54 protein-coding genes, 1 tRNA gene and 2 rRNA genes (1 of these 57 only partly in view) are annotated in these 57,303 nt (G+C 66.0%); 19 read left to right on the top strand and 38 right to left on the bottom strand.

What is annotated here, in order from left to right; translation table 11 throughout:
* On the top strand, positions 1-88 hold the final stretch of the coding sequence (locus ACJH6I_RS26065; RefSeq protein ID WP_406784754.1) for a TIGR03086 family metal-binding protein. 503 nt of this gene lie to the left of the window's left edge; only the last 88 of its 591 coding nucleotides appear in the window; its start codon lies off the left edge, out of view; it ends in the stop codon at positions 86-88.
* Positions 89-186: 98 nt separating this feature from the next.
* Here ACJH6I_RS26065 and ACJH6I_RS26060 read toward each other — a convergent pair whose 3' ends face one another.
* The 12 genes from ACJH6I_RS26060 to ACJH6I_RS26005 all read right to left on the bottom strand — a co-directional run bounded on the left by ACJH6I_RS26060 (position 187) and on the right by ACJH6I_RS26005 (position 14,596).
* Complete coding sequence (locus tag ACJH6I_RS26060; RefSeq protein ID WP_406784753.1) at positions 187-1,467, bottom strand: type II toxin-antitoxin system HipA family toxin; 1,281 nt, start codon at positions 1,465-1,467, stop codon at positions 187-189.
* Positions 1,467-1,760 carry a helix-turn-helix domain-containing protein gene (locus ACJH6I_RS26055; RefSeq protein WP_226521093.1) on the bottom strand — a complete coding sequence of 98 codons (294 nt, stop codon included), beginning with the start codon at positions 1,758-1,760 and terminating at the stop codon, positions 1,467-1,469. Before ACJH6I_RS26055 ends, ACJH6I_RS26060 begins: the two co-directional genes overlap by 1 nt.
* 154 nt (positions 1,761-1,914) lie before the next feature.
* Positions 1,915-3,084, bottom strand: coding sequence for a Wadjet anti-phage system protein JetD domain-containing protein (locus tag ACJH6I_RS26050; protein ID WP_226521092.1), 1,170 nt, complete (start codon positions 3,082-3,084; stop codon positions 1,915-1,917).
* Complete coding sequence (locus ACJH6I_RS26045) at positions 3,081-6,464, bottom strand: ATP-binding protein (RefSeq protein WP_406784752.1); 3,384 nt, start codon at positions 6,462-6,464, stop codon at positions 3,081-3,083. The genes ACJH6I_RS26050 and ACJH6I_RS26045 overlap by 4 nt, the downstream gene beginning before the upstream one ends.
* A complete protein-coding gene (locus tag ACJH6I_RS26040) occupies positions 6,457-7,050 on the bottom strand; it encodes a DUF4194 domain-containing protein (RefSeq protein ID WP_406784751.1) in 594 nt (197 codons plus the stop codon). The genes ACJH6I_RS26045 and ACJH6I_RS26040 overlap by 8 nt, the downstream gene beginning before the upstream one ends.
* A complete protein-coding gene (locus ACJH6I_RS26035; RefSeq protein WP_406784767.1) occupies positions 7,047-8,513 on the bottom strand; it encodes a DUF3375 domain-containing protein in 1,467 nt (488 codons plus the stop codon). Before ACJH6I_RS26035 ends, ACJH6I_RS26040 begins: the two co-directional genes overlap by 4 nt.
* 188 nt (positions 8,514-8,701) lie before the next feature.
* Entirely contained in the window at positions 8,702-8,902 is a 201-nt protein-coding gene (locus tag ACJH6I_RS26030; RefSeq protein WP_061007255.1) for a hypothetical protein, read from the bottom strand.
* Between the two features lie 376 nt (positions 8,903-9,278).
* Positions 9,279-9,872, bottom strand: coding sequence for a DsbA family protein (locus ACJH6I_RS26025; protein WP_406784766.1), 594 nt, complete (start codon positions 9,870-9,872; stop codon positions 9,279-9,281).
* A 96-nt stretch (positions 9,873-9,968) separates the two neighbouring features.
* Positions 9,969-11,453, bottom strand: a complete 1,485-nt coding sequence (locus ACJH6I_RS26020; RefSeq protein ID WP_406784750.1) for a SulP family inorganic anion transporter — start codon at positions 11,451-11,453, stop codon at positions 9,969-9,971.
* A 29-nt stretch (positions 11,454-11,482) separates the two neighbouring features.
* A complete protein-coding gene (locus tag ACJH6I_RS26015; RefSeq protein WP_406784749.1) occupies positions 11,483-12,232 on the bottom strand; it encodes an ABC transporter ATP-binding protein in 750 nt (249 codons plus the stop codon).
* Positions 12,229-13,116, bottom strand: coding sequence for an ABC transporter permease (locus ACJH6I_RS26010; protein WP_406784748.1), 888 nt, complete (start codon positions 13,114-13,116; stop codon positions 12,229-12,231). The genes ACJH6I_RS26015 and ACJH6I_RS26010 overlap by 4 nt, the downstream gene beginning before the upstream one ends.
* A gap of 28 nt (positions 13,117-13,144) precedes the next feature.
* Positions 13,145-14,596: an ABC transporter substrate-binding protein gene (locus ACJH6I_RS26005; RefSeq protein ID WP_318987119.1), complete on the bottom strand. Its 1,452-nt coding sequence runs from the start codon at positions 14,594-14,596 to the stop codon at positions 13,145-13,147.
* A gap of 201 nt (positions 14,597-14,797) precedes the next feature.
* On the opposite strand from ACJH6I_RS26005, the gene ACJH6I_RS26000 reads away from it, so the two are divergent.
* Both ACJH6I_RS26000 and ACJH6I_RS25995 read left to right on the top strand, forming a co-directional pair.
* Complete coding sequence (locus ACJH6I_RS26000) at positions 14,798-15,166, top strand: YidH family protein (protein ID WP_212812461.1); 369 nt, start codon at positions 14,798-14,800, stop codon at positions 15,164-15,166.
* A complete protein-coding gene (locus ACJH6I_RS25995; protein ID WP_212812462.1) occupies positions 15,163-15,483 on the top strand; it encodes a DUF202 domain-containing protein in 321 nt (106 codons plus the stop codon). The genes ACJH6I_RS26000 and ACJH6I_RS25995 overlap by 4 nt, the downstream gene beginning before the upstream one ends.
* Positions 15,484-15,815: 332 nt before the next feature.
* On the opposite strand, the gene gyrB is transcribed toward ACJH6I_RS25995, so the two are convergent.
* From gyrB to ACJH6I_RS25975, 4 genes are all read right to left on the bottom strand, one after another.
* Positions 15,816-17,729 (bottom strand): DNA topoisomerase (ATP-hydrolyzing) subunit B, encoded by a 1,914-nt coding sequence (gene gyrB, locus ACJH6I_RS25990; protein ID WP_406784747.1) that lies wholly within the window; start codon positions 17,727-17,729, stop codon positions 15,816-15,818.
* 62 nt (positions 17,730-17,791) lie between these two features.
* Complete coding sequence (locus ACJH6I_RS25985) at positions 17,792-19,144, bottom strand: arylsulfatase (protein ID WP_318987117.1); 1,353 nt, start codon at positions 19,142-19,144, stop codon at positions 17,792-17,794.
* 70 nt (positions 19,145-19,214) lie between these two features.
* On the bottom strand, positions 19,215-19,919 hold the full coding sequence (locus ACJH6I_RS25980; RefSeq protein WP_318987130.1) for a GntR family transcriptional regulator: 705 nt from the start codon (positions 19,917-19,919) through the stop codon (positions 19,215-19,217).
* A 219-nt stretch (positions 19,920-20,138) separates the two neighbouring features.
* Positions 20,139-21,014: a formylglycine-generating enzyme family protein gene (locus tag ACJH6I_RS25975; RefSeq protein WP_318987116.1), complete on the bottom strand. Its 876-nt coding sequence runs from the start codon at positions 21,012-21,014 to the stop codon at positions 20,139-20,141.
* An 82-nt stretch (positions 21,015-21,096) separates the two neighbouring features.
* On the opposite strand from ACJH6I_RS25975, the gene ACJH6I_RS25970 reads away from it, so the two are divergent.
* Positions 21,097-21,942, top strand: coding sequence for an NYN domain-containing protein (locus ACJH6I_RS25970; RefSeq protein ID WP_318987115.1), 846 nt, complete (start codon positions 21,097-21,099; stop codon positions 21,940-21,942).
* 13 nt (positions 21,943-21,955) lie between these two features.
* Here ACJH6I_RS25970 and ACJH6I_RS25965 read toward each other — a convergent pair.
* Positions 21,956-22,040: transfer RNA gene (locus ACJH6I_RS25965), tRNA-Leu, on the bottom strand.
* Positions 22,041-22,124: 84 nt separating this feature from the next.
* Here ACJH6I_RS25965 and ACJH6I_RS25960 point away from each other — a divergent pair.
* The 3 genes from ACJH6I_RS25960 to ACJH6I_RS25950 are packed head-to-tail and all read left to right on the top strand — an operon-like array spanning position 22,125 to position 23,654.
* On the top strand, positions 22,125-22,901 hold the full coding sequence (locus ACJH6I_RS25960) for a hypothetical protein (RefSeq protein WP_318987114.1): 777 nt from the start codon (positions 22,125-22,127) through the stop codon (positions 22,899-22,901).
* A 46-nt stretch (positions 22,902-22,947) separates the two neighbouring features.
* On the top strand, positions 22,948-23,319 hold the full coding sequence (locus ACJH6I_RS25955; RefSeq protein ID WP_135357557.1) for a hypothetical protein: 372 nt from the start codon (positions 22,948-22,950) through the stop codon (positions 23,317-23,319).
* Entirely contained in the window at positions 23,316-23,654 is a 339-nt protein-coding gene (locus tag ACJH6I_RS25950) for a DUF3817 domain-containing protein (RefSeq protein ID WP_029119231.1), read from the top strand. Before ACJH6I_RS25955 ends, ACJH6I_RS25950 begins: the two co-directional genes overlap by 4 nt.
* 3 nt (positions 23,655-23,657) lie before the next feature.
* On the opposite strand, the gene ACJH6I_RS25945 is transcribed toward ACJH6I_RS25950, so the two are convergent.
* Positions 23,658-24,545, bottom strand: a complete 888-nt coding sequence (locus ACJH6I_RS25945) for a haloalkane dehalogenase (RefSeq protein WP_318987113.1) — start codon at positions 24,543-24,545, stop codon at positions 23,658-23,660.
* Between the two features lie 55 nt (positions 24,546-24,600).
* On the opposite strand from ACJH6I_RS25945, the gene ACJH6I_RS25940 reads away from it, so the two are divergent.
* Complete coding sequence (locus ACJH6I_RS25940; protein ID WP_318987112.1) at positions 24,601-25,206, top strand: TetR/AcrR family transcriptional regulator; 606 nt, start codon at positions 24,601-24,603, stop codon at positions 25,204-25,206.
* A gap of 78 nt (positions 25,207-25,284) precedes the next feature.
* Here the strand turns inward: ACJH6I_RS25940 and ACJH6I_RS25935 are convergent, their stop codons facing one another.
* From ACJH6I_RS25935 to clpS, 8 genes are all read right to left on the bottom strand, one after another.
* Positions 25,285-26,175, bottom strand: coding sequence for a hypothetical protein (locus ACJH6I_RS25935; protein WP_318987111.1), 891 nt, complete (start codon positions 26,173-26,175; stop codon positions 25,285-25,287).
* 149 nt (positions 26,176-26,324) lie between these two features.
* Positions 26,325-26,933, bottom strand: coding sequence for an RdgB/HAM1 family non-canonical purine NTP pyrophosphatase (gene rdgB / locus ACJH6I_RS25930; RefSeq protein ID WP_406776191.1), 609 nt, complete (start codon positions 26,931-26,933; stop codon positions 26,325-26,327).
* Positions 26,923-27,705: a ribonuclease PH gene (gene rph, locus ACJH6I_RS25925; protein ID WP_029105438.1), complete on the bottom strand. Its 783-nt coding sequence runs from the start codon at positions 27,703-27,705 to the stop codon at positions 26,923-26,925. Before rph ends, rdgB begins: the two co-directional genes overlap by 11 nt.
* A gap of 39 nt (positions 27,706-27,744) precedes the next feature.
* Positions 27,745-28,512 carry a cyclic nucleotide-degrading phosphodiesterase gene (locus ACJH6I_RS25920; protein ID WP_318987109.1) on the bottom strand — a complete coding sequence of 256 codons (768 nt, stop codon included), beginning with the start codon at positions 28,510-28,512 and terminating at the stop codon, positions 27,745-27,747.
* Between the two features lie 138 nt (positions 28,513-28,650).
* Positions 28,651-29,310 (bottom strand): rhomboid family intramembrane serine protease, encoded by a 660-nt coding sequence (locus ACJH6I_RS25915; protein WP_318987108.1) that lies wholly within the window; start codon positions 29,308-29,310, stop codon positions 28,651-28,653.
* Positions 29,311-29,367: 57 nt separating this feature from the next.
* A complete protein-coding gene (locus tag ACJH6I_RS25910) occupies positions 29,368-30,387 on the bottom strand; it encodes a P1 family peptidase (RefSeq protein WP_318987107.1) in 1,020 nt (339 codons plus the stop codon).
* The gene (locus ACJH6I_RS25905; RefSeq protein WP_318987106.1) at positions 30,384-30,965 is read right to left on the bottom strand and encodes a DUF2017 domain-containing protein; all 582 of its coding nucleotides are present in this window, start codon (positions 30,963-30,965) and stop codon (positions 30,384-30,386) included. Before ACJH6I_RS25905 ends, ACJH6I_RS25910 begins: the two co-directional genes overlap by 4 nt.
* Before the next feature lie 3 nt (positions 30,966-30,968).
* Positions 30,969-31,268 (bottom strand): ATP-dependent Clp protease adapter ClpS, encoded by a 300-nt coding sequence (gene clpS, locus ACJH6I_RS25900; protein ID WP_212812475.1) that lies wholly within the window; start codon positions 31,266-31,268, stop codon positions 30,969-30,971.
* 53 nt (positions 31,269-31,321) lie between these two features.
* On the opposite strand from clpS, the gene ACJH6I_RS25895 reads away from it, so the two are divergent.
* Positions 31,322-32,599 (top strand): nicotinate phosphoribosyltransferase, encoded by a 1,278-nt coding sequence (locus ACJH6I_RS25895; RefSeq protein ID WP_406784746.1) that lies wholly within the window; start codon positions 31,322-31,324, stop codon positions 32,597-32,599.
* A complete protein-coding gene (locus tag ACJH6I_RS25890) occupies positions 32,596-34,578 on the top strand; it encodes an ATP-dependent DNA helicase (RefSeq protein ID WP_212812477.1) in 1,983 nt (660 codons plus the stop codon). Before ACJH6I_RS25895 ends, ACJH6I_RS25890 begins: the two co-directional genes overlap by 4 nt.
* 244 nt (positions 34,579-34,822) lie before the next feature.
* On the opposite strand, the gene ACJH6I_RS25885 is transcribed toward ACJH6I_RS25890, so the two are convergent.
* Positions 34,823-35,269 (bottom strand): MarR family transcriptional regulator, encoded by a 447-nt coding sequence (locus ACJH6I_RS25885; protein ID WP_318987104.1) that lies wholly within the window; start codon positions 35,267-35,269, stop codon positions 34,823-34,825.
* Positions 35,270-35,371: 102 nt separating this feature from the next.
* Here ACJH6I_RS25885 and ACJH6I_RS25880 point away from each other — a divergent pair, with 102 nt between their 5' ends.
* Positions 35,372-36,586, top strand: coding sequence for an NAD(P)/FAD-dependent oxidoreductase (locus ACJH6I_RS25880; RefSeq protein ID WP_318987103.1), 1,215 nt, complete (start codon positions 35,372-35,374; stop codon positions 36,584-36,586).
* Here the strand turns inward: ACJH6I_RS25880 and ACJH6I_RS25875 are convergent.
* Positions 36,583-37,428, bottom strand: coding sequence for a virginiamycin B lyase (locus ACJH6I_RS25875; protein WP_318987102.1), 846 nt, complete (start codon positions 37,426-37,428; stop codon positions 36,583-36,585). The two genes, ACJH6I_RS25880 and ACJH6I_RS25875, sit on opposite strands and share 4 nt — an antisense overlap.
* On the bottom strand, positions 37,425-40,043 hold the full coding sequence (gene glgP, locus ACJH6I_RS25870; RefSeq protein WP_318987101.1) for an alpha-glucan family phosphorylase: 2,619 nt from the start codon (positions 40,041-40,043) through the stop codon (positions 37,425-37,427). Before glgP ends, ACJH6I_RS25875 begins: the two co-directional genes overlap by 4 nt.
* A 149-nt stretch (positions 40,044-40,192) precedes the next feature.
* Here glgP and ACJH6I_RS25865 point away from each other — a divergent pair, with 149 nt between their 5' ends.
* Together ACJH6I_RS25865 and glgB are read left to right on the top strand one after the other, a co-directional pair.
* Positions 40,193-42,259 carry an alpha-1,4-glucan--maltose-1-phosphate maltosyltransferase gene (locus ACJH6I_RS25865; RefSeq protein WP_212812482.1) on the top strand — a complete coding sequence of 689 codons (2,067 nt, stop codon included), beginning with the start codon at positions 40,193-40,195 and terminating at the stop codon, positions 42,257-42,259.
* Positions 42,256-44,430, top strand: coding sequence for a 1,4-alpha-glucan branching protein GlgB (gene glgB / locus ACJH6I_RS25860; protein ID WP_318987100.1), 2,175 nt, complete (start codon positions 42,256-42,258; stop codon positions 44,428-44,430). The genes ACJH6I_RS25865 and glgB overlap by 4 nt, the downstream gene beginning before the upstream one ends.
* Before the next feature lie 72 nt (positions 44,431-44,502).
* Here glgB and ACJH6I_RS25855 read toward each other — a convergent pair whose 3' ends face one another.
* Positions 44,503-45,090, bottom strand: a complete 588-nt coding sequence (locus tag ACJH6I_RS25855; protein WP_318987099.1) for a TetR/AcrR family transcriptional regulator — start codon at positions 45,088-45,090, stop codon at positions 44,503-44,505.
* A gap of 43 nt (positions 45,091-45,133) precedes the next feature.
* Here ACJH6I_RS25855 and ACJH6I_RS25850 point away from each other — a divergent pair, with 43 nt between their 5' ends.
* Positions 45,134-45,955, top strand: coding sequence for an alpha/beta fold hydrolase (locus tag ACJH6I_RS25850; protein WP_318987098.1), 822 nt, complete (start codon positions 45,134-45,136; stop codon positions 45,953-45,955).
* 3 nt (positions 45,956-45,958) lie between these two features.
* Here ACJH6I_RS25850 and ACJH6I_RS25845 read toward each other — a convergent pair whose 3' ends face one another.
* From ACJH6I_RS25845 to ACJH6I_RS25835, 3 genes are all read right to left on the bottom strand, one after another.
* A complete protein-coding gene (locus ACJH6I_RS25845; RefSeq protein ID WP_318987097.1) occupies positions 45,959-46,846 on the bottom strand; it encodes a tetratricopeptide repeat protein in 888 nt (295 codons plus the stop codon).
* A gap of 13 nt (positions 46,847-46,859) precedes the next feature.
* On the bottom strand, positions 46,860-47,219 hold the full coding sequence (locus ACJH6I_RS25840) for a DUF3817 domain-containing protein (protein ID WP_318987096.1): 360 nt from the start codon (positions 47,217-47,219) through the stop codon (positions 46,860-46,862).
* A 63-nt stretch (positions 47,220-47,282) separates the two neighbouring features.
* Positions 47,283-48,464, bottom strand: a complete 1,182-nt coding sequence (locus ACJH6I_RS25835) for an acetyl-CoA C-acetyltransferase (RefSeq protein WP_318987095.1) — start codon at positions 48,462-48,464, stop codon at positions 47,283-47,285.
* 83 nt (positions 48,465-48,547) lie between these two features.
* Between ACJH6I_RS25835 and mce the strand changes: the two genes are divergently transcribed.
* Positions 48,548-49,024, top strand: a complete 477-nt coding sequence (gene mce, locus ACJH6I_RS25830) for a methylmalonyl-CoA epimerase (protein WP_212812489.1) — start codon at positions 48,548-48,550, stop codon at positions 49,022-49,024.
* A 7-nt stretch (positions 49,025-49,031) separates the two neighbouring features.
* Here the strand turns inward: mce and ACJH6I_RS25825 are convergent, their stop codons facing one another.
* Entirely contained in the window at positions 49,032-49,319 is a 288-nt protein-coding gene (locus tag ACJH6I_RS25825) for a hypothetical protein (protein WP_318987094.1), read from the bottom strand.
* Positions 49,319-49,999, bottom strand: coding sequence for an endonuclease NucS (gene nucS, locus ACJH6I_RS25820; RefSeq protein WP_020102410.1), 681 nt, complete (start codon positions 49,997-49,999; stop codon positions 49,319-49,321). The genes ACJH6I_RS25825 and nucS overlap by 1 nt, the downstream gene beginning before the upstream one ends.
* A gap of 64 nt (positions 50,000-50,063) precedes the next feature.
* On the opposite strand from nucS, the gene ACJH6I_RS25815 reads away from it, so the two are divergent.
* Together ACJH6I_RS25815 and ACJH6I_RS25810 are read left to right on the top strand one after the other, a co-directional pair.
* Entirely contained in the window at positions 50,064-51,665 is a 1,602-nt protein-coding gene (locus ACJH6I_RS25815) for an adenylate/guanylate cyclase domain-containing protein (RefSeq protein ID WP_318987093.1), read from the top strand.
* 43 nt (positions 51,666-51,708) lie between these two features.
* Positions 51,709-52,005 (top strand): hypothetical protein, encoded by a 297-nt coding sequence (locus tag ACJH6I_RS25810; RefSeq protein ID WP_318987092.1) that lies wholly within the window; start codon positions 51,709-51,711, stop codon positions 52,003-52,005.
* A 1-nt stretch (position 52,006) separates the two neighbouring features.
* Here the strand turns inward: ACJH6I_RS25810 and ACJH6I_RS25805 are convergent, their stop codons facing one another.
* On the bottom strand, positions 52,007-54,112 hold the full coding sequence (locus tag ACJH6I_RS25805; RefSeq protein WP_318987091.1) for a DUF1214 domain-containing protein: 2,106 nt from the start codon (positions 54,110-54,112) through the stop codon (positions 52,007-52,009).
* Between the two features lie 168 nt (positions 54,113-54,280).
* Between ACJH6I_RS25805 and ACJH6I_RS25800 the strand changes: the two genes are divergently transcribed.
* Positions 54,281-55,801 (top strand): DNA-3-methyladenine glycosylase 2 family protein, encoded by a 1,521-nt coding sequence (locus tag ACJH6I_RS25800; protein ID WP_318987090.1) that lies wholly within the window; start codon positions 54,281-54,283, stop codon positions 55,799-55,801.
* Positions 55,798-56,307, top strand: coding sequence for a methylated-DNA--[protein]-cysteine S-methyltransferase (locus ACJH6I_RS25795; RefSeq protein ID WP_318987089.1), 510 nt, complete (start codon positions 55,798-55,800; stop codon positions 56,305-56,307). Before ACJH6I_RS25800 ends, ACJH6I_RS25795 begins: the two co-directional genes overlap by 4 nt.
* A gap of 110 nt (positions 56,308-56,417) precedes the next feature.
* Here the strand turns inward: ACJH6I_RS25795 and rrf are convergent.
* Both rrf and ACJH6I_RS25785 read right to left on the bottom strand, forming a co-directional pair.
* Positions 56,418-56,531: ribosomal RNA gene (gene rrf, locus ACJH6I_RS25790) — 5S ribosomal RNA — on the bottom strand.
* A gap of 150 nt (positions 56,532-56,681) precedes the next feature.
* Positions 56,682-57,303 (bottom strand): 23S ribosomal RNA (locus ACJH6I_RS25785); the annotation flags it as partial.

The raw sequence follows: 57,303 nt of genomic DNA, 5'->3' as shown, positions 1-57,303 counted from the left end.
CGGTCCGGAGCAGCCCGCGCCGGCGGGTGCGTCGCGCACCACCAAGCTGATGGCATTCCTCGGCAGGACCGTCAGCCCCAGTGCGTAAGACCCATGAGAGCCTTGGCGCCTGAGTCGAGCGGTACCCGCGCCACAGACTGCGTCTCGCACGGTCCAAACTTGTCCGGCCTGTCGAGGACGTCGCACTCAACTACTCAAGCTCGGCCTCCAGGTTCCAGCAATATGCTCAACAATCCGGTCCCCCATGCGTTTTGCCTCTGCCTGCGCACTCACCGGCAGCGAAGCAACCGCCCGCTCGAACGCACCAGGAAGTTGCTTTCGAAGTTCATCAACCCAAGCCACGGCCCGGTCCCCGGAGAGCCCGAGTCGACGGCCTACCGTGCGCCAATCAGAATTCGTAACGTCGAGCATCTTCCAGTGGTCACCGATTTTCATCGATGAAAGCAGCCGCTGATGCTGGTCGTACGGTGCCGCCGACGCTACGTCATACAGGGGCGATACCTGCGCCCGCGCGCCAATGAGGACCAGCGAGTAGTTCTTAGCGTGAGCGTCCGTTCCTCCGATCAGCACGTTGTATGCCAGAGCTTTGAAGAAGCGCTCGGCATTGACCTCGCGGTCCTCGATCGGGAGCCTGGCGAGTAGATCCGCGATCTTGCCCACCCCCGGCCCTCCGTCGGACTGGTACTTCAAGCTGGGGTGTACCGACAATGCCTGGCACATGTCCTCTTGATGGACCCGGCGCCACGCGGTCCCGTCATGAAGCCGGTCGTAGCGCATCGAGATCAGTACCTGAACGTCAGCGATCTCGACTACCTCGGATCCAGCCGCAAGTAGACCAGCCTCACCGGCGGCGCTCAGACACAGCGCCTCGTTGATGTGGTGACGGGCATAACCAGCGATCGCAGGCTTGACGATCACGGTCGTCGGCGTGGCGTCACGCGGAATACCGAATCGCCCTGACGCCGGGTCACGGAACAGCGCTGCTTTCGGTTGGGCGCCGGCGAGACTCCACCGCCCCCCGAATCTCCCTGGGTCCCAGTCGGATTGATGGGTAGCGAGGTGACGCACCAGCTCGGCGAAGTCGGTATCTCTGAGCCAGTCGATGTCACCGGTTCGATCACGCGCATCGGCCGGGTCGAGGTCAGACGGAAGAATCTGAACTGCGCCGGCCGCATCGCGACCGACATGAGCGAGCAGTGAAAACGGATTGTTCGGCGACACGTTGTATTCGCGTCCCCATCGCTGTCGCGCTCCTTCGCTGTCAGGCAGCAGGCCCTCAAGATATGCGCGGACCGCCTTGTCCCGGTGCCGCTTTGACAGGACCGGCAACGACAACGACAACGGCGTCGGATCACCTTGTTCGAGGTACTCGTCGTCGTAGCTGAAACTCAGCGCGCCCTGCGACGATTGCGCGACCGTTCCGATAGGAGTTCCGTCAAGGTAGACACGTAACGTTCGAGTCGCCACTACGCCTTCTTCGGGCCGAAGAGCGCGTCAAACGGGTCACGGGGAACTTGCTGTTGCGATTTCGAAGGAGTTTTCAACGGTGTCCCGGAAACGACGGCCTCGAGATCAATACCAACGACACGCAGCGCATCGAGAACCCGTTGCGCTTCGAGCCGCGGGTGCCCTTTCTCCAAACGAATTACCCAATCTCGGCTCGTGTGCAGTTGCGCCGCAAGATCGGCCTGCGTCATCCCGCGGGCGGTGCGCGCCGAACGAACGAGCGCACCAAGGTCACCCATCGTCTTGACTTGCATTTCGACACCTCATGTAGTCGTTCGACAACATCACAGATTGTAGCCGTTCGACAACATTCGCGAAAGATGCCGTTCGGCAACTCTTCGCACTTCAGAAGCGGTGCCACTCGGCCACTCACGCATCAGCGGTGCACTGTAGGTCCCAGCTTCGAGCCTATGCCTCTGCAGTGCGCTCCTGCGCGAGACGCAACCGCTGCTCGACCCAAGACCAGTCCACCCGCTCTTGCTCGAGACGCACGCCGTCCCCCAACCCCCCTTCGACCAACTCGGAGTACAGGCGGTACTCGTCAGCAGTCAGTCGAGTGAGTAGCGATTTTGCCGGACGATCCTCACTCACCCAACGGTCGCGGTGCGTCAGCAAGGTCTCCCGGTCCATCAGCACCGAGCGCGCGCTTGGCAGCCAGGCCCGCAGACGATCGAGTATCGCGAAACCATGCGTGTCGATGTCACCCCAGTAAATGACGTCTGCACCGGCCAGCCACTGCAGCTTCCCGGCATTGTCGACATCGAAACCCTTGCCCCAGATCACCACACCATTTGGAGGTACTGCAGCGCTGAGATAACTGATCTCGTTCTCGATGATCAGCGCAACATGCGGTTGCACGTCCAACTGCGCCAGTTCGTCGGTCCGTGCCGCAACCTCAGTCAGCGGTACCGGAAGGCCCAACGACGACGAAGGGCGCAACCGCAGAAGACTGGGCTTGGCCCGCAGGCCCAAATCAGCCAGAAATCCGCCAGGCGATGACGAAACACCAAGCATTCCAGCCAGATCGGACCGATAACGCTCGGCGAACTTAGTATCGACCCCGGGGGCGCTGAGCTCCCGCAGATATCGCTGTGAGTGCCGGTGACCGTCCAGCCACTCGTACGCTGCGACCAAGCGCGGCATCTCCGATACCAGTGACAGAGCACGGTGCGGGTACGAAGCAATCCAGTCACGGACAGGCTTATGCTGCGCTGTCAGCGTCAGCAGTCTATCGAAACGGCGGACTGTCGCCACCACGCCAAGCAACGTCCAGGCCTGTTCGTACGAAGAAACCACCGCGCGGATAGGTACTGCATTGCGACCAATCTGTCTGCCGCCGACGGTCTTCCATTCCAGCGCGTAACGGACGTCGTTGCCGCGACCACCGTCCAAGGCCACGACCCAATCACGCGCGGCAGCGATGTCGTCACCGATCTGAGCAAGCGTGGGGCCGCGTAGCGGCACCTCGATCGGCGCGAACGGCTCGGCGTTGGCGTAGCTCCGCAGTAGCGACCCGTCATCCCACCGACGCTTGACCCGTGCGGCTACATCCTCAGCCGAGGTCCAAGCAGCGTTCATACCGAGGATCCGTCACGACGGCTGCGGTACTCCTCGATTGTCATGGTCTGTAGCCGGGAGTATGTACCGGCCGGATTATCCACGATACCAATGGCTTTCACATACGGCTCGATCACGTGCACCTTCTGCAGCGGCGTAACAATCAACAGCTGCAGCCCCAGCGTCGCGAACAACTCCAGCGCATATCGCGTGGAGACATCCGAACCGCGTCCGAACGCCTCGTCGATCACCGCGAATCGGAAGTCACGCGACTGAGAGACTCCCCATTCGAGGCCAAATTGGTAGGCCAGTGAGGCCGCAAGAATCGTGTAGGCAAGCTTCTCTTTCTGCCCCCCGGACTTGCCGTCCGAGTCGCTGTAGTGCTCCCACTCGACGTCTGTGTTCACGTCGCGTTCAGAGGCCGAGAAGACGAACCAGTTGCGCACGTCGGTTACCCGGCGGGTCCAGTTCTTGTCCGATTCAGCGTAACCGTCCCGCCCACGGAACCGCTCGATGATCCTCTTCACATCCAGGAACCGCTGCTCCGAGTACTGGTCGCCGTCGACAGCCAGCATGTCGTTGGTCAGGCTACGCAGATCCGAACGGAACTGTGCGACATCCTGATTAGTGGTGGGTTCTTTCTCCAAACGAATGAAGCGGCCCGGGTTGTATGGCACTGCGCCGAGCGCATCGTTGATCCGGTCGACTCGCTCATCGATGGCTGACGCCTGCCGCCCCAGCCAGTTATTGAACCCGGCGAGTTCTTGGATGGCGTTCTTATTCAGCTGTTCTTTGAATTCGCTCTCGAAACGCGGCAAGTCGTCGGTAGCGACGCGGTCACGAAACGCGAGGAAGTCGCCGCGAGCAGCGACGGTTGCGTCCATATCGGCGCGCTGCTCGGGCCACCGACGCAGCACTTCGCTCATGTACTGAGTCAGGTTCAGCGCGTGGCCATTTAGTTGACCAGAAAGCCGCTCGATGCGTCGATGCAAGTCCGCTGACAGTGTCGTCTCGATTTCGGCACATTGCGCTGCCTGTTTGGGCCGGCGCTCCCCGAGGCGTTCGTCGAGTGCGTGGTACGACGCCCGGGCGGTTTCCAGTTGACGCTCCGGCTGAGCAGCGACGAAATCGTCGTCCCGCGCACGGTCTTGCTTCGCGCGCTGCACGGACGCCGCCGTGGTGGCGAGCCGCCCGGTGATCTCCCTGCTCAGTTTCGTTGCGGCAGAGGATTGCTCAGCATTGCGTTCCAGCGCCAGGGTGATCTCTTCCAACCGCGACGAACCGGACTGCAAACGGACACGTTCGGCGTCATGTGCCGCGGCACGCGACGCAGCCTCGTCGACATCAAGGTCGGCCCACGAGCGGAACCCCTCGACGCGCAGGAACGCATCGAGCCGTTGCTGCAGCGCCTCCCTCTGCTCGCCCAACTGCGTAGCAACATCGGTTGCCTCCGAATGCTCCTGTTGCAGCTCGGTCAACTCGTTGCGCAGCGCGGCAATCTTGCGTTCATTGATCCAGCCCAGCACCCAGCGCCGCGGATCGTCGACGCGGTGTCGATCGTCCTTTTCGTGCCGGTCACCCGAGCGCACTTGTCCCTCACGGGTGACGGCGCGGGGATAATTGCGGAACTCATCGAGTGTCGCCGCGCAACGAAAGTTGGCCCGCTTCATCAGCTCGTGGCGGAGGTACTCCGTGAATGGCCCTTCCCGCAAATCGATGCAGTCAGCCAGCAGCAGCCCATCCTCGACCGTCGGCTGCAGCCGTACCCGGTGCGCCGGTACTCGCTCGTAGACCAACTTGGCTCCCCGCCCCGCAACTGTGAGGCTGCGTCCATTCACCCATGCGGCGACAGCGTCATAATGTCGTTGCGGCACCAGCAGGGACAGCGCAAACCCGCGGAGCACGCGTTCGGCAGCGCCTCGCCATTGCGAGTGCTCGTCGTCTACGTCGAGAAGCTCCCCGGCATAAGGTAATTCCCCCGGCGTCAGATTCAGCGCGGAACACAATTCGGCCCGGATGGCCACTTGTTCATGCGGCAGGTTGTTGGTGCGCTGTTCCAGGCTGCCGATCTCCCCTGTAAGGACCTCGCACTTTCGTCGAATTTCTCGCTCCCGTCCGATCGCGTCGACAACGGCCGTGTCCATATCGCGCTTCCGATTGGTCAAGCGGGGACGTTCGGCGCCAACCAACGTTGACAGCGCGGCGAACGCCCGCTCGTCGGAGACCGAGTCCAGGCCAGCGTCAGAGACGGCGGCATCAAATAGGACCCTGGTCTGTTGGCGTGCTTCTGTTTGAGCGCGTGCCTCGGCTGCCAGTCGTTCCAGCTCTCCGATCCGATCCCCACCCGCCTTCGCGCGCTCTTCGATCAGGGATTCACGTTCGTGGTTTAGCCGTCGCTGCTCCGATTCGGCCGCGTCCTGCTGCGCCCACAGGGCCGCGCCCTCTGCCTCTAGCCGCGTGATCTCCGCAAAGAGCAGACCGGACCGAAGTTCTGCGATGTACGACCTGACTGCGGACCGTTCATGATCGAGTCCGTCGCGTTCGGCAAGTGCAGCGTCGTACTTGGCCGCCGTTTCCACGATAGGTTGGAGAGCCTCGAGCTGCTCGCGGGCCCGCTTGACGGCGTCGTGAGCCTTGGATAGGTCGTCGAAGTGTCCGATGATGTCACGAACCCGGTCAGTCGAGTCACTCGGTTCCAACATGTGATCACGGACGAAATCATTGAGGTTGCCAACGGATTTCATCGACACTGTCTGATGGAACAGCTCTAGTGCCTGGTCCGATCGGATACCGAGCAGACGACGCAACGAAGTCGCGTACTTGGGAAACTCGTCGAAAATTTCCGCGCCTGCCGCCCTCAGGCGTCGGCGCAGCTCGCGCAAGTCAGTACCAAAATCAGCGAAATCACCGGCGACCGACAGCTCTCTGATCGCGGTCACGAAGAACCGGTACGGCTGACCGGTACTCTCGCGTTGCTGAAACACCTGGGCCAGCGTGACCGTCTCGTCGTAGCCGTGATTGTGGAAGACACCGAGAATCACCGAGTAGGTGCGCTTGTTCTCACGCAAGCCTTTTGGGCGGGATTTGCCAGTGGTCTCGTTGCGCTCGGACTTGTAGTGACCCTCGACGTAGGAGCGCAGCGTACGTTCCTTGGCGTCTGCACCGGCGGCCTTGTTGTAGGCGGCCTTGTGCGAGGGAACAAGTAAGGTCGTGAGCGCGTCGACTATCGTTGACTTGCCTGAGCCGATGTCACCGGTCAACAGCGCCGTATCGGTACCGGGCGTGAAGCGCCATACGTGGTCGTCGAAGGTTCCCCAGTTATAAACTTCGGCGTATTGCAGCCGGTATCCGGCTCGCTGTCCATCAACGAGTTCCACTGCGTCGGAGAGAGTTTCACTCACGGTTCGCTCGCTCATCGCCGACAGGAAGCCCTGCGTACTCGCGCAGCTTGCCGGCGAAGTCGGCTAGGGTCTGTGCATCGACGTAGGCCTTGAGGATGCGCCGCACCTCCCAATGATCGCGCTGACCGCGGAGCTGTCGCAGGAACCCGAGCTCGGCAGCCTTCTTGATTGTGGCCTCTGCTTGGTCGACAACACGGGCATCGTTCGTAGATTCCGCTTGGAACAGTCGCAGCAGTTCAATGATCTGGTCAGTGCTGAGAACCAATCTTCCCTCACCACCACTGGTTTCGAATTCAACCAGGCGTTTGCGCAACAGGACTAACAGCAGGCTGACGTTGTAGGTGAGCGCCCGCCGGCGCACCAGACGCGGTAGCGCCTCCACACCTTCTTCCTCCGACCGCGAACGCAGGTATGCGTAACCCTCGGCCTCATCAATGACGACGTCGACGCCAATGGTGGCGAAATGGTCACGCACACCGGCACCCTGACGTTCTAGGACCAGCCAGGTGTCCTCGTCGGAGGTGCGGTAGACGACACCCTGCATTAGCCGGATGATGGCGGCCGCGACATCACGGTCCGTACTCATCGCCGTCGTACCGTCACTTTAGGTAGTCTGGCGCGCTTGATGAGGTCGGAATCGGCAACGTCCACGTATTCCAGAATGGTCTCCTCGGTCTCGTCCATGTCGATGCTCACATCCTCATCGTTCAGCGCAAGGTAGCCGACGATCTCGGCCGCACCCTGTTCAATCGGGTGAGCAGCGATCACATCGGATAGCAGTGCTGATGTATTGCGAGGCAGCACAGCGCGGATAGTCTCGGCCAGTCGTACCTGGTCGATGTACGTCTGGTCGAACAATAGTGCGGCGTCGACCTGCTCGGTGGCTTCGCTTATGTGACTCTCGACAGCAACCGCCACCGGCGGCTGATACAGCGGACGCTCGAAGGGCAGTGCGATTTCGATGCCCGGCTCGTCGACCTCGAGACCGAATGACGGCGGGTTCCTGCGCACCTCAAGGGCGGCCGTCTCCACTGCCCGGACGAGGTCCAACACACGGCGGTTCTCCAGCCAGACTTGATCGTCGAGAAAACGTCGCAGCTGTTCGGAAATCTGCCGGACCGTGCGCTGCGCCCTGTCGGCGGCCTCCGACCAGTCATGGTGGATTCCCTTGACGCTGTTGCTCCGCTGATCGGGTTCGATCGCGTCGAGAGCGGTAACCTTGGCCAGCAGATCGGCCAGCTCTGTCTGGCGTTGTTCGGAGAGCAAGAAGTCATAGAACGCTTGAAAGCTGCGTCCTTGATCCGAGCCGGCGATCTCCGAGCGGCTACCAACCAACTCCGCGAGCAATTCGCCCTTAGCTCCTTCCCAAGCCGCGATCTTCTCCCGCGCGGCTCGATCCAACAACCGGAAATTGTCTTCGACTTCGCGGAAATCCGCTAGCAGTTCGCGGGCCGTTGCCGACAACTGCTGATAGCGGTCACGTACGCCGGTGGCGTCCAACATGGGGACGTTGCCCGCTTCAATCGAGCCGATCTCCGCATCGAGTTCAGCTCTGCGCCGACGCAATTCAGCAGTCCGCACTTCGGGTTGAACTTCGGTTCCGTGCACAATCTGACGCAGTAGTTCGACAACGGTGTGCAATCTCGATTCGGTGCCGACGAAGGACCGCCCCCGCAGATTGAGAACCCAGGAATAGGACTTCTCGAATGCCGGTGTCACCTCGTAGTGAACCTCGTCGTCGCCTGGTGGGTAGAACCGCCGCAGGTATCCAGCCTCCGTAGCCGCCCAATCTTCCAGATAGGCGCGCGGCTCCTTGGGGTACCGGACCTCGTGGGCATTCAGCGCATAAAGATGCTCATCGAGCGCACCGGCGACCTCGCTGGCAGAGCACGCGCCACGATTGCCCTCGACGAAGAACTCCCCTAGGAAGGACAGGATGAGCGTGGCATTGCCTGCACGCAGCAGCCGCCAGGCAGGATGCCGCTCCCGCAACGCACTGACCTCTTGATAGTCCACGCTATCGAGGGTAGGCAGGCGCACCGACAGCATCACACCGTTGCCCAAAATCTACGCTCGGTAGCCCGCACACATCAGACCGGAATCGACCCGTACCTTCCGTTGACACCGCGGTGTTCATCGCGAAGTAGCCGACCTGCACCCTGTGCACACACCACCACTCAAGCTGCGTAAGGCCGCCCCGTCGATGACAGGGGCGGCCTCAGCGGTGACAGCAAGTCTCAGCGGTGGTTGTGCTGGTGGTGATGATGCACCGGGCTGCCCGGCTGCGGGGCGTTCTGCTGGTGCGGGAACGCGTGGTGCGTGCCGACCGGGCTGCTGGCAGTCGTGACGTCGGCGTGCGCGGTGGCGGCACCGAGGAAGATGACGGCCGGCGCGGCAGCGAGGGCGAAACCGGCGGCGATGCGGCGGGTGATGTTCATGTCGACTCCTTTGGCGGGTAAGGCTTTTCAAGTTCTTGTCCGGTGTGTTCCGGTGTTGAACTAAGAATGCCGCCGACAGCCGTCGACCTGTATCCGCCGACCGGCCCCTGCGCCGGGTGAAACTCCTGTCCCCCGATCAGGGGACAGAGCGGGACCGACCGCGAAGACGCCTACCTGAGCTGCAGCGCTACGCCGAACGTGTCGCCTGCTGATCCGACCCGCTGCGGCGGACCACGCCACCCGCCACGCCCGACGTAGCAAGCCAGGGCAACCACGTGCCGAGGAACCATCCGAACCGCTCGGTGCCACCCTCTACGTGCGCCGCTACGCCCGGCGCCAGCACCGGCCGCCGGTCAGCCCCTAGGCGTGGTCCTGGTCAGGCCGGCAGCCGACTCAGCCACTCCTCGTCGTTGACGACCTGCCCATCGATGACGACGAGCGGCACCCCCGGCTCCGGAAACTCATGCAGAAGCTTGAGGTTGTTGGCGGCGATGACTTTGGCGTCGTAGCCGACGGGCAGGCCGAGCCGGATCAGGTCCTGCGCCGACTGCGGCGCACCCGCCCGACCAGCCAGCTCGGCCAACTGGTCGTTGCTCAGGTCCGTGTCGCCGCCTTCGCGTGGCTGGTTCTCCTTCGAGAAGATCTGCTGGATGAAGCGCCACGCGACCTCACTCGACTTCGATTCGCCGGCCGCGACGAAGGCTGCGTAGATCGCGCGCCGGTCGTATGTGCCACTGGCCGAGTACTTTTCGAGGAAGTTCACCAAGCGGACGTTCACCCGCAGCGCGCCGCTGTCGATGCGCCGCCCCAGCTCCTCGCCGTCGGACCGGATCAACTTGCCGCTGAACGGGCAGATGGGATCCAGGTAGAGGTCGATCTGCCCGAGCGCGTGCGGGTCACCGATGGAGATGACGTCCCCGGCGGGCGCGGCCGCGGCGGCGTGCGCCTGGCCGGCGATCGGTCCGCCCATGAGCAGCCCGATCAGCAGCCCGACAACGACACCGAGGACACCTCGCCAGTTCACGTTCACGCCTCCATTCTGGCGCAACGGCGCGGCCGCTGGCCGCTAAATTCCGAGACGTCCCGACAACCGATTCAGCCGGTCCGAGCTCGCGTCGTCGAGACCAACGAACTGCACCGTCTTTCCGCGCGACGCGTACTTCATCCGGATCGCATCCAGCGTCGCGACAGACGAGGCATCCCACACCGCGGTGCCCGACAAGTCCACGACGACGTCGGCGGGGTCACCCGCGTAGTCGAACTGATGAACCAGATCGTTGCTCGATACGAAGAACAGGTCGCCGCTCACCCGGTACGTCCCCGGCTCCATCAACGACACCGAGGTGAAATGCGCGACCCGGCGCGCGAAAGCGACCATCGCGGCCAGCACACCGAGCGCGACGCCGATCGCCAGGTTCCCGGTGGCGACGGTCGCGCACACCGTGATGACCATCACAAGAGTTTCGCTGCGCGGCAACACTTTCAGCGTCCGCGGCGCCACGCTGTGCCAGTCGAAGGTGGCCACCGAGACCACGATCATCACCGCGACCAGGGCCGCCATCGGGATCCGGCCGACCAGGTCCCCGAGGGCCAGCACCAGGATCAGGACGAACACCCCGGTGAGTAGCGTCGAGAGCCGCGTCCGGGCGCCGGCGATCTTGACGTTCATCATCGTCTGCCCCACCACTGCGCAACCACCCATGCCGCCGAACAGCGCGGTCACCACGTTGGCGATGCCCTGCCCGCACGCCTCCCGGGTCTTGTTCGACGGCGTATCGGTGATGTCGTCGACGAGTTTGGCCGTCATCAGCGATTCCAGCAGCCCGACCAGTGCTGCCCCCACCGCGTACGGCGCGATGATCTGCAGCGTCTGCAGATCGACCGGCACGTGCGGTATACGGGGCATCGGCAGCGAATCCGGCAGGGCCCCTTGATCTCCCACGTTCGGGACGTGCCACCCGAAGGCCACGACCGCCACGGTCAGCACCAGCACCACGACCAGTGGTGGCGGCACCGCGGTGGTCAGCTTGGGCAGCAGCACCATGATCGCGATGCCCGCCGCGGTGAGCGGATATACCAGCCACGGCACGTCGATCAGGTGCCGAAGCTGGGCGACAAATACCAGGATCGCGAGTGCGTTGACGAAGCCGACCATCACGCTGCGCGGAATGAACCGCATCAACTTGGCGACCCCGAGAAACGCCAGCAGCATCTGGATCACCCCGGCCAACGCGATGGTGGCCACCAGATGCCCGACGCCGTGTTCGTGAGCCACCGGCGCGACGACCAGTGCCACCGCCGCCGTCGCGGCCGACACCATGGCCGGGCGTCCCCCGGCGAACGCGATGGTGATCGCCATGGTCACCGACGAGAACAGCCCAACGCGGGGGTCGACGCCCGCAATGACGGAGAAGGCGATGGCCTCCGGGATCAGCGCCAGCCCGACGACCAGACCGGCCAGCACCTCAGTGCGCAGCACGGCGGGTGAGCGCAGGGACGGCCGGTCGGCACGGGATGTGGACGCGCGGAACCCGAGCAGGGTGATGCTCATCGAATCTCCTTGGCGGAAAGCCAGTTTGGTCAGGCAGCCGGGCGATGGCCGAGGAAGTCCAGGATGTCGCGGCGGCGCCGCTGGTAGGACTCCTCGAATTGCGCCTCGGGCGTGCGGGGTTGCTCGATGGTGATGACATCGGCGACAGTGGCGGGCCGGTGGCTGAGCAGCACAACCCGGTCAGCCAGCAGCAGCGCCTCGTCGACGTCGTGGGTGACGAACAGCAGCGTCATCTTGTGTTGCTCCCACACCGACATCAGCAGCTGCTGCATCTCCAGCCGGGTCTGCGCGTCCAGCGCGCCGAACGGCTCATCCATCAGCATCACCCGCGGCTTGCAGGCCAGAGTGCGGGCCAGCTGCACCCGCTGGCGCATACCGCCTGAGAGCTGGCTCGGCAGGTGATCGAGGTAGGCACCGAGTCCGACCTGCTCGAGCCGTGCCGTCGCCGTCTCCTTGAGCTCCTTGCCGCGCACGCCACGGAGCTTGAGCGGAAACTCGACGTTCTTGAGCGCACTGCGCCACGGAAACAGCGCGTCCTCCTGAAACACCATGGCGCACTGGGCCGCATTGCCGGTGACGGGTGCCCCGTCCACCGTGGCGGTGCCGCCCATGGGCTTGAGCAGCCCGGCCAGCGCCCGCAAGATGGTCGACTTGCCGCAGCCGGACGGCCCGAGGAAGACGACCACTTCGCCACCCTCGATGGCCAGGCTGATGTTGGCGGCGACCACACCATTGAAGCCCAGTTGCAGCTGCTGCAGATCGACGGCGCCGGCGCTCATCGGGCGGCCCTCGGCAGCCAGCGGTTGACCCGCCGTCCGACCCGCTCCACCAACCACGCGGTACCGAGTCCCAGCGCACCGATGGAGATCATGCCGACCACGACACCGGCGTAGTCGAGCAACCCGTAGGCCTGCCACGTGTAGTAGCCGATGCCGTACTGGCCCGAGATCATCTCGGCGCTGACCACGCAGATCCACGCCACACCCATCGCGACCGAGAGTCCGGCGAAGATGCCCGGCAGCGCTCCCGGGATGATCACGTGGAGCAACAACGACATTCGGCCGGCGCCCATGGTCCGTGCGGCTTCCTCCCACACCTTCGGCATCGAGTCCATGGCGTGGATGGTGCTGACCACCACCGGGAAGAACGCGGCGAAGAACGTGATGAACACGATCCCCTGCTCGCTGGATGGGAACAGCAGGATGGTAAGCGGCACCAGCGCGATCGCCGGGATGGGCCGAATCAGTTCGATGAACGGCCGCAACGTCATTCGAGCGATCTCCGAGCGGCCGATCAACACACCCAACCCGATGCCGATCACCGCCGCCAGACCGAAGCCCAGCAGAATGCGCTGCAGGCTCGCCAGCAGGTCGTCATAGAAGCCGCTCGAGCTGGCCCGCGCCATCAGCGTGTGGAACACAGCCTCCGGCGCCGGCATCCGGTTGAAGCGCAACCATGCGACGACGTTGTGGGCCGTCAGCAGATGCCACAGCGTCAGAAAGACGGCAATTGGGATGAGTGGCAGCAGCAGTGCCGGGACCCGCCGTGCGGCGGACGTCGACAGCAGGTCGGCCATTTTGTGCCGCAAAGACTTTCCGGTGCGGTTCGCCGGTGACCACAGTCGAGGGACGGCCAACGTGGGTCTGGTCATGAGCTCGGTCATGCGTTTCCTTTCTCTCCTGATGGTGTGATCAGCCGGCGGTGCGGGACTGCCCGATGGCAGCGGCGTAGCCGACGGAGACTGCTTGTGGGTGATTGGTCCGGTAGGTATCGGCGCCTGCGGCGGTGGCGAAGGGCTTGTACCGCTGGGTCGGCGGCACGGCCGGATCAGCAAGCCAGACAGCGTGATCGGCGAAGATCCGCAGTCCGGTCAACGTGTCGGGTACATAGGAGGCCCGGACGTGCGGTGTCGCGGCCAGGCGGCGCAGCAGACAGCTCGGGGTGGCGGAGACGGCGGTGGCGGTTCCGGACGTCCACACTTCGGAGGCCTGGGCCGTGTCGTTGACCGGCAGTCCGCACACCTCGTCGAATCCGGTGAGCGTCATCGGATTGGCGACACTGGCCTGCCGCTGAGCGTAGTCGGGTCCGAACAGCTGCCGCAGGTATCCGTCGTTGACAAACTTGGGAACGTCGAAGTCCTTTGTCACCGCGCCGCGCCCCACCAGGTAGGCCTTGATCGGCTTGAACGCCGCCAGCACCTGGTCCTTGAGCGTCATGTCGAAGCTCACGAAGCCGTTGGGACCGTTGTAGAGGTAGATCACTTCGGGCTCGATCCCGGTCAGCGCACTGACCCGCAGGGCCGACTTGAGCGGATGGGCGACGATCTCGTCGGTGGTGCTCTTCATCGCCCGCAGGAACGCCGCCATCACCTCGGGATGGCCGTCGACGAACTGCCGGCGCGCGACGACACCGTGGAAGGTGGGCACATTGTTGTCGCCGCCGTCGTAGAGCAGACGCCCCTGATTGCGGTAGATCACCAGTTGTGGCCACGGCACGAACTGCGCGAGGGCGTCGACCTGACCGCCGTCGATCGACGACGCTCCGACCGACGGATCCTGATTGACGATGTGCAGCGAGTCCTTGTTGATGCCAACGGTTTTCACCGCGGTGGATAGCATGCCGTCGCCGGCCGAGCCGAGGCTGGTGGACACCTTCTTACCGGTCAGGTCGGCGAGCGTGCGCGCCGACGAGTCCGACCGCACCACGACCTGATTGAGCGAACCACGCAGGTTGTAACCGGTGGTCGCGACCAATTCCGTTGCCGCGTCATCGTATTTGCGCGTCTTGGAGCCGTTGGTGAGCAGCGGGTAGTCGCCCATCGATCCGATGTCGACATGTGTGGCGATCATCTGCGCCGTCAGCGGCGCACCGGACGCGAAGTCCTGCCACACCACGCGATATTTCGTGTTGGTCGCCGCGCCCAGTTGCTTGAGCTGGTTCTCGAAGTCACCGCGATCGCGCAGCAGCGTGCCGGCGTTGACGGTGTTGATGGTCTTGGATTGGTAACCGACGTTGACGACGACGGTCGGTTCCGACAGCATGCCGCACCCCGTCAGCAGTTGGGCCCCACCAACCGTGAGTGCGGTCAGCAGAGCAACCGAGCGGGCCTGCCACGGGCTGCCAGTTCGCTGTTGCTTGTCCATGTCCACAAGGGTCAACCGCTTCTGTTACCTCGCTGTCATCTGAGGTTGCGCGGTAGTTACGCCATCTACGAGGGCCGAAACCGCAGGTCAGGCACCCATTCGCGCCGATTGCGCCGCGCCGCCGATACCGTGAATTAACACTCTGTTACGCCACCTCGAGCGCCCTGGCGTGACACAGAGTTATCGGAAAGTCTTGTAGCCATGGACATTTCGAGCGTGACGTCCACGCGTACCCCGATCGAGCCCGACTACCGGTTCACCCTCGCCAATGAGCGTACGTTCCTGGCCTGGCAACGCACATCGCTCGGGCTGATGGCCGCCGCGGTGGCCGTCGTCCAGTTCATGCCGGAGCTGGCGATACCGGGCTTACGGCACGTGCTGGGCGTCGGCGTCGGCGCCATGGCGGTGCTGACGGCGGTCACGGGACTGCGGCGCTGGACCCAGGTGGACCGGGCCATCCGCAACGACGAGCCCCTGCCGCCGGCCTCCGCCCCCACGTTCCTGACCACCGGACTGGCGCTGATCGGACTGATCACCATCGTCCTGGCGATCAGCGCCACGGTGCGATGACGCTGGCCCCGGATCGCGGCCTGCAGTCCGAACGCACGGCGCTGGCGTGGAATCGCACGGGGCTGGCGATCGCGACCTCGGGTGTTCTGGTGTTGCTGCGCAACGCCGATACGTTCCACGGCGGTCACGACGCGACGCGCATCGTCCTCGTGGCCGCTGTCGCGGTGCTCGCCGCCGTGGTGTGCGGCTTCGGCGCGAGCCGGCGCCGGCAGTTGGCCCGCGGACACTATTCTGCGATGCGGTACCTGCCGGCGGTCGGTCTCGCAGTGATCGCCGAGGGCATGCTGGTGCTGATGTACCTCATGCCGCTTGGCTAGGGCGTCTCGATTTGGCGCCGTCGCTCCTCCTCGATGGTGTCGCCAGTCTGACGAGTCGCTGACCTGACCGATGCCGCTGCGTCCACCTGATGAGCCGGCCGGACCTCTGTGCTCATCATGTCGCATCCGGAGCTGTCAGCTGAGGCTGACAAGGTCAGCCTGTGTTGACATCGTCAGCGCACGTTGACGGGTCCAGACCGCACATGCCGCAGGGAGAGACGACGTGCGGGCCAATCAACGCGAAGTGATGTCGACCAACACAGACCGGTACCCCTTTGGCACATGTGGAACTGGACACAAGGGTTTGTCTTTGTGAGATAAACGCTGGTCCCTCACACGTCGAGGAAACGAATGTCCTTGGCGTTACGCACGATAAAGCTTCGGCGCGCTTCGACGTCCTCACCCATCAGGATCGAGAACAGTTCGTCGGCGGCCGCGGCGTCGTCGAGTGTCACCTGACGCAGGACGCGGATGGACGGATCCATGGTGGTCTCCCACAGCTCCTTGGCGTCCATCTCACCCAGACCCTTGTAGCGCTGGATACCGTCGTCGGTGTTGATGCGCTTGCCGGCCTTCTTGCCGGCCTCGAGCAGCCCGTCGCGCTCGCGGTCCGAGTAGGCGAATTCCGGTTCGCTGCGTTGCCATTTCAGCTTGTACAGCGGCGGCTGGGCCAGGAAGATGTGGCCGTTTTCCACCAGCGGCTTCATGAAGCGGAACAGCAGCGTCAGCAGCAGCGTCGAGATGTGCTGACCGTCGACGTCGGCGTCGGCCATCAGCACGATCTTGTGATACCGCAGCTTGGAGATGTCGAACTCGTCGTGAATACCAGTGCCCAGGGCCGTGATGATGGCCTGGACCTCGTTGTTCTTCAGCACGCGGTCGATGCGCGCCTTCTCGACGTTGATGATCTTGCCGCGCAGCGGCAGGATCGCCTGGAACATCGAGTCCCGGCCACTCTTGGCCGAGCCACCGGCCGAATCGCCCTCCACCACATACAGTTCCGACTTCGTCGGGTCGGTGGAGCGGCAGTCGGCCAGCTTGCCGGGCAGACCCCCGATTTCGGTCGCGCTCTTGCGCCGCACCAGCTCCCTCGCCTTTCTCGCGGCGACGCGGGCCTGCGCCGACGATGCCACCTTGGTGACGATGACCTTCGCCTCCGCCGGATTCGCCTCGAACCAGTGCGTCAGCTGCTCGTTACAGATCTTCTGCACGAACGACTTGACCTCGGTGTTGCCCAGCTTGGTCTTGGTCTGGCCCTCGAACTGGGGCTGACGGACCTTCACCGAGACGACGGCCGCCAGGCCTTCGCGGATGTCGTCACCGGTGAGGTTCGGGTCTTTGTCTTTCAGCAGCTTCTTGTCTTTGGCGTACCTGTTCACCACTGAGGTCAGCGCCGCGCGGAAACCTTCTTCGTGCGTACCACCCTCGTGCGTGTTGATGGTGTTCGCGAAGGTATGCACCGACTCCGAGTAGCCGGCGTTCCACTGCATCGCGACCTCGACCTGATGTCCGTCTCCCGCGCCGTCGAACGCGATGATGCTCGGCTGGATGGGCTCTTTCACGCGGTTGAGGTGCTGGACGTAGTCGATCAGCCCGCCGGGGTGGTGGAAGACGCGGGTGTCGGCGTCATCGCGGCGCCGGTCGGTCAGCGACAGCACCAGCCCCTTGTTGAGGAATGCCATTTCCTGCAGGCGGCGCGCAATGGTCTCGGCGCTGTACTCGGTGGTCTCGAAAATCTCTGGGTCCGACCAGAATCGGACCGTGGTGCCGGTGCGGGTCGACGGCGTGCCCTGCTGCAGGGTGCCGGGCACCGAGCGGTCGTAGTGCTGGGACCATTCGTACCCGTCCCGGTGGATACACACCTCGAGCCGCGTCGACAACGCGTTCACCACCGAGACGCCGACGCCGTGCAGGCCACCGGACACCTGGTAGGAGTCGCCGTCGAACTTGCCGCCGGCATGCAGTTGGGTCATCACGACGTCGACGGTGGGAATCCCGGTGGTGTGCATGGCGACCGGGATACCGCGGCCGTCGTCGCTGACCTCGACGCCGCCGTCGGCGAGCAGCGTGACATCGACACGGCTGGCGTGGCCGGCCATGGCCTCGTCGACCCCGTTGTCGACCACCTCCCACACCATGTGGTGCAGGCCACGCTCGCTGGTCGACCCGATGTACATGCCCGGGCGTTTCCGGACGACATCGAGCCCTTCGAGGATCGTGATCGATTGGGCGCCATAGCTGGACACGGCTGCACTCCTTCGACAGTCGAGCACGGCCCCCGACGTGCGGGGGCCGTGCTGCGCTGGTGCTATTGGTTGCGGGCAGGGACGAAATCGATGGGTGCCCCGGCCGGGATGAGTTGTTCGGTCTCGACGCTGGCCTCGAATTCCTGGATGAATCGGTAGGCGTGTTGCATCACCCACCACCGCACCCAGGTCTGGTTGACGGCCTCGCGTTCCTTCGGGTCCTCGAGGAGGTTGGTGATGCGGGCGAAGCCCAGCGGGATCTCGGGATCATGGAAGTGCTGCTGCCGTTTGAAGTTGATCTTGAACTGTGACCACTTCACCGCGTGCAGCTCCTCGTTGAGCCAGACCATGCAGCCGTCACGCTTGGATTCCTCTGCACCGCCGAAGAATTCGCGTTGGTCGATGCCGTCGATGATGCGGTCGTCGGGCACATCGCAGCCCACCCAGCGCAGCAGGGTCGGGAACATGTCGGTGACGTGCACCATCTCGTTGCTCTCGCGCACCGGCACGTGACCGGGCCAGCGGATCAGGCACGGTGTCCGGATGCCACCCTCGGCGGAGCTGAAGTAGGAGCCGTCGAAGAAGCCCGCGGTACCCCGGCCGGCCAGATGGTCCTCGGCGCCGTTGTCACCGGCCATGATCACGATGGTGTTGTCCTCGATGCCCAGCTCGGCCAGGTAGTCCAGGATGCTGCCGAAGTCGTTGTCGAGCATCAGCAGTGAGTCGCCCCAGTTGCCGTTGGTGCTCTTGCCCTTGAACTCGGGACGGACCTCCATCGGGAAGTGCATCAGCGAGTGGTTGTGGTACAGGTAGAAGGGCTTTCCAGCGTCGACACTGCGCTTCATGAAAGCCTTTGCCCGACGGTCATATTCGCCGTCCACCTCACCCTTGAGCTTGACCGTGAGCTGCTGGTCGGTGGTCTTGACGCCACCTTCCTTGGTGCCGTCGTACATGTAGGAGTAGCCGTCGCGTTCGGCCTTGTACCAGGGGTCGTCGGGCCACAGACATTCGTCGTAGGTGCGGGCCGGACCGTACCACTCGTCGAAGCCGTGATCGGTCGGCCAGCGGCCGTCCTCGGCGCCGATGTGCCACTTGCCGAAACATGCGGTGGCATAGCCCGCTTCGGACAGGATGTCGCCCATGGTGCGTTCCCACGCGACGATGCCGCCGCCGTTGCCGCCGAGCGCGATGGTGTGGTTGCCGGACCGGATCGGGTACCGGCCCGTCATCAACGCCGAACGGGTTGGCGTGCACTGCGGTTCGACGACGAAGTGCGACAGTTTCAGCGATTCGGCGGCGAAGGCGTCCATTCTGGCCGTGTCGGCGCCGCGCAGGATGCCGCCGCCGTAGCAGCCGAGCTCCCCCATGCCGAGATTGTCGACGTGAAAATAGACGATGTTGGGTTGTTCGGGCATGGCTGTACTACCTCTCTATCGATTGCATTAATCGGTAAGGGGTTCGGGTGATTGATTGCAGAGGTGCCGACTACGGTGGCGGCGGCGCGGAATCTCTTGCGGCGGTGGTGATCAACGAACAGCGGTCGCCGCGGTACCGCACGGTCTCGAGGTCGAAGGGTGTGCCGTCTTCGAGGTGGGTCAGCCGGTGCAGCAGCAGAAGCGGTGCGCCAGGACGGATTTGCAGGAGCTTGGCGGTGTCGGCGTCGGCCGAAACCGATTCCACGGTGATCTCGGCCCACCCCAGGCGCATCCCGAGTTCGGTCTCGATCAGCGCGAAGACGTCCTGGTCGGCCAAATTGGCGTCGACGGGGATGGCCCCGATCCGCAACGACGTGGTGTCCAGGGACAGTGGTACGCCGCCGACCGACCGCAGGCGCTCGATGAAGAGAATCGGCGCACCTTCGGGCACTTGGAGTTTCGCCGCGACGAATGGTGAGGCGACCGACTCACGCGCCGACATCACTGTGTTCTCCACCGGAAGTTGATGCCCGGCAAGCGATTCAGCGAGACCTTCTAGTCGGTCGATCCGCTGGCTGAGCTTCGCGCCGGTGACGAACGTCCCGGCGCCCTGCACCCGGGTGATCAGCCCCTCACCGCGCAGCAGCTCCAGCGCCTCACGAATTGCGTTGCGACTCACGCCCAATTCGGCGGCCAGCTCGTTCTCCGGCGGCAGCATCGGGCGCGCTGCGGCCAAGCCTCCGTACACGCCGTCGAGGATCTGGCCACGCAACACATCACGCGCCCAGCGGGCCGCGTCGGCGCGGGTGCCCGCATACTCCCGGGCCGCAGGACGGGGAAAGTCCTTCGGCGGGATGTGCGGGCGGCGGGTCATGACCTCACTGTGCCACCGATGACCACGGGTGGCGATACGTAGCGTGTTACGCCACCTGATCTCAGGTAAAGCTCTAGGCCAGGGACTATGCGGCGGCGTTTGGGCGCCGCTTTCGCCACCTCAGTCCGCGATGCAGCGGAAGCCGATGTGCGACGTCGCGCTGTCCTGCGACTGCGACGACCGCGCCGCGGGCCGGTAACGGTGGCAGTACTCGGGCGCGCACAGGTGCGAGCCGCCTTTGAGGGTCTGCATCACCGACGGGTCACCGCCGGGCGGCGGACAGCAGCCGGACACTTCAGGAGCGGCGCTGTGCCGTGGCGTGTACCGGGTCGTGGTCCATTCCCACACATTGCCGATCATGTCGACCAACCCAAAATCGTTGGGCGGGAACGTGCCAACCGGCGACGTGCCGACCCAGCCTCTTGCGCCTGTGTTGCGGTACGGGAATTGGCCCTGCCACGTGTTGGCCATCAGCTGGCCGTCCGGCCGCACTTCGTCACCCCAGGCGTAGGCCGTGGTCGCACCCGCGCGCGCGGCGTACTCCCACTGCTCTTCGGTGGGCAGCCGCCGGCCCGCCCAGGCCGCGTACGCTGCGGCGTCCGGGTAGGCGACCTGCACCACCGGATGATCGAGGCGGTCGGCGATCGACGACTCCGGCCCGAACGGATGCTGCCAACTTGCCCCGGGCACCCACGCCCACCATTGCCGCCAATTACGCAGATCGACCGGGCCCGCCGTGGGGTGGAACACCAACGCCCCGGGGACGAGCTCATCAGCGGGAACGCCAGGGAAGGCGGCCGGGTCCAGCTCCTGCTCAGCGACGGTGACATACCCGGTGTCCGCGACGAATTCGGCGAACTGGCCGATGGTGACCGGGTGCCGTTCGATGGAGAACGGCGCGACGGTCACCTCGTGCACCGGCGCTTCCTCGGGGTAGAAGTCCTGTGAACCCATGCGGTACGACCCGCCGGGGAGGTCCGCCAGTTCCGTGAGCATTCCGACAGGTTAACCAGCCCACGAACGATGCGCCTGTGAGGTTTCGTGCCACAAGGCTCCGCCGATAGACCAGACTGGGACCATGACGGATACCACCGCCACCCGAGTCGCGGTGTACCTCGACTTCGACAACATAGTCATTTCTCGCTACGACCAGGTCCACGGTCGCAATTCGTTTCAGAAGGACAAGGCCAAGGGACTCGAACCCGACAAACTGACCCAGGCCACCGTCGACGTCGGCGCGGTTCTCGACTTCGCATCGTCCTTCGGCACGCTGGTGCTCACTCGCGCGTACGCCGACTGGTCCGCCGAGGTCAACGCGGGCTACCAGCAGCAGCTCGTCGGTCGGGCCGTCGACCTCGTTCAGCTGTTCCCGGCGGCCGCCTACGGCAAGAACGGCGCCGACATCCGGCTCGCCGTCGACGCCGTCGAAGACATGTTCCGGCTGCCCGACCTCACCCACGTGGTGATCGCCGCGGGCGACTCCGACTACATTCCGCTGGCCCAGCGCTGCAAGCGGCTCGGCCGGTACGTGGTCGGCATCGGCGTAGCCGGGTCCTCGAGCCGCGCGCTCGCCGCGGCCTGCGACGAGTTCGTCACCTACGACGCGCTGCCCGGCGTGCCCGTCCGCGAGCCGTCTCCCGAGCCGGCCAAGCGCGCCCGTCGCAGCACCAAGTCCGAACACGACCCCCAGGCCGCCGCGACCGCCCTGCTGACCCGTGCGCTGCACATCGGGTTGGAGAAAGACGACGTCGACTGGTTGCACAACTCCGCGGTCAAGGCGCAGATGAAGCGCATGGATCCGTCGTTCAGTGAAAAGGCTTTGGGATTCAAGTCTTTCAGCGATTTTCTGCGCTCCCGCACCGACGTGGTCGAGTTGGATGAGAGCTCGACGACGCGCATGGTGCGGCTGAAAAGCGCGCACTAACGAAGGAAAAGAGTGCGGGCGGTGGGACTCGAACCCACACGTTCTTTCGAACACGGGCACCTAAAGCCCGCGCGTATCGCCAATTTCGCCACGCCCGCGACCCTATGAGGATAGCGGTACAGCACAGCCAGAACTTGTCGGACCTTCGTCGTACGTTGAACCCAACGCTTGATGGAGGGCAGATGCGCAACCTCGACGAGTTCGATCATGTTCAAACCCTCATCGCGACGGGCAAGAATGACTGTGCCATCGCACGCGAGACCGGCATCCCCCGGACGACTATCCGCGGTTGGCGGCGACGCCCACCGACGAAGCTTGTGAAGCTGGATCGTTCGTCGCCCTGCGGGGTTCTGCACAATTTCGGCCTCCTGCCAGCCGGGCCCTACGCGTACCTGCTCGGTCTGTATCTCGGCGACGGCAACATCTCACGCGCGCGCAAGATCTGGCGGCTCCGAATCACGCTCGACAGGAAATACCCCGCCATCGTGCAACGCTGCCGCGAAGCCATGGCAGCGGTAATGCCCGGACAACAGGCAGGAATCGTCGGACGAGTGGGGTGCGTTGATGTCTCGATGCACTCGAAGCATTGGCCTTGCCTTTTCCCGCAGCACGGGCCCGGCAAGAAGCACGATCGCCTCATTGCACTCGAACTGTGGCAGCAGGACCTGGTCAGCCAAGCCACCGAAGAATTCGTCCTCGGCCTGATCCACAGTGACGGCTGCCGCGTCGTCGCCAACGATCGCGGCGTCATGAGCGTCCGCTACCACTTCACAAACCTGTCCGAAGACATCGTCGATCTGTTCACCGGCGCGCTGGACCAACTCGGTATCCACTGGCGGCGGTCTTCGAGAAAGCAACTCTCGATCTACCGCAAGGCAGACACCGCTCGCCTGGACGAATTCATCGGGCCAAAGAGCCGCCCGGTGCCGTGGCCATGCATCGAACCTCGGGCGTCCTAGCAGGCACGAATCGCAAACCCAAACCCGCGCGCGGTACCGTTGCCATATGTCCACTACACGGCGTAGGAGGCCGGCGCTCATCGTGCTGGTGACCGTCGCTGCCCTGGGCTGCATGGCCCTGGCCTGGTGGCAGTGGTCGAGGTTCCAGTCGAGCGCCGGCACTTTCCAGAACCTCGGCTACGCGCTGCAGTGGCCGATGTTCGGCGCGTTCTGCTTCTACGGTTACTACAAGTTCGTCCGCTACGAGGAAGCGCCGCCCGAGCAGCAGCCCAAGAGCGAGCCCACCGAAATCCCCGAGGGCCTGCTCCCCGAGCGCCCCAAGGCCGCCAAGGACACCGCGGACCCGACCCTCAACGAATACAACGCCTATCTGGCCGAACTGGCCGAGAACGACAAACAGGACAGGACCACCACATGACCGAGTCGCAGCCGACCACCCTGTCGAAAGACACCATCCGCAAGGCATTGACCGCCTACCGCGTGATGGCCTGGGCGACCGGTCTCTGGCTCATCGCCCTCTGCTACGAGCTGGTCGCGCACTACATCTTCAACGACGCCAGCCTGAACTGGATCGGCATCGTCCACGGCTGGGTCTACTTCGCGTACCTGCTCTGCACGTTCAACCTGGCGGTCAAGGTCCGCTGGCCCCTCGGTCAGACGATCGGCGTCCTGTTCGCCGGCACCGTCCCGCTCGTCGGCATCATCGTCGAGCACTTCCGCACCGAAGACGTGAAGAAGCGCTTCGACCTCTGACCGTCAGCCCAGGTGCTTGAGCACCTCGACTGCCAGCTGCTCGCCCTTGTCCTCCTGCAGGAAGTGCGACGCCCCTTCGATCCGCACTTGCTCGTCGACCGTCGGAAGCAGGTCTACGAACGCCTCGCCCGCGCGCGGATACGGGAACACTGGGTCCTGGTCGGAGAACGCGACCAGCGCCGGCTTCTCCCACCGCGACAGCGCGTCGGTGACGGCCTTCATCTCCGTCGCGCCCGGGGCGTCCTCCGTGATCGGCACCAATAGCGGGAACTGCGCGGCGCCGGCCTTCGATTCCACCGTCGGGAACGGCGCGTCGTAGGCAGCGACAACCTCTGGTGACAGGTCGGACGTCGTCGCGCCCTGAATCACGAAGCCGACGGGCAGGTCCGGGTTGGCCTCCGCGAACGCACGCCACGCCATGAAGCCTTTCGACACCCGGCCGGTGAACAGCCCGGTGTTGAAAATCGCCAGTGCGCCAACCTGATCCGCGTTCTCGGTGGCCCAGCGCAAGCCGATCGGTCCACCCCAGTCCTGCACCACCACCGTGGCGTCAGTCAATCCCAAGCCGCCCAGCAGCCGGGTGACCAAGTCGACGTGCCGGTCGTAGCTGTACCACCGGCGGTCGGTGGGCTTGTCCGAACGACCGAAGCCCGCGTAGTCGGGCACGATCACCCGATGGCCGGCCTCGACGAACGGACCAATCATCTTGCGGTACAGGTAAGCCCACGTCGGCTCGCCGTGGAAACAGACGATGGGCTTGCCGTCACGGGGCCCCTCATCGAGGTAATGCATGCGCAGCCCGTCGACGTCGACGTAGTTGGGGGCGAAGTCGTAGCCCGGCAGATTCGCGAAGCGTTCGTCGGGTGTACGGAAGACCTCAGCGGTAGTCATGTCGTCAACTTGCCACTAGTTGACCGACCGGTCAACTAGTAATTACGATTCTCAGGTGCCCCGAAGTTCCGATGCCCGCGACCGCCTGGTCGCAACCGCCGCACGCCTGTTCCTCGAACGCAGCTATCAAGCCGTCGGCGTCGATGAACTCTGCCGCGCGACCGCCATCAAGAAGGGCAGCTTCTACCACTACTTCTCGTCTAAATCAGAGCTCGCCAAAGCCGTTGTCGACTTACACGCCAAGGCATTTCAGCGCCAGCTGACCGGCTCCCCCACCGCGTCGCCCGCCGACAAGCTACATGCCATCCCGGACGCCATCGGCGCCATCCAGTCGGCCCTCGAAGCGCAATTCGGCCGTGCCGTGGGCTGCCCCTTCGGCAACTTCGCCGCGGAGCTGTCCACCACCGACGACGATCTGCGCGAGCACCTGGCGCACATCCTCAAGACGATGGAACACCACATGGCGGTCATCGCCACCGAGGCCGCAGCGGCCGGAGCGCTGCGCCCCGGCACCGATCCGCAGCAGCTCGCGCACGCCCTGCTCGCGCAGTATCAGGGCATCATCCTGCTGGCGAAGCTCAACGACTCGGGCGTCGCGCACCTCGCCCCCGCACTGCATGGCTTCATCGACGGCTATCTGACCGAGCCGAGCAATCTCTGACGCTGGCTACCGTCGAGACCAACTGAGTGGCGGAAAATGGGCTCGATGATCGCCGCGCAGTTGGTCTCGGCAACTTTGTCACGACGCCTGGCCCCACAACGCGCCATTGAAACGCAGATCGACGTCGTCCGCCACTCCCCGCGCTGCACGTGCACGGGCGATACGTCGCAGCACCACGCCCGCAGGGTCGCGCGACGTCACCCGGATGACGAGCCAATCCATTTCGACCATCTCCTCGACCCGCGCGATGTCCTTGCGAACCTGCTCGGGATCCATGTGATGCCTACCCTCGTACTCGACGGCGATCATCAAATCCGGCCATGCGAAGTCGACAACGCCGATCAAGGAGCCGTACTCGTTGCACACCGGATACTGGCTCTCCGGTTTCGGGAATCCGGCCCGAATGATCAACAACCGCAACAACGTTTCTTGCGGCGACTGCGCCTTCGGGTCAACGAGGGCTACGGTTTTGCGCGCCTGCACTATCCCCCGCTTGCCTTTGTGGCGCTCCGCTGCTGCCGCAATGGCGGCAACCGACAGCCTGGCGGCCCGCGCCAAGGAATCAATCGCCGCGACAGCTGGATCCTCCGGAAGTCTGCGCGCCAGATCGACCGCGGTGCGCGATGCGGTCGTCAGACGCATCTCACCGATCTGGCATATGTCGCCATTGTCGAGGTCGTCCTCCCAGACCACAACGCCCCGCGCGGGGCGGCTATACCGGTCGAAAATGTGCGCAGGGCAATCCGCGCCGATAAACCGCGCGCCATGAAAAGCCGCAGCGGAGTAGCCACCGAGCACACCCCGGCGCTTCGACCGCAGCCACGCCGCTTTCGCGCGCATGATCGCGGTCGGCCTCGTGCCTCTCGGCACGTAGACGTCCTTGTGCACGGCGACAAAGTTCGTCCGCAACTGATGCCGGGTCAGGCGTCCTGCCGACAACGCCTCACTCCCTATGAATGGCTCCCCCACCGGTGCAGTGTGCGCAGCCGCGCGCAGCTCTCGCCATTACGAGCGAGCTGAGCCTGTGGATAACTCCGGCGAAACCAACCGGATGGCGGAAATCGGGCTCGCCAATCGCCATTCAGTTGGTCTCGGCGACTTCGTGCGACAACGCGCCCTCAGGAACCAGCCAACTCCCGCAGCGCCGGCACCAGCTGCGCCAGCGCCCGTCCGCGGTGTGACGCCGCATCCTTCTCCGCCGGCGTCAGCTCCGCCGCCGACACCGAACCACCGGCGGGCACGAAGATCGGGTCATAACCGAAACCACCCGAACCCCGCGGCTCACGCGCGATGGTGCCCGGCCATTCGCCCCGCACCACCACAGAACCCGACGACGACACCAGCGCGCAGCACGACACAAACGCGGCACCGCGACGCTCGTCCGGCACGTCCTGAATCTGGCCCAACAACAGCGTCAGGTTCGCCGCGTCATCCCCGTGCCGCCCGGCCCACCGGGCCGACAACACCCCGGGCATGCCGTTCAGCGCGTCGACCGAAACCCCGGAATCGTCTGCGACACAAGGGATTCCAGTGGCCGCAAAGCCATCACGAGCCTTAGCCAACGCGTTCTCTTCAAACGTCGCGCCGGTTTCGGGTGCCTCGGGGAACGCCGGCACATCGTCCAACGACAACAAGTTCAGACCCGTGATGCCTGCGGCGTCCAGCACCCGTCGCAACTCCACAAGCTTCTTCGCGTTGCGCGAAGCGACGAGGAGCTCAGGCACCAAACGCCTTCTTGGCCGGCGCTGTCGACTCCGGCAGCACACCCGGGTACGGCAACTCCAGCGCCTCACGCTGCAGCGCGAACAACTGGTCGCACGCCGCCAGCGCGGCATCGAGAAGCTTGTCCAGCGTCGACCGCGGGAACGTCGCACCTTCGCCGGTGCCCTGCACCTCGACCAGGGTTCCGGTGTCGGTGGCGACGACGTTCATGTCGACCTCGGCGCGCGAGTCCTCCGTGTAGGGCAGGTCCGTGCGGACCCGGCCGTCGACCACGCCGACCGACACGGCTGCGATGGCACACGACAGCGGGCGCGGATCCTTCAGTCGTCCGGCGGCGGCCAGATAGGTGACGGCGTCAGCCAGCGCCACGTAGGCGCCGGTGATCGCTGCAGTGCGGGTACCGCCGTCGGCCTGCAGCACGTCGCAGTCGATGGCGATGGTGTTCTCGCCGAGGGCGCTGAGGTCGATGCACGCGCGCAGCGAGCGGCCGATCAATCGGCTGATCTCCTGGGTCCGTCCGCCGACGCGACCCTTCACCGACTCGCGGTCGGAGCGGTCATGCGTGGCGGCCGGCAGCATCGCGTATTCGGCGGTCAGCCAGCCCAGCCCGGAACCCTTGCGCCAGCGCGGCACACCTTCGGATACCGAAGCGGTGCACATGACCCGCGTCTCGCCGAACTCCACCAATACCGACCCTGCCGGGTGCTTGGTGAATCCTCGGGTGATCTTTACCGGGCGGAGTTCGTCGTCAAGGCGACCGTCTTCTCGTCTGGACACCCGACAACCCTAGCGGGCCGCCGTCAGCGCGGCGGCGGCTTACCGGCTGGTGATGTCGAACGACTCGTTGCACACCACGGCGTGCACGGGTCCGTCGAACTCGGCTTTGGCCTCGCTGATGACGTCCTCGCGGGACGTCCACGGCGGGATATGCGTCAGCAGCAGCTCTTTGACGCCGGCCTCGCGGGCCGCACGCCCGGCCTCGGTGCCGGACAGGTGCAGCTTCGGCGGACGGTCCGGCGAGTCGGTCCACGACGCCTCGCACAGGAACACGTCGGCGCCACGGGCCAGGTCGATCAACGCGTCGCAGTAGCCAGTGTCGGCGGAGTAGACGAGCGTCGCGCCGGACGGATCGGTGAAGCGCATGCCATAGGACTCGGTCGGGTGGCACACCAGTCGCGGCGTCACGGTCAGCGAGCCGATCTCCACGTCCTGGCCGTCGACCCAGACCTGAATGTCGAAGATGTCGGTGATGTCGTCGATCTCGCCGCCCTCGGGCGACGACGCCGCACCCAGCCGGTGCCAGGTGGCCGCCGGGCCGAACATCAGCGCGCGGCCAACCGGAGGATTCGGGTGATACCGACGCCAGACGAACAGCCCCGGCAAGTCCAGACAATGGTCGGCATGCAGATGTGACAGCAATATATTTACGGCGCCCGGATCAGCATGACGCTGCAGTGCGCCGAGTACGCCCCCACCGAAGTCGATAACCATCGGCGTGGTGTCCGGAGCGGTCAGCAGATAGCCCGAGGCCGGAGAATCCGGCCCACCCACGCTGCCGGAGCAACCGAGAATGGTGAGGCGCACACCCCTAGCTTGCCACGTCAACACGTCCTGCGACGAAAAGACGGCACCATTGGGCGGCCAGTTTCTCGATTGGTCCCGAAAGCGATACCGGTCACGCTTCCGGCAACACCGCGTGCGGCGAATTCGAAATTCAGCAAATTACGTCGGAATCGACGGCAGAGCTGAACCCTTACGCCGTTCGCGCGCTTCCCTTTCCGGACTGCTCAGCAAATACGCGGCGAACACGCCCGCGATGCCACCGCACAGATGGCCCTGCCACGACACGCCGAATGTCCCCGGCAGCGCGCCCCACAGCACACCCCCGTACACGAACAACACGATGATGCCGACGACGATCTGCCACGCGTGCCGCGTGAAGAACCCGAACACGATGAGGAACGTCAGCCATCCGAAAATCAGCCCGGACGCCCCGATGTGGACGGACTCCACACCGCGCGGCGCACCGATGTTGCCGATCAGCCAGGTGCCGAAGCCACCGAGAATCCAGATGATCAGCGTCGCCCCGAGGAAGCGGCCCATGCCCGCAAGCGTCACCAGGAACCCGAGCACCAGAGCCGGGCCGGTGTTCGCGATCAGGTGCGCCCAGTCGGCGTGCAGCAGCGGCGCCCACAAGATGCCCCAGAGCCCGTCGGTCTCCAGCGGCCGGATGCCGTCCTGATTCAGCTCCTGGTTGTGCAGCGCGTCCCAGCCCTCGATGAGCCACAGCAGCGCGACGAAGCTGATGATCGTGACGCCGCCGACCTTCCACGGCGCAGGCGGCTTCGGCTTCGACGACGTGGGCGACAGGTCGTACGTCATGCGCGCTCCGCTCCGCTACTCGCTGGCGTCATAGAGCCAGGTTACCGGCGCGGCGCCTTATCCGAAGGCTCCCGGCAGCAGGCCGCGGTAGGTCGGGATATCGGCGATCGACTCGGCGGCCAGCACGCCGACCATCACGGCGGTCGCGAGCGCGTCGGCGGCGGCCGCCCCGATCTCGGAGATGAGTCGCGTCTCCGGGTTCATCTGTTCCGGCGTCGCGGGGTCCGGCTCGATGCGGACCCGCCCGGTCGCGAGCGCGAAGACGGTGTCACCGTCGACGGCGGTGTGCGCCGGACGGATGGTGTGGGCGAGGCCGTTGTGCGCGGCGACGGCCACCTTCTTGCATCCGGCCGGGCTGAGGGCGGCGTCGGTCGCGACGACGGCGATGGTCGTGTTGAGCGGCTTCGGGTCCTTCACGCGGATGCGGTACGCCTCGATCTGGTCGGACGGCGGAGGCTGTAGCCCGAAACGCGCGATCTGGTCGGCCGCCCAGGGCAGGCCGGTCTGCGGGTCGACGACGTGGCCCGCCGCATTGACGATGACGAGCGCGCCGACGGTGACGCCGTTGTCGAGCGTCACCGACGCCGTGCCGAGACCACCCTTGAGCGCCCCGGCCCGTGCACCCGCGCCCGCGCCCGCGTTGCCGGTGCGCACGTCGGTGCCGGCGTTGGCGACGGCTGCGTAGCCGAACTCCGCCGTCGGCCGTTTCGCCCACGCGCCGACGGGCAGATCGAAGATCACCGCCCCTGGCACGATGGGCACCCGACCGCCGGGCATCTTCACCCCGCGGTCGTGCTCCTCGAGCCACGTCATGACGCCGTCGGCGGCGGCGAGCCCGAAGGCGCTGCCGCCGGTGAGGACGATCGCGTCGACGTGCTGCACGCTGTTGGACGGGTCGAGCAGGTCGGTCTCGCGGGTGCCGGGCGCTCCCCCACGCACGTCGACCGCCCCGATGGTCCCTGGCGGAGCGAGGACGACGGTGGTGCCGGTGGCCCAGCCGCCGCCCAGGGTGGCGTCTTCGATGCGGTCGTGATTGCCGACGAGGATGCCGACGACGTCGGTGATGGAGCCTGTCACCGCTCGTCCAGCAGGCTCAGCACCAGGTACTCCTGCAGATACGTCAGCCACTGGTACACCTCCAGATGCCCCGCCATCGGATGGTCCGGCGAAAGCCGTTGTGGCCCATCGGGTCCGATGTCCAGCATGGCGCCGAGAGCCAGACGGACATCGTTGATCGCGGCCGCCCAGGCCTCGGCCTGCTCCTCGGTGAGCTCGAATTTTCCGGCTGGGTCCGGCAGGGAATCCAGAAGCCGTTGGGCAGCTTGCCGTTTGGCGTCGACGATGGTGGGCTCGTGCAGGCTGCGCAGTGCACCGTTGAGGCTCTCACCGGCAGCGCGGCCGTCCGGGTGCTTGGCGGGATCGTGGTAGAAGTCCGGCAGCAGCCGGCGCATGGTGTCGTCGTCGGGCGCCTGCGACGGCCCGATCTTCATGCCCGTCAGCTCGGCGAGTTCGTCACGCGGTGAGGAGGATTCGCGATCGTCGAGCATCTCGATCAGCGAGCCGACCAGGTTGCGCAACATCGTGACCTCGTGAGCTTCCAGACCAGACTTGATTCGCACGCCCGACGACGTGTTGACCCGCTTCCACTTGCGCACCGCTCAGTGGTCCTGCTGCATGGTTGCCCACAGTCCGGCTGCGTGCAGTTTGGTGACGTCGACCTCCATCGACTCCCGGCTGCCCGCCGAGACGACGGCCTTGCCCTCGGTGTGCACCTGCATCATCAACTCGGTGGCACGCACCTCGCTGTAACCGAACAGCTTCTGGAAGACGTACGTCACGTAGGTCATCAAATTCACCGGGTCGTCCCAGACGATGGTCACCCACGGACTGTCCAGGCCGGCCACCTCTTCGACATCAGTCGCCGGGCTCGTCCGCGCGACCGGGGCACCCAGAACCATGAGCCCAGAATAGCCGGGTGGTTGCCGCTCGCAGAACCAGTACGGTGAGGTCTGTGACCGCCGCGTTGCTGACCGACAAATACGAGCTCACCATGCTCGCTGCCGCCCTGCGCGACGGCACCGCGCATCGCCGCGCGTCGTTCGAAGTGTTTGCCAGGCGGCTGCCCTTCGGGCGCCGTTACGGCGTGGTCGCCGGGACCGCGCGGTTCCTCTCGGCCCTCGCCGACTTCCGGTTCGACGACGCCGCGCTGGCGTCACTGGACTTCCTGGATGCCGAGACGCTGCGCTGGCTGGCCGACTATGAGTTCCGCGGCGACATCGACGGCTACCCCGAAGGTGAGCTGTACTTTCCCGATTCTCCCGTGCTGTCGATCCACGGCACGTTCGCCGAGTGCGTGATCCTCGAGACCCTGGTGCTGTCGATCTTCAATCACGACACCGCGATCGCCTCGGCCGCGGCCCGCATGGTCAGTGCCTCCAGCGGCCGGCCGCTCATCGAGATGGGCTCGCGGCGCACGCACGAGCAGGCGGCCGTCGCGGCCGCGCGGGCCGCGTACATCTCCGGGTTCTTCGCGTCGTCGAACCTGGAGGCACAGCGGACCTACGGTGTCCCCGCGCGGGGCACCAGCGCGCACGCCTTCACCCTCGTGCACACCGCGACGAGCGGCCCCGACGAGGTTGCCGCGTTCCGCGCCCAGGTCGACGCGCTGGGCGTCGGGACCACGCTGCTGGTGGACACCTACGACATCACCCAGGGTGTGGCCAACGCCGTCGCCGTGGCCGGGCCCGAGCTCGGCGCGGTGCGCATCGACTCCGGCGACCTGGGCGTCATGGCCCGCCAGGTGCGCGACCAGCTCGACGGCTTGGGCGCGACCAAGACCCGCATCGTGGTGTCCGGCGACCTCGACGAGTACTCGATCGCCGGCCTGGCCGCCGCACCCGTCGACGTCTACGGCGTGGGTACGTCCGTGGTCACCGGCTCCGGCGCGCCGACCGCATCGATGGTCTACAAACTGGTCGAGGTCGACGGCATGCCCGTGGCAAAACGCAGCAGCCACAAGGAATCTCACGGCGGCCGCAAGGCGGCCCTGCGGCTGGCGAAGGAGTCCGGAACCATCGTCGAGGAAGTGGTGCACCCCGCCGACGCGGTTCCCTCGGAGGACGGCCGGGTGCTGACGGTGCCGCTGGTCCGTTCGGGTTCGGTCGTGTACGACTCGTCGCTGGACGACGCCCGCGCGCGCGTCGCGGCCGGCCTGCACAGCCTGCCCTGGGACGGACTCAAGCTGTCCGCCGGCGAGCCCGCCATCCCCACCCGACTGGTGGGCGCGTGACGACCGACGTTGCCGCGCTGCTGTCCATCGCGGTATCCGCCCTCGGCGGCGCCGAACGCAGCGGCCAGATCGAGATGGCCAAGGCCGTGGGCAACGCCTTCGACAAGGGCGAGCACCTCGCCGTCCAGGCCGGGACCGGTACCGGAAAGTCGTTGGCGTACCTGGTCCCGTCGATCGCGCACGCCGTGGCATCGAATCAGCCGGTGGTGGTGTCGACGGCGACCATAGCGCTGCAACGCCAGTTGGTGGACCGCGACCTGCCCCGCCTGGCCGATGCCCTGGCGCCGCACCTGCCCCGCCGTCCCGAGTTCGCGTTGCTCAAAGGCCGCGGAAATTACCTATGCCTCAACAAGGTTCACAGCGGTGCCTCCGTCGAGGAGGAGCTCCCCCAGGAGGAACTGTTCAACCCCGTCGCCGCCTCGGCATTGGGCCGCGACGTCAAGCGGCTCATCGAGTGGTCGTCGGACACCGAGAGCGGTGACCGCGACGAGGTGATGCCGGGCGTGCTGGACCGGGCCTGGTCACAGGTCAGCGTCGGCGCGCGCGAATGCATCGGCGCCACCCGGTGCCCTTACGGCACAGACTGTTTCGCCGAGAAGGCCCGTGCGAAGGCCGGGGCGGTCGACGTCATCGTCACCAACCACGCACTGCTGGCCATCGACGCCATCTCCGAGGTCAACGTCCTGCCCGAGCACCAGCTGCTGGTGGTCGACGAGGCCCACGAACTGGTGGACCGCGTGACCAGCGTGGCCACCGGCGAGCTGTCCGCCACGTCCATGGCGGTGGCGCACCGGCGGGCCGCCCGGTTGGTGGAACCCGAACTGGCAGAACGCCTCGAGGCCGCCATCGCCACCTTGGGTTCGGCCATCCACGACATGGAACCGGGCCGCATCGACGTGCTCGACGACGAGCTGGCCACGTACCTGACGGTGGTCCGCGATGCGACCGACAAAGTGAAGATGGCGATCGACACCGCGCCGTCCGATCCCACCGCGGCGGCCGCGCGCAGCGAGGCCGTCACCGCACTGACCGATCTGAGCGACACCGCGTCGCGCATCATCGACTCGTTCGTGCCGGCCATACCCGACCGCTACGACGTGGTGTGGCTGGATCGCGACGAGTCCAGGGGCTCAGTGCGATACATCCTGCGCGTGGCTCCGTTGTCGGTGGCGGGGCTGCTGCGCGGCCGGTTGTTCGGTGAAGTGACCGCGGTGCTGACGTCCGCGACGCTCACCATCGGTGGACGCTTCGAGTCGATGGCCCGGGCGTGGGGCCTGTCGGTGCCCGAGGACAGTACCGCGACGCCACCGAAGTGGAAGGGCATGGACGTGGGATCGCCCTTCTCCCATGCCAAGTCGGGCATTCTCTACGTCGCCAAGCACCTGCCGCCGCCGGGCCGCGACGCCGCTCCACAGGAACAGCTCGACGAGATCTACGAACTGATCACCGCCGCCGGCGGCCGCACCCTCGGACTGTTCTCGTCGATGCGGGCCGCCAAGGCCGCCGCCGAGATCATGCGCGAGCGCCTCGACACCCCCGTGCTCTGCCAGGGCGACGACTCGACGTCGACCCTGGTGCGCCGCTTCACCGACGACGCCGAGACCTCGTTGTTCGGCACGCTGTCGTTGTGGCAGGGCGTCGACGTGCCGGGACCGTCGCTGTCTCTGGTGATCATCGACCGAATTCCGTTCCCCCGCCCCGACGATCCGCTGCTGACCGCGCGGCAGCGGGCCATCGCGGCCCGCGGCGGCAATGGCTTCATGGCCGTGGCGGCATCGCACGCGGCGCTGCTGTTGGCGCAGGGTGCCGGGCGGTTGCTACGTAGCGTCAACGACCGCGGCGTCATCGCCATCCTGGACTCCCGCATGGCGACGGCCCGCTACGGCGGGTTCCTGCAGTCGTCGCTGCCGCCGTACTGGTCGACCACCGACCCCGTCCGGGTACGCAGCGCTCTGGAGCGGTTGGCTGCGTCGAGCTGACGGGGTTCCCGTCCGACGCTGGCGTCGAGCCGCGGCTGACGCGAACACGGTCAACGAGCCCCGGCTTACTGTCGAACCACTTCCGCCCGCGGGACCTCTCTCCTCACCATGTCGCGCCTGGACCTGTCAGCAATGGCTGACATCGTCAGCATGTGGTGACACTGTCAGCACATGCTGACGGGTCCAGGCGCGACATGTCCCAGACAGCGCCGACACGCCCGAGCTCGTAGCCCGGCGCCCAGCCTCACATCCCCCGCAACCGCATGACGTGCTCGCGCTGCAATTCCGCTGCCCGCGTGAGGAATTCGGTGATCAACTCGAGCTGCGCGCCACTGTAGCGGCTCAGCAGAATCCGCCGGCCGTCGTCCACGAGCGGGTCGATCAGCTCGAAGGCCCGCGCCCGCGCGGTGGCAGTGGCGTGGACCAGGAGCTTGCGCCGGTCACTGGGGTGCGCGGAGCGCGTGACGTAGCCGACCTTCTCCAGGCGGTCGAGCATCGTCGTGGCGCTGCCGGTCGTGAGGCCCAACCGGTCGGCCAGCTCGCGCGGGGTGACACCAGCGGCTTCCTGGATCAGAATCTCCAGGCACCGCGCGTCTGTTGCGTTGACACCGAGCAGGCGCGCGACCTCGCGGTCGAAGTCGTCGACCGCGGCCTGGTAGCCCTGCACCGCCGCGCCCAACCGGTCGGCCACCGGATTTTCGCTTGACAATCGAGCGATCCACCTTTCATTCTATTGCTTGACAATCAAGCTATCTGATTGTCAAGACATCTGGGCACCAACCGAGGAAGACGCATGACCGAAGCACTCATCATCGGCGCCGGAGTCGCCGGGCCGGTGCTGGCCATCGCACTGCAACGGGTGGGCATCGACGCCCACGTCTACGAACGCTCCCCCTCCGGCGCCGACCTGCGCGGTGCCTGGCTGAACTTTCAGGCCAATGGCATGGACGCGCTGCGTGCCGTCGATGCGGCCGGCCCGCTCGAGAACCTGGGCTACCCGAACGACACCATCAGCTTCCTCACCGGCACCGGCAAGCAACTGGGCCGCATCCCGATGGCCGCCCAGCGCCCGGACGGGCAACTGTCGGTCATGATGCGCCGCGCCGACCTGTACCGCGAACTCAACACCCTGGCCGCGGCACGCGGCGCCCGATACAGCTACGGCAAGGAGTTCGTCTCCGCGACAACGGTTTCCGACGGCCGCGTCGAGGCTCGCTTCGCCGACGGCAGCAGCGCCACCGGTGATCTGCTCATCGGATGCGACGGCATCCACTCCGCGGTGCGCCGCGTGATCGATCCGGCGGCGCGGGCGCCGCGCTACGTGCCGGTGCTCAATGTCGGCGGCTACATCCCAGGCTTCACCGTCGACGTCCCGCCGCGAGAATTCCGGATGCAGTTCGGCACGCGCTGCTTCTTCGCCTGGTTTCCCACCCCGGACGGCGGCACCGTCTGGTTCGCCAATCCGCCGATGGCCCGCGAGCCGGAACGCGGCGCACTGTCCGACATGACCGACGCCGACTGGCGAAACTGGCTGCACCAGTTGATGTCCGGCGATGTCGGGCCGGCGCACGACATCGTCGACGCCGCGCCCGGGCCGATGGTGGGGTGGGCCACGTACGACCTGCCGGTGGTGAAACGCTGGCACAACCACCGCAACCAGATCATCATCGGCGACGCCGCCCACGCCACCGCACCATCGGCCGGGCAGGGCGCGTCGATGTCCGTCGAGGACGCCGTGATTCTCGCGCAGTGCCTGCGCGATTGCCCTGATATCCCAACGGCATTCACGACGTTCGAGTCGCTGCGCCGGCGCCGGGTCGAGAAGATCGTCCGTCACGGGCACCGCTCGGCCAACAGCAAGGCCGCGGGCCCGGTGGGGCGGTTCCTACGTGACCTGATCCTGCCGGTGATGTTCCAGCAGGCGGCGAAAGACGGTGGCCGCTCGATGATGTGGCTTCAGGGCCACCACATCGAGTTCGACAGGACCATCGCGCGAGCACCCGCCTAGACGGGCAACCGCACCACGAAACCGGACTCCAGCGCCACCCACAGCGCGCCATCACGATCGACGGCCAACCCGTGCGGCTCGCTGCCGGGCGGCAGGTCGAACGTGGCGACCTCGCCGTCGGCACTGACCCGCGCGATCGCGTCCGCGCCCCACAGGCTCGCCCACACCCCGTCGGCGACATCGGCGACCACCGCGTGCGGCTTGCCCGGCAGATCCAGCTCCTGGATGGCGTCGTTCAGCGGGATGCGGCCCAGCTTGTCCGCTCCGATTGCGGTGAACCACACCGCATCATCGTGGGTCGCGCAGATGCCGACGGGCCCTGCCGACGGTGTCGGCGTCGGCCGTGTCGAGAGCTTGCCGGCAACCGTCACTCGGCCGATCGCGGATTTCTGATTCAACGTGAACCACAGCGCGCCGTCACCACCTGCAGTGATCATCGACGGCATCCCGCCGGGCGCGGCTACCAGCTCGACCGTGCCGGCGGCGTCCACCCGGCCGACGGTCCCCGCGTCCATCGCGGTGAACCACACCGCATCGTCGGGCCCGACGGTGATGCCGAACGGTGCACTGCCCGTGTCCAATTCGACGAACGACAGAGCACCGTCACCGGCGATCCGGCCCAGCCGGTCAGTGCCCGAGCACGTGAACCACACGGCTCCGTCGGGTCCCGCGCAGATCTGCATCGGCCGGCTGTCGGTACCGACGTCGAACCGCCGCACCTCGCCCCCGGCATCGATCCGGGCCACCGCACCCGCTGACACCAACGTCACCCACATCGCGCCATCCGGGCCGGCCGCCAGCCCGTACGGTCCGCCATCGACCGCAACAGTCAGTGCGCTCACGCCAGCGCGACCAGCCCGAGCTCGTTGTCGGCGGCCAGTAATGCGTTGTGCGGCAACACTCGAACGGAGTATCCGACGGGTCCCGCCACCGGCAGCGGGATGGTCGCCGAGAACACCTCGACGCCACCCTCACCGGAACCCGTGTGCGCCATCGGCACGGTCACCGGCTCCACCAACTGGTCACCGGCGTCGACACGACCCAGAACGGCCTGCACCACAACCTCATCGGTGCGCAACCCGGCCAGCTGGACGGTGGCGGTCAACGACAACTCGGAACCCAGCAGTGGCGTATCCGGCAGACCATAGCTGTCCACCTCGGTGATCTGAATCTTCGGCCAGGCCTCGGTCACCCGCTGGCGATAGGCCGCCAGCGAGCGGGCCGCGCCGAACGGCACACCGTCGATCGGCTCTACCGTGCGCCGGAACGACTGTGCCGCAGGGCCGTAGTACTTCTCGGTGTAGTCGCGCACCATGCGCGACGCCAGCACCTTCGGCCCCAGCGACTGCAGCGTGTGCCGCACCATCTCGACCCACCGCGTCGGGACGCCGTGCTCATTGCGCTCGTAGAACTTCGGCGCCACCGAGTTCTGCATCAGGTCGTACAGCGCCGCGGCCTCCAGGTCGTCGCGACGAGCCTCATCGGTGACGCCGTCGGCAGTCGGGATTTCCCAGCCGTTTTCGCCGTCGTACCACTCATCCCACCAGCCATCGCGAATCGACAGGTTCAGCCCGCCGTTGAGCGCGCTCTTCATGCCCGACGTGCCACACGCCTCCAGCGGACGCAGCGGGTTGTTGAGCCACACATCGCAACCCCAGTACAGCAGCCGCGCCATCGACATGTCGTAGTCGGGCAGGAAGGCGATGCGGTGCCGTACCTCGGGCCGGTCCGCGAACTTCACCACCTGCTGGATCAGCGCCTTGCCGCCGTCGTCGGCCGGATGCGACTTACCGGCGACGATCAGCTGCACGGGCCGCTGCTCATCGAGCAGCAGCTGTTCCAGCCGTTCCGGGTCACGCAACATCAACGTCAGCCGCTTGTAGGTCGGCACCCGGCGGGCGAAGCCGATGGTCAGCACCGAGGGGTCGAAAGCCTTTGCGATCCAGCCCAGTTCGGCCTCGGTGGCACCGCGTTCGAGCCATGACCGCCGCAGCCGGGCCCGCACATCGGCGATGAGCAGCTCGCGCAGCTGGGACCGGATCCACCACAGGTGACCGGGATCGACGTCGTGCAACCGCTGCCACAGCTGGGGCTCTCCGGCGGCCTGGTCGACGGCCGTCATGCCCTCGACGCCGACCAACTCGCGGCCCAGTTCGAGCCATTGCGGCGCGGCCCAGGTGGGCGCATGCACGCCGTTGGTGATGGAGCCGATCGGTACCTCGGCCTGGTCGAAGCCGGGCCACAGTTCGTTGAACATGCCGCGGCTGACCCGGCCGTGCAGCAGCGACACCCCGTTGGCCCGCTGGGCGAGCCGTAAGCCCATGTGCGCCATGTTGAATTTGTCCGGGTCGTCCTCGGCGCCGAACGCGACCACCCGGTACAACGGCACCTCGGGCAGCAGCGGCGAAGCGACGGTGTCGTCGAAGTAGCGTCGGACCATCTCCACCGGGAACCGGTCGATACCGGCCGGCACCGGGGTGTGCGTGGTGAACACCGTCGACGACCGGACGACCGCCAGCGCGGTCTCGAAATCCAGCCCCGACCCGCTGATGTATTCCCGAATGCGTTCCACGCCAAGGAAACCCGCGTGGCCCTCGTTCATGTGGTAGACCTCGGGCGCCTCGATGCCCTCGATCTCGGTGAACGCCCGGATCGCGCGGATGCCGCCGATGCCGGCGAGCAGCTCCTGCTTGATCCGGTGTTCCTGGTCGCCGCCGTACAGGCGGTCGGTCACCGAACGGAGCTCGTGCTCGTTCTCCGGGATGTCGGAATCGAGCAGCAGCAACGGAACTCGCCCGACCTGCGCGACCCACACGCGGGCCCGCAGCACCTGTGATTCCGGCAGGTTCAGCGACACCAGCACCGGCTGGCCGTCGGCCCCGGTCAGCAGCCGCAGCGGCAGGCCCTGCGGATCGAACGACGGGTAGTTCTCGTTCTGCCAGCCGTCGGCCGTCAGTGACTGCTTGAAGTAACCGGACCGGTAGTACAGCCCCACCGCGATCAGCGGCAGGCCGAGATCCGACGCCGACTTGAGGTGGTCGCCGGCGAGGATGCCCAGACCGCCCGAGTAGTTCGGCAGGACCTCGGCCACGCCGAACTCCATGGAGAAGTACGCGATGCCCTTCGGCATCGCGGGGCCGCCATCCTCAGCGAGGTCGGCCTGCTCCTGGTACCACAGCGACCGGGTCAGATAGCCGTCCAGATCCGCGGCCCGGTGGTTCACCCGGCCGACGAAGTCGTCGTCTGCCGCCAGTTCGTCCAGACGCGCGGGACTGACCGCCCCCAGCAACGCCACCGGGTCGGCGCCGACCTGTTCCCACAGCACCGGGTCGATCTCCGCGAACAGCTCCTGAGTCGGCGTGTGCCAGGACCAGCGCAGGTTGATGGACAGCCGCTCCAGGGCGGCGAGACGTTCGGGCAGGTGGGCACGGACGGTGAACCGGCGAAGGGCTTTCACACGAGCCAACCTTACTGACATTTTTTCCACGTGCAGGGTCAGTTCAGTGACAGCCCAACTGCCCATCCAACTGGTCACTGCCCTTCAAGTGTCACGGACTACTACGGTGGGTATGGGTAATCCCGTAGTCCCGGGTAAGGAGTGATTTGGTGGCCGGTCGGATCGAGATCGACGACGTCGCACCAGTGGTGTCCGCAGGCCGATACCCCGCCAAGGCCGTGGTCGGCGAAGTGGTTCCGATCAGCGCGACCGTGTGGCGCGAGGGCCACGACGCTGTCGCCGCAACGTTGGTGGTGCGCTACCACGGCCCCCTCTACCCGCAGCTCGCCGAGACCCCGCCGGGTGCGACGCCGACGCCGGCCCCGCCGCGGGCCAAGGTCAAGCCGACCCGGCTGCCCATGGCCCCGGGCTTCACGCCCGACGTCTTCCACGGTCAGTTCACGCCGGACAGCGTCGGACTGTGGACGTACCGGGTCGACGGCTGGGGCGACCCCATCGCGACGTGGCGGCACGCCATCACCGCCAAACTCGACGCCGGCCAGAGCGAGGCCGAGCTGTCGAACGACCTGTTGGTCGGCGCGGGGCTGCTGGAGCGCGCCGCCACGGCCGTCCCCCAGGACGACCGCGCCCCCCTGCTCGCCGCCGCGCGGCGGCTCCGGGAACCGGGCGACCCGTACATCCGTGCCGGCGCGGCGCTGGCGCCGGACGTGACAGACCTGCTGCGCAAGTACCCGTTGCGCGAATTGGTCACGCGCGGAGAGCAATACGGCATCTGGGTCGACAGGCCCCGGGCCCGGTTCAGCGCCTGGTACGAGCTCTTCCCCCGGTCCACCGGCGGCTGGGATGCCGACGGCAAGCCGGTGCACGGCACGTTCTCCACAACCGCGAAGGCCATCCCGCGCGTTGCCGCAATGGGTTTCGACGTCCTGTACCTGCCACCGGTGCACCCGATCGGCAAAGTGCACCGCAAGGGCCCGAACAACAACGTGACCGCCGCGCCCGGCGACGTCGGCTCCCCGTGGGCCATCGGCAGTGACGAGGGCGGGCACGACGCGGTGCACCCGGACCTTGGCACCATCGACGAGTTCGACGACATGGTCGCCGCGGCCCGTGAAAACGGGCTCGAGGTGGCGCTCGACCTGGCGCTGCAATGCGCGCCGGATCACCCGTGGGCCAAGGACCATCCCGAGTGGTTCACCGTGTTGCCCGACGGCACCATCGCGTACGCCGAGAATCCGCCGAAGAAGTACCAGGACATCTATCCACTGAACTTCGACAACGACCCGGCGGGCCTCTATGACGAGGTGCTGCGCGTCGTCAAGTTCTGGATGTCGCACGGCGTCAAGATCTTCCGGGTCGACAACCCACACACCAAGCCCGCGAACTTCTGGGCCTGGCTCATCGGCCAGGCCAAGAACATCGATCCGGACGTACTGTTCCTGTCCGAGGCATTCACCCGCCCGGCGCGGCTCTACGGACTCGCGAAACTTGGCTTCACGCAGTCGTATACGTACTTCACATGGCGCACCGCCAAGTGGGAGATCACCGAGTTCGGCCAGGAGATCGCCAAGTACGCCGACTTCTACCGGCCCAACCTGTTCGTCAACACCCCCGACATCTTGCATGCCAGCCTGCAGCATGGCGGCCCGGGGATGTTCGCGATCCGCGCGGTGCTGGCGGCCACGCTGAGTTCGTCGTGGGGCGTCTACTCCGGCTACGAGCTGTTCGAGCACCAGGCCGTGCGCGAGGGCAGCGAGGAGTACCTCGACTCCGAGAAGTACCAGCTGCGGCCACGGGACTTCGAGGCGGCGCTGGCCGGCGGTCGGTCCCTGGAGCCGCTGCTGACGCGGCTCAACGAGATTCGCCGCGTGCATCCGGCACTGAGCCAATTACGGACCATCAAGTTCCATCACGTCGACAACGAGGCGTTGTTGGCATACAGCAAGTTCGACCCCGTTACCGGCGACACCGTCCTCGTGGTGCTGACGCTGAACCCATTCGGTCCCGAGCAGGCAACGCTCTGGCTGGACATGGGTGCCCTCGGCATGGAGGACCACGACCGGTTCTGGGTACGAGACGAGATCACCGGTGAGGAATATCAATGGGGCGCAGCAAATTACGTGCGACTGGACCCGGGCAAAGCGGTAGCGCACATACTGAACATGCCGCAAATCCCGTACGACAAGCGGCTGACTCTGCTACGGAGACAACCGTGACGAGCCATCTCCGTCCACCCGCCGCCGACGTGGCTCGACTGCTGGCCGGCGAGCACCACGATCCGCATTCCATCCTGGGCGCGCACGAGTACGGCAAGAGCACGGTGATCCGGGCGCTGCGGCCGCACGCTCTCGGGGTCACGGCGCTGATCGGCAAGAAGCGCTACCCGATGGAAGCCATCGAGGGCGGCCTGTTCGCGGTCGAGGTGCCGTTCGACAACCTGGCCGACTACCGGTTCGAGGTCGAGTACTCCGGCGACGTCGTGCACACGACGGCCGACCCGTACCGCTTCCTGCCGACGCTCGGCGACATGGACCTACACCTGCTGGCCGAGGGCCGGCACGAGCGGCTGTGGGAAATCCTTGGCGCACAGCCTCGTTCGTTCAAGACACCCGACGGTGTGGTGGAGGGCTTCTCGTTCGCGGTGTGGGCGCCGAACGCCAAGGGCGTCAACCTGATCGGCGACTTCAACCATTGGGACGGCAGCGAGGCCCCGATGCGGGCACTGGGTTCGTCCGGGGTCTGGGAGCTGTTCTGGCCCGGATTCGAAGTCGGCAGCCTCTACAAGTTCCGGATCCACGGCGGCAACGGCGCCGTCAGCGATCGCGCCGACCCGATGGCCTTCAGCACCGAGGTGCCGCCGCTCACCGCGTCGAAAACCTTTGTCAGCTCCCATGTCTGGCAGGACGACGCCTGGATGGCCGCCCGGGCCGAGCTCAATCCGATCTTCGAGCCCATGAGCACCTACGAGGTGCACCTGATGTCCTGGCGCCCGGGCCTGAGCTACCGCGAACTCGCCGTTGAGCTCACCGAATACGTGGTGGCACAGGGCTTCACACACGTCGAGCTGCTCCCCGTGGCCGAGCACCCGTTCGGCGGCTCCTGGGGATATCAGGTGACGTCGTACTACGCGCCGACGTCACGGCTCGGCACTCCCGACGACTTCCGGTATCTGGTCGACACGCTGCACCAGGCCGGCATCGGCGTCATCGTCGACTGGGTACCGGCGCACTTCCCCAAGGACTCGTGGGCGCTGGGCCGCTTCGACGGCACACCGCTGTACGAACACGCCGACCCCCGCCGTGGCGAGCAACTCGACTGGGGCACCTACGTTTTCGACTTCGGCCGCAACGAAGTCCGCAACTTCCTGGTCGCCAACGCGCTGTACTGGCTCGAGGAGTTCCACGTCGACGGTCTCCGCGTCGACGCCGTCGCCTCCATGCTGTACCTGGACTACTCGCGCCCCGAAGGTGGGTGGACTCCCAACATCTACGGCGGCCGGGAGAACCTGGAGGCGGTGCAGTTCCTGCAGGAGATGAACGCCACCGTCCACAAGCTGGTCCCCGGCATCGTCACCATCGCCGAGGAATCGACCTCGTGGCCCGGCGTCACCCGCCCGACAAACCTTGGCGGCCTTGGCTTCTCGATGAAGTGGAACATGGGGTGGATGAACGACACCCTGGACTACATCAGCCACGACCCGGTGCACCGCAGCTACCACCACCACGAGATGACGTTCTCGATGCTGTACGCCTACAGCGAGCACTACGTCCTACCGATCAGCCACGACGAAGTCGTGCACGGCAAGGGCACACTGTGGACCCGCATGCCCGGCGGCGACCACGCCAAGGCGGCCGGCCTCCGTCAGCTGCTGGCCTACCAGTGGGCGCACCCGGGCAAGCAATTGCTGTTCATGGGACAGGAATTCGGCCAGCGCGCCGAATGGTCCGAGGAACGCGGGCTCGACTGGTTCCAGCTCGGTGAGCACAGCTTCTCCACCGGTGTGCAGCAGCTGGTGCGGGATATCAACGGCATCTACCGGGACAACCGCGCGCTGTGGTCCCGCGACAGCAGCCCCGAGGGCTACTCCTGGATCGATGCCAACGACTCCAACAACAACGTGCTGAGCTTCCTGCGGTTCGGTGACGACGGGTCGGCGATCGCGTGCGTCTTCAACTTCTCCGGCAGCGAGCACTCCCAGTACCGCCTGGGCCTGCCGCACGCCGGGACGTGGCAGGAGCTGCTGAACACCGACGCGACCGTCTATCACGGCGCCGGCGCGGGCAACATGGGCGCGGTCGAGGCCACCGACGAGCCCTGGCACGGCCGTCCCGCCTCCGCCGTCCTGGTCCTCCCGCCGCTGTCGGCGCTCTGGCTCAAGCCCGCCTGAGTTCCCTCCGTGAGGAGACGTAAAACTGTCGATTTGTGGGCGAAATCGACAGTTTTACGTCTGCTCGCGAGACTAGGTGCGCAGCCCGTCGAGGAGACGCCGCACCGCCGCGCCGACGTCGCGGCGCGCGCGAACGGGATCAGGCGCGCCCGCGATCGCGGCCACGGCCTGGTTGCTGAGTCCCATCAGCAGCAGGGCCAGCGGTGAAATCGGCTGCGGCGCAAGCACACCCTGTTCCAGCAGGCTGACGAGACCGGCCTCGATATTGGCCAGGGTGTACCGCGCGTTGCGCTCCTGCCACTTCTGCCAGCCGAGCACCGCGGGCGCGTCGACCACGCGGATGCGCTGCAGCGGCGCATCGACCGCGGTGTCCAGCACGGCATCCCAGCCGGCGAGGAACACCGACCACGCGTCCTCGCCGCGGTCGGCCGCCGCCGCGGCAGCGGCCCGAACCCGCCCGCTCACCACCTGATCGGCACGGTCGAAGACCTCTTCGAAGAGCGCTTCCTTGTCCGCGAAATGGTGATAGAGCGAGCCACGGGTGACGCCGCTACGGCGGACGATCTCCTCGGTACCGGTCTGGTGGTAGCCCTGTTCGCCGAACAACTCGGTCGCGACTGCGACGAGCCGCTCCCGCGAATCCCCCTTGACGGTGACCATACAGGTTGTATGGTAGCAGCATACAACCTGTATGGAGGTCGCGATGACGACACTCGACACCCACGTCCCGACCAGCCTCGGAGATCTGCACGTACATCGCACCGGGACAGGGCCTGCCGCCGTCTTGTGGCACAGCCTCTGGGTGGACTCACGCAGCTGGGGTCCGCTCGTCGACACCCTCGCCGCCCAGCGACAGGTGGTGACCATCGACGGACCCGGATACGGCACGAGCAGCCCCATCCGCCGGGATTTCACCCTCGACGAATGTGCAAGTGCCGCAGGCGAAGTGATCGACGCACTCGGTTTCGATACCGTCGACTGGATCGGCAACGCCTGGGGCGGACACGTCGGCATCACGCTGGCCGCGACCCAACCGCACCGGCTGCGCAGCCTGACCACCATCGCCGCCCCGCTGCGGCCCGTCAGCCGACGTCAGCGCTGGACCCAGACGTACCCGCTCGCCGTCGCCTACCGGCTGCTCGGACCCGATCCCCTGCTGACCAGGATCCTGTTCGACGTGCTTCTCGGTGGCGCCGACACCACGCGCACCGATCAGGCGGCCGAGCTCGAAGCCGCGTTCCGCGCAATGGACCGCGAATCAGTAAGGCGCACAATCCAATACATGCACAGCTGGCATGCGCTGACCGAGCAGATCACCGCCGTCACCGTCCCGACGCTGCTGATGACCGGCGATCTCGGCGACCAGCACTGGAGCCCCGCCCACGCCCGCGCCACGGCCGCCACCATGCCCGACGCACGCGTCGTCGCACTCACCGGCGCCGGACACGTCGGCCCGCTGTTGGTCGACACCGACCTGATCGCTCAAGCCGTCACCGACTTCTGGGCCTCTGTGCCGGCTCAGTGATGCCTAGTAGAGCGCGTTGGCGAGATTGCGCCGGCCCGCGATGACCTCGGGGTCGGCCGGGTCGAACAGGTCGAACAACTCGATGAGCCGGGTCCGCACGCGGGTGCGGTCGTCGCCCGAGGTCTTCTTGATGAGTGCGATGAGCCGATTGAACGCGCCGTCGACGTCACGCTGGAAGAGCTGCACGTCGGCGGCGGCGAAAGCCAGGTCGATGTCGTCGGGCGAGGCATCGGCGAGACGCACGGCCTCCGGCCGCTGCGCGGACGCACGCTGCAGGAAGGCGATCTGCTGCACGGCGCCCTTGGCCTCGACGTGGTTCGGGTCGGCATCGAGGATCGCCTGGTACGCAGCCAGGGCGCGGTCGAAATCGCCGCTGTCGAGGAACTCGCGGGCCTGTGCGAGTGCGGGGTCGACCTGCTCGTCCTCGCCCTCGCCGCCGCCACCGAGCTTGCCGGCCGTCGCCTGCAGCAGCGAGTCCACCCAGCGCCGCAGCTGGTCGGCCGGCTGGCCACCCTCGAAGCTCGTGATCGGCTGGCCGCCGGCGAGCGCGACGACCGTCGGGACGCCCTGGATGCCGAACATCTGGGCAATGCGCGGAGAGGTGTCGACGTTCACGGTGCCGAACGACCACTTGCCGCCATCCTCGGCGGCCAGCGCGGACAGGGTCTGCCCCAGCTGGACGCTCGAGTCGCTGCGCGGCGACCACAGCAGCACGACGACCGGTACCTCACCGGAGCGGATCAGCACCTCGGCTTCGAGATTGGCCTCGGTGATCTCGATACCACCGGGTGCGCCACCGGCACCGGCAGCACCTTCAGCGGGACGGTTTTTGAGCGCGGAGAGGTCCACCGCGCCAGCCAGCGCGGGACCGATAGGACGCGGACGAGTCACGCTCTCCAGTTTGTCACGCGACGGCCGACGTCTCCGGTTCGGCCTCTGCGGCAGCGGCACCGACTGCCAACGCCCCGTTGCGCTCGGCCCAGCGCAGGAAGACCACACTGGCCAGCGGCACGATGCTGGACACCGCCGCCGCCACCCACGTCACGAGCGACCAGCGCGCGGCCCAGCCGACCACCAGCCCGGTGGCCACGAACGCCAGGAACACCACGCCGTGGACCATGCCGAAGATCTGCACGCCGATCTCGGTGCGTGGCGTACCGAGGTACTTGAAGTACATGCCGGTCAGCAGCCCGACCCAGCTGACGGCCTCGGCCAGAGCGATCAAACGAAACCAGCCCGCCACCCGGGGCACAACAGCGTTCATGGCGCCATTGTGCCCGAGTGACGGGCTGACTACTACGAGGCGTAGTTCACACCTCGCGGGAAACTACGGACGACGCAGGATCAGGGCGTCACCCTGGCCACCGGCGCCGCACAGCGCGGCGACGGCGTAGCCCGAACCCTTGCGGGCCAGCTCCAGCGCCGCGTGCAGCGTGATACGGGCACCGGACATGCCGATCGGGTGACCGATGGCGATGGCGCCACCGTTGACGTTGACCTTGGCGCCGTCGACGCCCAGCTCCTTGGTCGAGGCCAGCGACACCGCCGCGAAGGCCTCGTTGATCTCGATGACGTCGAGCTGGTCGACGGTGATGCCCTCGCGCTCGACGGCCTTCTTGATGGCGTTGGCCGGCTGGCTCTGCAGCGTCGAGTCCGGGCCGGCGACGACGCCGTGCGCGCCGATCTCACACAGCCAGGTCAGGCCCAGCGACTCGGCCTTCTCCTTGCTCATGACCACGACGGCGCAGGCGCCGTCGGAGATCTGCGACGACGAGCCCGCGGTGATGGTGCCGTCCTTGCGGAACGCCGGCTTCAGGCCACCGAGCGACTCGGCGGTGGTGTTGCCGCGGATGCCCTCGTCCTCGGCGAACTCGATCGGGTCGCCCTTGCGCTGCGGAATCGACACCGGAACCACCTCGTCGGCAAAGACGCCGTCCTTCCACGCGGCCGCGGCCTTCTGGTGCGACTGCGCGGCGAACTCGTCCTGCTCGGCACGGGTGAACTTGTCCTGATCGTTGCGCTGCTCGGTCAGGGCGCCCATCGGCTGGTCGGTGAACACGTCGTGCAGGCCGTCGTACGCCAGGTGATCCAGCGCGGTGACGTTGCCGTACTTGTAGCCCTCACGGCTCTTCGGCAGCAGGTGCGGGGCCTGGCTCATGGACTCCTGGCCACCGGCCACCACGACCTCGAACTCCCCGGCGCGAATCAGCTGGTCAGCGAGCGCGATCGCATCGATGCCCGACAGGCACATCTTGTTGATGGACAGCGACGGCACGTCCCACGGGATGCCACCGCCGACGGCCGCCTGACGGGCCGGCATCTGCCCGGCACCGGCGGTCAGGACCTGGCCCATGATCACGTAATCGACCAGCGAGGCGTCGACACCGGCCTTCTCGAGCGCGCCCTTGATCGCGATGGCACCCAGGTCGCTACCCGAGAAGTCCTTCAGCGAACCCATCAGTTTGCCAACTGGAGTGCGGGCTCCAGCAACAATTACCGAGGTCGTCATTTCCATCCTCCAACAAATCTGTAACGGCTAATGTGGCCGATCCCACAGGCGCAAATTCGGTCGTATCAGGTTACCTTTACGTTATGACCACCGAACACGTCGATGCCCGTCCGGCACTGGCCAGCGCCCTCGTGACCGCGATTGATCACGTCGGGATCGCCGTGCCGGATCTGGACGCCGCGATCCGGTGGTACCACGACCACCTCGGCATGATCGTTCTGCACGAAGAGGTCAACGAGGACCAGGGCGTCCGTGAGGCCATGCTCTCCGTCCGTGGCGCGCCCGTCGGCAGCGCACAGATTCAGCTGCTGGCCCCGCTCGACGAGAAGTCGACCATCGCCAAGTTCATCGACACCCGCGGCCCCGGCCTGCAGCAGCTGGCCTACCGGACCAGCGACATCGACGCCCTGTCCGAGCGCCTGCGCGCCGACGGCGTCCGCCTGCTGTACGAAGCCCCGCGCCGCGGCACCGCCGACTCCCGCATCAACTTCATCCACCCGAAGGATGCCGGCGGCGTGCTGATCGAACTGGTCGAGCCGGCCAAGGATGCCGAGCACTGAGCTCGAGCTAGGACCACCTTCGCGTCGGTCCCCGGTTGCCCCGGTTCGCCCAGCACGGCGTGTGCCAATGCCGGCGGTCTTCGGCGTCGTCGACCCGTAGCACGACCACATGCGCTGTGCCCGGGCGGATTTCGTGATCGCATCCCGGGCACCGATACGTCTTGACGGCACGGGAGCCGGCCACGGCCCGCACCTCGTAGTCATATCCGTCCGGCCCGGTCTCCACCCGGCGCGACGACAGCCCGAGCAGCGGCGGCGGATCGCGCCGCGGCCGCTGCGGACGTCGCCGAGGCATCAGAACAACCGGAACTCGTCGTTGTCCATACCGCGCATCTTGTCGTAGTCCAAAGTCACGCAACGGATTCCACGGTCCGTGGCGAGCGTGCGCGCCTGCGGCTTGATCTGCTGGGCGGCGAACACCCCGGCCACCGGCGCCAGCACGCTGTCCCGGTTGAGCAGATCGAGGTACCGCGTCAGCTGCTCGACGCCGTCGATCTCACCACGCCGCTTGATCTCCACCGCGACCGACGCACCGGTCTCGTCGCGGCACAACAGGTCCACCGGACCGATCGGCGTCGGATATTCGCGGCGCACCAACGTGTAGCCGACGCCCAGCAGCTCGACATGCTCGGCGAGCAGCTCCTGCAGGTGCGCCTCGACGCCGTCCTTCACCAGGCCGGGATCGACCCCGAGCTCGTGGCTGGAGTCGTGCTCGATGTCCTCGACCGTGATCCGCAGCTGCTCACCGGCCTTGTTCTCGACGACCCAGACCAGAGCCGAAACGCCGTCCACCGGCGCTTCCTCGACGGTCCAGCACGGCGGCGTCATCCAGTTGAGCGGCTTGTAGGCGCGGTCGTCGGCGTGCACGCTCACCGATCCGTCCGCCTTGAACAACAGGAGGCGACGGGCCGACGGCAGGTGTGCGGTCAAACGTCCGACGTAGTCAACGGTGCACTGGGCGATCACGAGACGCACCCGAACCACCTTAGGGGTATTGAATCCCGGTCCGGACTCGCCCCACGAACTAGGCTGACGGCCAATGACTGCGGACCAGACCGGGACGACGCGCCTGGCACGGATACGGGAAGCCATCACCCCGCGTTCCAGCTTGCAGGCCACACCCGAATACGGATCGTGGATTCTGGGCCGCGTTTCCGAGACCCAACGCCGGCGACGTATCCGCATCCAATTGATCCTGACGACCTTCGTGATCGTCGCGAACATGATCGGCGTCGGCGTCTCGATCCTCATCGAGACGGTGCTGTTCCCGACCCCCAACGTCTTCCGGGCCGATGTCTGGTGGATCACCACCATCGTGGCGCCCGCGTACATCGTGTTCGCCTTCCTCGTGGGCGTGGTGTGGGCGACCAACAGGGTGATCCAGAGCGTGCGCTGGGCCATCGAAGAACGCACGCCGACGGTCGAGGACCAGCGCAACACCTTCCGCGCCCCGGGCCAGCTGACGCGCGTGCTGCTCTCCCTGTGGGGCGCCGGCGCCGTACTGCTGACGACGCTCTACGCGATGCACGACACCCAGTTCATCCCCAAACTGCTGCTGGGCGTCACGTTCCCCGGCATCGTCGTATCCACCAGCTGCAACCTGTACACCGAGTTCGCGCTGCGCCCCGTTGCCGCCGACGCCCTGCAGGCCGGCCGGCCGCCGTCGCGGCTGTCCCCGGGCATCATGGGCCGGACCATGGTCGTCTGGGCGTTCGGTTCCGGCGTGCCGATGCTGGGCGTGCTGCTGGCCGCGGTGTTCGCCTTGACCCAAAGCACGCTCACGCCAACCCAATTCGCGTTCGCCGTCCTGGTGCTCGCGGTGTTCGCGTTGGTCTTCGGCGCGTTGCTGATGTGGATCGTGGCATGGCTGACGGCCAGCCCGATCCGCATTGTGCGCCAGGCACTCAGCCGAGTCGAGCAGGGCGACCTGACCACGGATCTGGTGGTCTTCGACGGCACCGAGTTGGGCCAGCTGCAGCGCGGATTCAACTCGATGGTGCACGGGCTCCGCGAACGCGAACGCGTACGCGACCTGTTCGGACGGCACGTGGGACGTGAGGTCGCGGCGCTCGCCGAGCAGGAGAAGCCGCAACTCGGCGGCGAGGAGCGGCATGCGGCGGTGATCTTCGTCGACGTCATCGGGTCCACCCAGCTGGTGACGAGCCGTCCGGCCGTCGAGGTCGTCGACCTCCTGAACCGCTTCTTCGCCGTCATCGTCGACGAAGTGGACCGGCACCACGGGTTCGTCAACAAGTTCGAGGGCGACGCAGTGCTGGCGGTGTTCGGCGCGCCGGTATCGCTGCAGTGCACCGAGGGCGACGCACTGGCCGCCGCCCGGGCCATCGCGTCACGCCTGCGCGACGAGGTGCCCGAGTTGCAGGCCGGCCTCGGGGTCGCGGCCGGCACCGTGGTGGCCGGCAACGTCGGGGCCAAGGAGCGGTTCGAGTACACGGTCATCGGTGAACCGGTCAACGAGGCGGCCCGCCTGTGCGAGCTCGCCAAGTCGGTACCGGGGCAGCTGGCGGCCGCCGCCGACATGCTCGACGCGGTCAGCGAATCCGAAAGAGCGCACTGGGCATTGGGCGACACCGTGACGCTGCGTGGCCTGTCCGAACCGACGCAGCTGGCGATCCTGGCCTGAAATTCACATCTGCTTCACACAGATCCGGAGGATCATGGTGAGCATGAAGCGATATCCCGTCATGGCTGCTGCCGTCGGTGCGCTCGCCGTGTCGTTCGCGCTCGCTCCGCAGGCCGCGGCCGATCCCACCCTCGACACCGGGGGCTCGGCGGCCGACGTCATCAACAACCTCCAGGCCGAGGGCTACCTCGTACAGATCAACTGGACCAACGGTTTCGACGTCAAGCCGCTCAACATCTGCTGGGTCACCGGCGTGAACAACCCGGGCAACTTCAAGCCGGGCGGCCCGGTGGCCGCGACCGTCTACGTCGACGTGCAGTGCCCGAACCACGAGTGGTGAATCACACCTGCGGGTAGGGCGCGAAGCGCTTGTCGTAGCCGGCCTTCCGCTCGTCCAGTGCCGCTTGCCGTTGCGCCGCAGTGACATACGCCGTCCCGGCCGGCAGCACAGTGCCGAGATCACTGAGCGCCACCACCTGTGAACTCACCTTCGGCAGGTTGGTACCCGTGGTGTCGACGTCCTGGAAGCGGATGGAGATGGTCCCCTGGTTGAGGCCACCGGTGGACACCCAGTTCGCCACACCGGGATCGGTCGGCGACACCACGATGGTGTAGCTGCCGTCCGCGTTGGCCACCGACTGCGCGATGTTCAGGCTGGTCTGCTGATCCCAGTAGTTCTTGGTGATGGTCCAGTCGTTGGTCACCGGGACCACGAAGTAGCCGGCGTCGCCGGGCTTGATGGTCAGCACCAGCGCCTGGTCGTCGGCCAGTTGGAAATACCCCGGACTCTGCACCTGGGTCGACAGGAACGTCGCGTTGCTCTCGGGATCGGTGAAGACGTTGGGCGGCTTCGTCTTTCCCGACGAATCCTTCGTCGCCACATCCATGTACTGCGGTTCCATCCGCAGCCCGAGCGCGAGGATCACCGACGCCTCCAAGCCCTGCAGGAACCGCGGCATCACCGGAAGCGGCGGGACCAGCGAGACCAGGTTGGTCAGGAACGGATTGCCGGAGACAGCCGGGCCCAGGCCGGGGATGTCGAAGCCGCCGATCTGCGCGAACAGACTGTTGCGCGGGCCGCTGACCCGCTCGATGGACAAGCTCATCGGATCCTGTGTGTTCCAGTCCGACAGGGTGTTCCGCGCGACGATCAAGGTGGTGTCCGTTGGAATCTGCAGATGGTTGGTCTGGCCCGGCTCGGCCGGACGCGAACTCACCGTCACGGTGAAGCTACCGTCCGGGTTGATCTGCATGTCCTTGGCGTTGAGTACCGCGGCCGTCTTGCCGCCGAGGCCCGTCAGCACGCTGAAGGTCGTCTCCGCCGGGCGCTCCCCCGGGCCGAACTTCCCGCTGATCACGTACATGGACGTCGAATTGACCGCCATCATCCGGTAGATGGTGTCCGGGTTGTCGTACAGGATGCGCGTGCCGGTGATCGCCTGGCCGAACCAATCATGCGGCGGCATAACCATTTCCAGCACCGTCGGCCGCATCGGGTTGAGCAGCTGATACTCCATGGCGGCCTGCTGGGCGTATTCGTCGACCGCCTGGTTCAGCTGGTCCAGGTTCTCCTGGTCCGGTCCGCCCACTTGGGAGTACTGCTGCTTGGCGTTCAGCTGGAACGCAAACTTGATGATCGCCTTCATGATCTGCATCGGCACCGTCTTCACGATGGCGGTGGCTTTCCGCTCGGCGGCCAATTGCTGCGACGTGCCGAGCACCGTGGGCACGCTCTGCAGCGACGACGGCGCGGCCGCCAATGCCGTTGTCGCGGAGGTGGATGCCGTCTCGCGGCGGGTGACGCCGAGCAGCGCGGACAAGGCGGCGTTCTGCAGTGGCGCGACGGGGTACCCGGACGCGTTCGCCGCCCCGTTGAGGCCCACGGCCGAGAGCGCGTGCGACACCGCCGCTGTCGCCGCTGCGACGGGCGCACCCAGTGCCGCCACCGGCGCGACCGCGTGCAGGCGCGGCACAGAGCTCGCGGGCGCATCCGCCTTGGCCGTCGCGGCCACCTGCACCTTCGCCGGCTTCTGAGCCGCCGTCACGACCGGCGTCCTGGTGACCTTCTTTGTCGCGGGTTTCGCGTCGGGCTCAGATGTCTTGCCGGTGTCGGTCGCATCCTTCGCAGCCGACGGCTTTTCCACATCCGCCTGCGCCGCGGGCCGCTTAGACGACTTCTTACCCGGATTCACGATGCCAGGACGCTTGGCGCCCTTGTCCTTCTTCGGCTTGCTCGTGTCGGCCTTGTCTCCGTCGCTCTTGGCCGGACTCTCGCTCTTGGCATGAGTGTCCGACGGCGCCCCCGCGGCGTCACTCGGGGCGGCGAAGGCGATGCCAGGGTTGCTCGCCACTGCCGCGCCGATCCCCAGGGCGACCGCCAATGCACCCACGCGGCCGACGAATCTGGCTGCGCCAGTTGACAACTCATCACGACTGTTGATCGACATGCAACTCCCCTGAACCCCGAAACCCCGACTAGAACGCGTTCCAGTTATAACAGGGCGGCACTCGCGCGTCAGCCATTTACGAGACAAATGATTAAATATGTCTCGCCAGCCACGTTGATGTCGATTTTCCGCTAGTACTCGAGTCTGCCGCATGACATTGTCGAAGACATGTACGACGACTTCGACCGCTGCTACCGGGCAGTCCAATCCAAGGACGCCCGGTTCGACGGTTGGTTCGTCACGGCCGTCCTCACCACGGGCATCTATTGCCGCCCCAGTTGCCCTGTCCGGCCCCCATTCGCCCGCAACGTCCGCTTCTACCCGACAGCCGCCGCAGCACAACGGGCCGGCTTCCGGGCCTGCAAGCGCTGTCGACCTGACGCATCACCGGGGTCACCGGAGTGGAACATCCGCTCCGACGTCGTCGCCCGCGCCATGCGCCTGATCGCCGACGGCACCGTCGATCGCGAGGGCGTCACCGGACTGGCCGCCAGACTCGGCTACACCACTCGACAGCTCGAGCGCCTGCTCCAGGCCGAGGTCGGCGCGAACCCGTTGGCGCTCGCCCGCGCCCAACGGAGCCAGACCGCGCGGGTACTCATCGAGACCACGAAACTGCCCTTCGGTGACGTCGCGTTCGCCGCGGGCTTCTCCAGCATCCGCCAGTTCAACGACACCATTCGCGAAGTCTGCGCACTGACGCCGACCGAACTCCGGCAACGGGCCCAAGCGCGCTTCGAACCCAACGAAACCCCTGGCACGGGAACACTTTCCGTCCGGCTACCGGTGCGGACGCCCTTCGCCTACGAGGGAGTGTTCGGCCACCTGGCGGCCGGTGCGGTGCCCGGCGTCGAAGAGGTACAAGATGGCGCGTTCCGACGCACCCTGCGGCTCCCCAACGGCACCGGCATCGTCGGGCTGACGCCGAGCGTGGACCACGTGCAGTGCACGCTGATCCTCGACGACTTCCGAGATCTGGCCACCGCCATCGCCCGCTGCCGACGACTCCTGGACCTCGACGCCGATCCTGAGGCCGTCATCGACGTCCTCAATACCGACCAACACCTTGCCCCTATCGTCGCCAAGGCGCCCGGGCAACGCATCCCGCGCACGGTCGACGAGAACGAGTTGGCATTACGGGTGGTGATCGGTCAGCAGGTGTCCATGAAGGCCGCGGCGACGCACACGCGTCGGCTGGCACTGGCGTACGGCACGACGATCAACGACCCGGTGGGCACGCTGACGCATGTCTTCCCGTCCGTCACGCAACTGGCCGAGATCGATCCGAGCCACCTGGCCTTCCCCGAATCCCGCCGGCGCACGCTCGTGGCGCTGATCGATGCACTCGCGGCCGGCACCCTCGAGCTCGACGCCGGATCGGACTGGTTGCAGGCGAGAACTCAGTTGGCCGAACTGCCCGGTATCGGACCATGGACAGCCGAGGTGATCGCGATGCGGGGACTCGGCGATCCGGATGCGTTTCCGGCCAGCGACCTCGGCGTTCAGGCCGCGGCCAAACAAGCTGGGCTGCCCGACAATTCACGCCGGCTGATCGAGCACAGTGCGCACTGGCGCCCATGGCGTGCCTACGCCACCCAATACCTGTGGACCTCCCTGGATCACGCGGTCAACCAGTGGCCGCCTCTGACCACCAACCCACCGCAATCACCACAACAGGAGCAGGCATGACCGCCACGTTGCAGACCAGGACGATGCAGAGCCCGGTCGGAACCATCACGATCGCCGGTCGCGACGGACGCATCCGGCACCTGCGGATGGACGATCAGACATATGAGCCCAGCCATGAGGGCTGGGAGCCCGATGAGTCGGCATTTCCAGAAGCCGTCGAGCAACTCACCGCGTACTTCGCCGGCGAACTCCAGGAGTTCGATCTGGACCTCGACCTCGTCGGCACGGAATTCCAGCGACGGGTCTGGGGTGCATTGTTGACCATCCCGTACGGCGAAACGCGTTCATATGGCGAAATCGCTTTACAGGTCGGATCACCGGGTGCTTCACGAGCCGTCGGATTGGCGAATGGACACAATCCCGTCGGCATCATCGTGCCCTGCCATCGCGTTATCGGGGCAAATGGCAGCCTGACCGGATATGGCGGCGGACTGGACCGTAAGAGGCTGCTGCTCGATCTGGAAAAGAGCCGATCAGGAGCCGAAGAGCCGACGCTGTTCGACTGATGAATGCCATTTCGGCGCCACGTATTGCCGCGGCGCCGAAATGCAAAAACGTCCTGAACGCAAAAATGCCTCAACCCCCCGATTTTCATCGGGGGGCTGAGGTAATTTGTGTTCGGCGGTGTCCTACTTTTCCGCCCGTGCAGGGCAGTATCATCGGCGCTGGCAGGCTTAGCTTCCGGGTTCGGGATGGGACCGGGCGTTTCCCTGCCGCTGTTGCCGCCGTAACTCTATTCATTTTACGCCCCTGGCCGGTTCAACCCTTGTGGGGGGTTGTTTGGTGGTGGGGTGTGGTCTGTGTGATTCTTCGGTGTGGTGTGGTTGCGAGGCACGGTTGGTGTGCAATGTTCTTGTTTACACACGTTGGTTTTTTGGGTGTGTGTAAGTTTTCGGCCGGTTAGTGCCAGTTCCCTAAACTTATTGCTAAGTGTGCAGGTCTGGTCTATCGATCCCGTGGTCTGCGGGGGGCCTTATCCCTCTAAAAGGGTGAGAAACCTGGTCTTGGAAGAGGTTTCCCGCTTAGATGCTTTCAGCGGTTATCCTGTCCGAACGTAGCTATCCAGCGGTGCCCCTGGTGGGACAACTGGTAGACCAGAGGTTCGTCCGTCCCGGTCCTCTCGTACTAGGGACAGGTTTCCTCAAGTTTCTGACGCGCGCGGCGGATAGAGACCGAACTGTCTCACGACGTTCTAAACCCAGCTCGCGTGCCGCTTTAATGGGCGAACAGCCCAACCCTTGGGACCTGCTCCAGCCCCAGGATGCGACGAGCCGACATCGAGGTGCCAAACCATCCCGTCGATATGGACTCTTGGGGAAGATCAGCCTGTTATCCCCGGGGTACCTTTTATCCGTTGAGCGACACCCCTTCCACTCGGGGGTGCCGGATCACTAGTCCCGACTTTCGTCCCTGCTCGACATGTACGTCTCGCAGTCAAGCTCCCTTGTGCACTTACACTCAACACCTGATTGCCGTCCAGGTTGAGGGAACCTTTGGGCGCC

The organism is Mycobacterium sp. SMC-13, from assembly GCF_045311035.1.
Classification (GTDB): Bacteria; Actinomycetota; Actinomycetes; order Mycobacteriales; family Mycobacteriaceae; genus Mycobacterium.
This window is presented reverse-complemented; position numbering and strand designations above follow the sequence as displayed.

Coding starts and splice junctions, on each gene's coding strand:
- ACJH6I_RS25950 (WP_029119231.1), top strand. CDS start 23,316: ATGACCGAGTCGCAGCCGACCACCCTGTCGAAAGACACCATCCGCAAG.
- ACJH6I_RS25850 (WP_318987098.1), top strand. CDS start 45,134: ATGACGACACTCGACACCCACGTCCCGACCAGCCTCGGAGATCTGCAC.
- ACJH6I_RS25995 (WP_212812462.1), top strand. CDS start 15,163: ATGACGCTGGCCCCGGATCGCGGCCTGCAGTCCGAACGCACGGCGCTG.
- ACJH6I_RS25805 (WP_318987091.1), bottom strand. CDS start 54,112: ATGTCGATCAACAGTCGTGATGAGTTGTCAACTGGCGCAGCCAGATTC.
- ACJH6I_RS25795 (WP_318987089.1), top strand. CDS start 55,798: ATGACCGCCACGTTGCAGACCAGGACGATGCAGAGCCCGGTCGGAACC.
- ACJH6I_RS25975 (WP_318987116.1), bottom strand. CDS start 21,014: ATGCTCACGGAACTGGCGGACCTCCCCGGCGGGTCGTACCGCATGGGT.
- ACJH6I_RS25840 (WP_318987096.1), bottom strand. CDS start 47,219: ATGAACGCTGTTGTGCCCCGGGTGGCGGGCTGGTTTCGTTTGATCGCT.
- ACJH6I_RS26055 (WP_226521093.1), bottom strand. CDS start 1,760: ATGCAAGTCAAGACGATGGGTGACCTTGGTGCGCTCGTTCGTTCGGCG.
- ACJH6I_RS25825 (WP_318987094.1), bottom strand. CDS start 49,319: ATGCCTCGGCGACGTCCGCAGCGGCCGCGGCGCGATCCGCCGCCGCTG.
- ACJH6I_RS25835 (WP_318987095.1), bottom strand. CDS start 48,464: ATGACGACCTCGGTAATTGTTGCTGGAGCCCGCACTCCAGTTGGCAAA.
- ACJH6I_RS25800 (WP_318987090.1), top strand. CDS start 54,281: ATGTACGACGACTTCGACCGCTGCTACCGGGCAGTCCAATCCAAGGAC.
- ACJH6I_RS26035 (WP_406784767.1), bottom strand. CDS start 8,513: ATGCTGTCGGTGCGCCTGCCTACCCTCGATAGCGTGGACTATCAAGAG.
- ACJH6I_RS25955 (WP_135357557.1), top strand. CDS start 22,948: ATGTCCACTACACGGCGTAGGAGGCCGGCGCTCATCGTGCTGGTGACC.
- ACJH6I_RS26040 (WP_406784751.1), bottom strand. CDS start 7,050: ATGAGTACGGACCGTGATGTCGCGGCCGCCATCATCCGGCTAATGCAG.
- ACJH6I_RS25915 (WP_318987108.1), bottom strand. CDS start 29,310: ATGACGTACGACCTGTCGCCCACGTCGTCGAAGCCGAAGCCGCCTGCG.
- ACJH6I_RS25970 (WP_318987115.1), top strand. CDS start 21,097: ATGACGGATACCACCGCCACCCGAGTCGCGGTGTACCTCGACTTCGAC.
- mce (WP_212812489.1), top strand. CDS start 48,548: ATGACCACCGAACACGTCGATGCCCGTCCGGCACTGGCCAGCGCCCTC.
- ACJH6I_RS25810 (WP_318987092.1), top strand. CDS start 51,709: ATGAAGCGATATCCCGTCATGGCTGCTGCCGTCGGTGCGCTCGCCGTG.
- ACJH6I_RS26000 (WP_212812461.1), top strand. CDS start 14,798: ATGGACATTTCGAGCGTGACGTCCACGCGTACCCCGATCGAGCCCGAC.
- ACJH6I_RS25960 (WP_318987114.1), top strand. CDS start 22,125: ATGCGCAACCTCGACGAGTTCGATCATGTTCAAACCCTCATCGCGACG.
- ACJH6I_RS26020 (WP_406784750.1), bottom strand. CDS start 11,453: ATGAGCATCACCCTGCTCGGGTTCCGCGCGTCCACATCCCGTGCCGAC.
- ACJH6I_RS25985 (WP_318987117.1), bottom strand. CDS start 19,144: ATGCCCGAACAACCCAACATCGTCTATTTTCACGTCGACAATCTCGGC.
- ACJH6I_RS25855 (WP_318987099.1), bottom strand. CDS start 45,090: ATGGTCACCGTCAAGGGGGATTCGCGGGAGCGGCTCGTCGCAGTCGCG.
- ACJH6I_RS26025 (WP_406784766.1), bottom strand. CDS start 9,872: ATGGGCGGACCGATCGCCGGCCAGGCGCACGCCGCCGCGGCCGCGCCC.
- ACJH6I_RS25815 (WP_318987093.1), top strand. CDS start 50,064: ATGACTGCGGACCAGACCGGGACGACGCGCCTGGCACGGATACGGGAA.
- ACJH6I_RS25945 (WP_318987113.1), bottom strand. CDS start 24,545: ATGACTACCGCTGAGGTCTTCCGTACACCCGACGAACGCTTCGCGAAT.
- clpS (WP_212812475.1), bottom strand. CDS start 31,268: ATGGTTCTGGGTGCCCCGGTCGCGCGGACGAGCCCGGCGACTGATGTC.
- ACJH6I_RS26030 (WP_061007255.1), bottom strand. CDS start 8,902: ATGAACATCACCCGCCGCATCGCCGCCGGTTTCGCCCTCGCTGCCGCG.
- ACJH6I_RS26050 (WP_226521092.1), bottom strand. CDS start 3,084: ATGAACGCTGCTTGGACCTCGGCTGAGGATGTAGCCGCACGGGTCAAG.
- ACJH6I_RS26005 (WP_318987119.1), bottom strand. CDS start 14,596: ATGGACAAGCAACAGCGAACTGGCAGCCCGTGGCAGGCCCGCTCGGTT.
- ACJH6I_RS25880 (WP_318987103.1), top strand. CDS start 35,372: ATGACCGAAGCACTCATCATCGGCGCCGGAGTCGCCGGGCCGGTGCTG.
- ACJH6I_RS26015 (WP_406784749.1), bottom strand. CDS start 12,232: ATGAGCGCCGGCGCCGTCGATCTGCAGCAGCTGCAACTGGGCTTCAAT.
- ACJH6I_RS26010 (WP_406784748.1), bottom strand. CDS start 13,116: ATGACCGAGCTCATGACCAGACCCACGTTGGCCGTCCCTCGACTGTGG.